The organism is Pseudomonas wadenswilerensis (assembly GCF_900497695.1).
Lineage (GTDB): Bacteria > Pseudomonadota > Gammaproteobacteria > Pseudomonadales > Pseudomonadaceae > Aquipseudomonas > Aquipseudomonas wadenswilerensis.
In genome coordinates, this window is sequence record NZ_UIDD01000002.1 from 1 (window position 1) to 57167 (window position 57167).

The window sequence follows — 57167 nt, forward strand, 5'->3', positions numbered from 1 at the left end:
GAGAGCGGTGAATGGCAAGCTGTACGCCGGTAGTGCTTAAAGCACGTGTGGGAGCAAAGCTGCCATTCACCTCTCCACTCTGGCCCGAGCCCGAACAGTTGATTGAGCGCCTCTCGAATCACAAGCGTGGGCCAAGCCAGAGCGCTCTCACAACTGAGTGTAAGAGGGTTCAGCCATGTTGTCTTCTGTTGGAATCGACACTGCCAAAGCCACTTTGGAAATCTGCATCAAACCTCAGAAAATCCGCTTCGAAGTGGCCAACAACTCCGCAGGCTTCGAGGCGTTGCTTGAGCGTCTGAAGGACTTCAATATCAGTCGAGTGCTGATCGAAGCGACAGGCGGCTACGAGAAAGATGTGTTGATCGCCCTGGCCTCAGCAGGACTGGAAACCATCTGCATCAACCCAGCCCGTGCCCGAAAATTCGCCGATGCCATGGGTAAAAAAGCCAAAACCGACAAGATCGACGCCGAAGTCCTTGCGGACTTCGCTGCACACCTCAGCGCCCCTCAAGGCCAACCGGTCAGCCCTGAACGCGAAGAGCTGCGAGAGCTGGTGAAGCAGCGCGCCCAATTTGTGCAGAGCCGTGATGACGACAAGCGGCGTCGCCAGCAATGTCGCTCGGCAACAGTGATGGCCCACTTCGATGAGCATATAGAGCAGCTGAAAGTGCTGATCAAACGCCTCGACGAAGAAATTGATCAGGCGATGGTGCAACTGGACGATACCAGGGCGCGTCAGTTATTGGCAGTGACCGGAATCGGTCGAGTAACCGCCGCAAATCTGCTCGCCTCACTGCCTGAACTGGGGCAGTTGGACCGCCGTCAGATCGCTGCTCTGGTGGGCGTAGCGCCTTACAACAACGATAGTGGTAGCCATCGAGGGCACCGCCAGATATGGGGTGGTCGGGCCCATGTAAGGCGAGTGCTGTACATGTCGAGCTGGATCATCATCCGTCACAACACAGAATTTAAAGCACGCTACGAAGCACTTCGGGCACGTGGCAAGTGCGCCAAGGTGGCACTCGTAGCTTGCATGCGGGTGCTGATCGTCAGGCTGAATGCAATGCTGCGGGACAATACCCCTTGGCGAGAGCAAACAGCCTGATCAAGACAGTTGCTCCCACAGGATTGACTCTGTGGGAGCGGGCTTGACCCGCGATAGCGATCTAACTGCCTTCCAGCACCCGCCGATAAAACTTCCATTCCTCTTCCAGCGCATGCGCCAGGTTGCTCGCCGTACGAAAACCGTGACGCTCCGAAGGGTAGAAATGCCCTTCGGCGCGAATCCCGTTGGCCTTCAGCGCTTCAAGCATCGAACGGGTCTGTTCCGGCACTACTACAGCATCCAGCTCACCCTGAAAGAAGATCACCGGCACCTTGATGTTTGCGGCATGCAGCAAGGGGGTGCGCCGCTGGTAACGCTCGGCATCGGTCACCGGATCGCCGATCAGCCAGTCCAGGTAATCACCTTCGAACTTGTGCGTTGCCCGGGCCAGCGCCTGCGGATCACTGACGCCATACAGGCTGGCACCGGCGCGGAATACATCATGGAACGCCAGGGCGCAGAGGGTGGTGTAGCCGCCGGCACTGCCGCCGCGGATAAACGCGCGCTGCGGGTCGATCAGCTTGCGCTCGGCCAGGTGCCTGACCACGGCGCAGGCATCTTCGACGTCAATCTCGCCCCAGCGCAGGTGCAGGGCCTGGCGATAGTCCCGGCCATAGCCGCTGCTGCCACGGTAATTGAGGTCGGCCACGGCGAAGCCGCGCTGGGCCCAGTACTGGATGCGTGGATCGAGCACCGGGTAGCAGGCCGAGGTCGGGCCGCCATGGATGAACACCAGCAGCGGCGGCTGCACCTCAGCGTTCATGGCCGGGTAGAAGAAACCGTGGGCGATGCCGTCACCGCTGCGGTAGCGCAGTGCTTGCGGACGGCTGATGCGTTCGGCGGGCAGCGGTAAAGCACCGCCGGCCAGGACCTGTACATGATGGTTCTGGCGGTTGATGGCGATAACGGCGGGTGGGCTGATGGCCGACGCGGCAATGGCATAGAGATGCTGCTCGTCCAGATCCAGGCAGCGGAAGCGGCTGTAGTCCGCGCTGTAATCCTCTACCGAGCCATCGGCAAGGCAAATCCCCAAGCGGCTGAAGCCGTTATCGAACCAGCTCGCGAGGTAGCGCTGCTCGTCCAGCGGTAACCAGGTGCTGGCGCCCAACTGCCAGGGCGCGCCGGCATGGTCGGCCGCGGCGGCTGGCAAGGGGTTCCAGCCTGTTGCCGTTTCGCCCCAGGGCTGCCAATAGCCGTTGCGGTCGGACAGGCAATACAAACGACCGGCTGGGTCAAAATGAGGTTGTTGCAGGGACTGTTGCGGACCGGCTTCACCGGCGATGCAGCGTGGCGTGCTCCACTGGCCATCTGCCTGGCGTTGGCAGCACAGCAGCCGGGTTGCCGTCCACGGTTGTTCCGGGCGGCTCCATTCAATCCAGGCCAGGCGCGAGCCATCGGTGCTCAGGGTTGGCGAGGCGTAAAAGTCGGCGCCTTCGGCCAGGACTTCACGGCTGCCCTTGGCGATGGCCACCAGGCGATGCTCGACCGCCCCCGGACCATGGCTTTCTTCCACCGCCAGCACATGCCCGTTGGCCCAGCGCAGATCGCCGTAGCGCCGCACGCCCTCGGTCAGCGACTGCGGTAACCCGCCGTTGAGGTCCTGGGTATACAACTGCTGGTCCGCCTCGTTGACGAACACCAGGCCATCGTCGCTCAGGCAGAAGCTGCCACCGCCGTATTCATAGACCCGGCTGCGTACGCTGAAGCCATTGGGCGTCAGGCAACGGGCCTGGCCATCGCGCCAGTGCCAGATCCGGCAGGCGCCATCGCTGGGGCGAAATTCGTTCCAGAACAATCCCTGGGCAGCCACCCGCAGCTCGGCAAAATCGGTACCGGCGGCGACCGCCTGTTCGGCGCTGAAGCGCTCAGCCGCGGACAATGACACGTGAGTTTCGCTCATTACGGAAGGTCAGCTCGTCGATGGTCTGGTGGGCGTGCTCGGCTTCTTCGCGAGCCTTGAGGATAATGCCGTGCTCGGCCGACTTGGCGCAAACCGGGTCGGCGTTACTGGCGTCGCCGGTGAGCATGAAGGCCTGGCAGCGGCAGCCGCCGAAGTCCTTCTCTTTTTCGTCACAGGAGCGGCATGGCTCGGGCATCCAGTCGTAACCGCGGAAGCGATTGAAGCCGAACGAGTCGTACCAGATGTGCTGCATGCTGTGCTCGCGGACATTGGGAAACTGCACCGGCAGCTGGCGGGCGCCGTGGCAGGGCAGGGCGGTGCCATCCGGGGTGACGGTGAGGAACACGCTGCCCCAGCCGTTCATGCAGGCCTTGGGGCGCTCTTCGTAATAGTCCGGGGTGACGAAGATCAGCTTGCACGGGTTGCCAGCGGCCTGCAGTTTAGCCCGGTATTGGTTGGTGATGCGCTCGGCGCGTTCGAGCTGGGCGCGGGTCGGCAGCAGGCCGACACGGTTGAGGTGCGCCCAGCCGTAGAACTGACAGGTGGCCAGTTCGACGAAGTCGGCTTCGAGGGCAACGCACAGCTCGATGATGCGGTCGATTTTGTCGATGTTGTGCCGATGAGTGACGAAATTCAGCACCATCGGGTAGCCGTGGGCTTTGACTGCCCGGGCCATTTCCAGCTTCTGCGCGAAGGCCTTCTTCGAACCGGCCAGCAGGTTATTCACCTGCTCGTCGCTGGCCTGGAAGCTGATCTGGATATGGTCCAGCCCGGCCTCCTTGAAAGCGGCGATCTTCTGCTCGGTGAGGCCGATGCCGGAGGTGATCAGGTTGGTGTAATAGCCCAGGCGCCGACCTTCGCCGATCAATTCGGCAAGGTCCTGGCGCACCAGCGGCTCACCGCCGGAGAAGCCCAGTTGTGCCGCGCCCATCTCGCGCGCCTCGGCCATGACCCTGAACCACTGCTCAGTGCTCAGCTCCTGACCCTGGGCGGCGAAGTCCAGGGGGTTGGAGCAGTACGGGCACTGCAGCGGGCAACGGTAAGTCAGCTCGGCAAGCAGCCACAGCGGCAGGCCGACTTCGGGTCTTGCCGGCAGCTCAGGCAAGGGTGATCCAGTGTTCGGCACGGGCCACCTCCATGAATTGCTCGATGTCGTCACCGAGCTCGGGTACTCCGGGGAACTGCGTGTCGAGCTCGGCAATGATCGCCGCGACATCGCGCTGGCCGTCGATCAGCCCGCCGATCAGCGCGGCGCTCTCGTTGAGCTTGATCATCCCTTCCGGATACAGCAGCACATGAGCTTTTTGTGCCGGCTCATACTGGAAGCGATAGCCCGGGCGCCATGCCGGGACTTGCGCGCGATCGAAACTCATAAGGCGATTCCTTTGTGCCAGACCCTTTCGCTGGTGACACTGTGATAAGGCGGGCGGTTCAGTTCGTAGGCCATGCTCATGGCGTCGAGCATGCTCCAGAGAATGTCCAGCTTGAACTGCAGGATCTCCAGCATGCGCTGCTGGCCCGCAACTGTAGTGTAGTGCTGCAGGGTGATCGCCAGCCCATGCTCGACGTCACGCCGGGCCTGGCCCAGGCGGGTGCGGAAGTACTCGTAGCCGGCCGGGTCGATCCACGGATAGTGCTGGGGCCAGCTGTCCAGCCGCGACTGGTGGATCTGCGGGGCGAACAGCTCGGTCAGCGAGCTGCTGGCCGCCTCCTGCCAGCTGGCGCGGCGGGCGAAGTTGACGTAGGCATCCACGGCAAAGCGCACGCCGGGCAGCACCAGTTCCTGGGAGCGCAGTTGCTCCGGGTCGAGGCCGACCGCCTGGCCCAGGCGCAGCCAGGCTTCGATGCCGCCGTCTTCGCCAGGGGCGCCGTCATGGTCGAGCAGGCGCTGAATCCACTCGCGGCGAATTTCGCGGTCCGGGCAGTTGGCCAGGATCGCTGCATCCTTCATCGGGATGTTGACCTGGTAGTAGAAACGGTTGGCCACCCAGCCCTGGATCTGCTCGCGGCTTGCGCGGCCTTCATACATCGCCACATGGTAGGGGTGATGGATGTGGTAGTAGGCGCCCTTGGCGCGCAGGGCCTGTTCGAATTCGGCAGGGGACAGCGGTTTGGCGTCGCTCATGTCGGCTCCTAGAGAGTGATGCTCATGCCGTCGAAGGCCACTTCGACGCCGCGCCGGGCGCATTCGGCGCGTTCGGCCGAATCCTCATCGAGAATCGGATTGGTGTTGTTGATGTGGATAAGCACTTTGCGCTGACGCGGGAAGCTTTCCAGCACCTCGAGCATGCCGCCCGGGCCGTTCTGCGCCAGGTGGCCCATCTCGCGGCCGGTGCGGGTGCCGACACCACGGCGCTGCATTTCATCATCCTCCCACAGGGTGCCGTCGACCAGCAGGCAGTCGGCATCGCTCATCATCTGTAGCAATTTGCCGTCGACCTGGCCCAGGCCCGGGGCGTAGAACAGCTTGCCGCCGGTGCGCAGGTCCTCGACCATCAGCCCGAGGTTGTCGCCCGGGTGTGGGTCGAAGCGGTGCGGTGAGTAGGGCGGTGCGGCGCTGCGCAGCGGGAAGGGGGTAAAGCGCAGGTTCGGACAGGCGTCGATGACGAAGCTGCCTTCGAGCTCGATGCGCTTCCATTGCAGGCCGCCGTTCCAGTGGCTGAGCATGGTGAACAGCGGGAAGCCGGTGCTCAGGTCCTGATGGACCATGTCGGTGCACCAGACCTGGTGCGGGCAGCCTTCGCGCAGGCTGAGCAGGCCGGTGGTGTGGTCGATCTGGCTGTCGAGCAGGACGATGGCGTTGATGCCGGTGTCGCGCAGGGCGCGGGCCGGTTGCATCGGGGCAAAGCCTTGCAGCTGCGCGCGGATGTCCGGCGAAGCGTTGCACAGTACCCAGTGGATACCGTCGTCAGACAGGGCAATCGATGACTGGGTCCGCGCCGTGGCGCGCAAGCTGCCGTCGCGAAAGCCTTTGCAGTTTGCGCAGTTGCAGTTCCACTGCGGGAACCCGCCACCGGCGGCGGAACCTAGAATCTGGATGTACATGGCCACTCCTGCCGCGTCCTGAAATAAAAACGCCCCGGCGGACCGAGGCGTTGTACCGCAAGCAGGCTCAGCGGCTTGCGAAATACATGGTCACTTCAAAGCCGATACGCAGGTCAGTGTAAGCAGGTTTGGTCCACATGGGATTACTCCTTCCGGATAGGTCTGGGGTTTGCCAGCTACTTATTTAGTCCACCCTCCAGATGAGGGGGTCCCATAGCCGAGATTGCGCTATCTTACTAAAAAAATACGAACTGAATGGTTAAATCTCAGATAAACGCCGTTACAGGGACGGTAAGAATCGCCAGCGTCAGTGCCAGTTTTCGCCGGGCGCCGGCCCGTTCGCCAGGCACAACCAACCGAGTTCGGCCTGGCTTGTCTGGCGCGCCAGGTGTTGCAGTTGTGGCGGGTCGATAGCCAGGATCGCCGCTTGCAGATCGCTCAGCAGCGGCTGCTGATGGCCGGCCAGATGCGCCTGCCAGGCCCATTCGGCAACGTCATTGTTGGTCATGGCCTGTTCGTCGAACTGTGCGGCGAGTGCCTGCTTGTCCGCGGTGTTGCAGCTCAGCGTGGCGGGCAGGGCATCGAGTACTGTGTGGATGTGCCTGACGATCTCGGCGTGGCTGGCCGACGGCGACTGCACGCCGAGCAGCAGGCCATTGCAGCCCTCGATCTGACGGAAGGCGCTGAACACCGCATAGCCCAGATTCAGCTCGACTCGCAGCCGTTGATAGAAGGGCCCTTGCAACTGCTGGGCAAGGAACCGGCCAGTGGCTTGGTCTTCGACCGGGCAAAAGAGCAGCAGCGCTTGCTCGCTGGCCACCGGCGGCAGTGTTTGCCAGCGCCGCACAGCTTCGATTCTGGCGGGTAGATACCTGCCTGCGCGCCCGGGCACTTTACCCACGGCCCGGTTCAGTGCTGATTGATCGGTGGCACTCAAGCCGGTCGAGAGTCCATTCCAGATTGAATATTCCCACAGCGTATCAAGATCGCTCTGGCTGATGGTACAGGCTGGTAACGGTTCGTCCTGGTAGCCAAGCAGCTGCTCCGGGAGCTGCCTGAGCAGGGCACGAATTGGCATGACATCGGGCTGGTTGGCAGCGCCGGGTGTCCAGCTCTGGCTGGGGGGGAACCGCAGGATTGCCAACGCCTGTTCGATCACTGCGACCAGCACTGTTCCATTGCCGGCGCAGCGCAACTGCCAGTATTTGTCGCAGGCGCTGAACTGCAGGTGTACGCCAGCCTGCGCTGCCTGTTCACGCAGGGCTTGCAGCGCCCGATCAAGTACCTGCCAGAGGCGCTCGCGCAAGGCTGAGGTGAGCCGCCAGCGCAGGTAGATGACACCATGCTGGCGCGACGGCGGTAGTAGAGGAGAAACCGTCAGGCCTTCGGGAACGGCGGTTGCTTGAGTAGTCTCTGCCTTCACGTTCAGCAACGGATTCGCGGTGGGCAACTGCCAGGCGAGGGTGGGTGTTTTTACCTGGCCAGCGAGCATTGTCTCGAGTAACCGCTCAAGCGCAGCAAGTCCTTGCGCGTCCAGCGCCTCGAAGCGTTGCCCGGCGCTATCCCGGCGCGCCAGCTCCAATGCGCTGGCGGTAAGTTCGCGGCAGCGCTGCAATCGAGCGTATTCCTGATTGATTTGGCCCAAGTCAGCCGCCCGGAAGAACGCCAGCCAGTCAGCCAGCAGTGCCCGGACCTGCTCGGCGTCAGCCGTAACGTGGAGTTTCAGGCCCGCGTGCAGCAGGGTCTGGCCGGCAAAGCCATACAGCGAGGAAAACTCGAAATGCTCCAGCCAGCCCCGCTCACGCAGCGTCGCCGGTAGCCCGCCGGGCCGGGTGTCGCTCAGCCAGGTCGCGAGAAAATCGACGGCTTGTTCAAAGCCAGCGGGGAGAGGGGCGCACGGGTACAGGACATCCACTTGGCGCTCGTTGCGGACCAGCAGTGGTGCCTGGTTGTTGAAGCTTGGCGGTAGCGCCTGCTGCACTTTTCTCCCGCTATTGAACACTTGGCCGAATCGACACGCCAGCGCCTGCAGTTCGTCGAGGCTTTGCGGCCCGCTCAGGCTCAAGGTGATCTGCCCGGCCTGATAGAAGCGCTGATGAAAATCCCTTAATGCCGCCTGGAACGCCGGGCTTTGAACCTGCAGGCTGTAACGGTTGCCAGCCTGAAAAGCGCTCAACGGATGTTCGCTGCCAGCAGCCTGAAGCAAGGCAAACTGCCGCTGCGCTTGTGGATTGCGTGACCAGGCAATGAACTCGGCATGGATCACTTCCCGCTCGCGCACTTGCCGTTCAAGGTCGAACTGCGGGTGCGCAAGCATCTGGCAAAGACGCTCCAGGCTACCGGCAAAGGCCGCTGGCGGCACTTCGAAGAAGAACTCGGTATTGCGTTCACGGGTACTGGCATTCACCTGGCCGCCGTAGTGCTGCACGTAGCGCATCAGGCCGTCTTCCAGCGCGAAACGTTGATTGCCAAGAAAGAACAGGTGTTCGAGAAAGTGCGCCAACCCCGGCCACGCCCGTGGCGCGTCATGGCTGCCGGCCTGTACCCGCACTGCCGCTGCGCAGCGTTTTAGCTGCGGCGCATGGCGCAGGGTCACCTGCAGGCCATTGGCGAGGGTCAGGATGTGAAGGGCGCTGGGCATGACGGCTCCGGATACAGGCGAACCGTCATGCTAGCGGATTATTGCCGCGGCGTGCTGTAGAGCTCGGGGCGCAGGTCGTGCAGGTAAGGGTTGTTGGCCCGCCCTTGCTGCACCCGCTGCAGGTCCAGGTCGGCGCTCAGCAGCGCCGTGTCACGACCGGCCATGGCCAGGATGCTGCCGTCCGGGCCGACGATACTGCTTTGCCCGCAGTAGTGGATTTCGTCTTCGCTGCCGCAGTAGTTGGCGTACGCCAGGTAGCACTGGTTCTCGTAGGCGCGGGCGCGCACGGTGACCTGGGCAATGAAGTCGAAGGGCACCATGTTCGCCGTCGGCACCAGGATCAGCTCGGCACCGGCCAGGGCCAGGCGCCGGGCGTTTTCCGGGAACTCGATGTCGTAGCAGATCAGAAATCCAAGGCGCCAGCCGTTGAGCTCGACCACCGGGAAGTGATCCGGCCCCGGGCTGAACATCGCCCGGTCCAGACCACCAAACAGGTAGGTCTTGCGGTAGTTGCACAGGCTGCTGCCATGAGCGTCGATCAACTGCACGCTGTTGAAGATCTGACCGTCGTCCGCCAGCTCCGGGTAGCCGTAGGCAATGGCGATGCGATTGCTCTGGGCGATCTCCACCACGGCCATGGCCGACGGGCCGTCTTCGGCTTCGGCCAGGCGCGCGACGGCTTCGCTGCCAATGTTGTAGCCGCTCAGGAACATCTCCGGGCACACCAGCAACTCGGCGCCGCGGGCAGCGGCCAGTTGCGCCTGCTGGTGCAGGCGCTCGAGGTTGCCGGACAGGTCCAGCGGTTGCGGTTCGCCTTGGAACAGGGCGATGCGCATGGCGATTCTCCCGTCAGTCGGCCAGGGCGATCGGTCCGATCTCATTGAACACATCGCCCGGGCCTGGGTTGTCCGGGTGGGTCTGCCCACCGAAGTGATTCATGATACCCCACACCGCATTGAGCGAAGTCTGCACCGCGCCTTCGACCCAGGCCGGGGTCCACGACACATCGTCACCGGCAATGAAGATGCCGCGCTGTTCGGTCGGCATGTCCTGCTGCATGAAGTGCGCGTACATGCGCTGGTTGTAGCGGTAATGGCCGGGCAGGGCGCCCTTGAAGGCGCCGAGGAAGTGCGGGTCGGCTTCCCACGACACGGTGATCGGGTCGCCGATGATGTGCCCGGCGATATCCACTTTCGGGTAGATCTTCTTCAGCGCATCGAGGGCCAGCTTGACGCGTTTTTCCACCGGGTGCGGGAGCATCTTCAGCGCATCGCTCATCCACGAGTAGGACAGGCAGATCACCCCCGGCTTGTCATCGCCGTTGTCGAACAGGTAGGTACCGCGGGTCAGGCGGTCGGTCAGGGTCATGCTCATCAGGTCGCGGCCGGTTTCCGGGTCCTTGTCCTTCCAGAATGGCCGGTCGACCATGACGAAGGTCTTCGACGACTGCATGTAGCGGGTACGGTCCAGGGCCATCCACATTTTCTGCGAGAACAGCGATTCTTCGCACTCGATCTGGGTGGTCAGCAGCCAGCTTTGGCAGGTGGTCAGCACGGCGGCGTAATGACGGGTGTCGCCCCAGTTGTCGGTCACCGCCAGGCGCCCGTCGCTGTCGCGGGCAATGCTTTTCACCCCGGGGCGTGGTGCGCCGCGGTGCAGCGAGCTGAGGCTGGTGCCAGCCGGCCAGTGCGCGCAGCGCTCCGGCACATGGCGCCAGATGCCCAGCGGCACCTGCTCGACGCCACCGACCACCAGGTGCTGGTGATCGTCGCAGTTGGTCATTACCACGCGGAAGATTTCCAGCATCGAGTTGGGGAAGTCCGAGTCCCAGCCACCGGTGCCGAAACCGACCTGGCCGAATACTTCGCGGTGCAGGAAGCTGAGCTTGGCAAAAGCTTTGGAAGTGGCGACGAAGTCATAGAAGGTGCGGTCGTCCCACAACGGTACCAGGGTGTTCCACAGCTCTTTGAGGCGCGGCACATCGCGGTCGCGGATAGCCTGCTGGATATCGCCGAAGCGGGCACCGTCCTCCAGGGCATCGGCCCAGGCATCGGCCACTTCCTGGAACAGCTTGGGCAGGTCGGAAAGTTTTTCCGCGTAGTGGGTCTGGCCTTCCAGGTCGACGACCGTGCTGCCCGAGGCGGGTGTCAGCGGGTTGGGGAACGGCTTGGTCTCAAGGCCGAGCTTGTCGACGTAGTGATAGAACGCCGTGGACGACACCGGAAAGCGCATGCCGCCGAGTTCGGCGATGATCCCGTCGGTGCCTTCGAAGGCCTGCGAGCGCAGGCGCCCACCCATTTTCGAGGCTTCGTACACCACAGGCTTGAGGCCCAGCTTCATCAGCTCGTAGGCCGCTACCAGCCCGGCGATACCGGCGCCGACAATCGCAACCTCTTCGCCTTGGCGCTCGCTCGGAATACTGCCCAGGCCGGCCGGATGCTCGATCCAGTCGTCAAAGGCGAACGGGAAATCCGGGCCGAAAATGGTGATGGGTTTCTTGCCGTCGGCGGGGTGGCGATTGTTCTTGTTCATACGTGACCTTGCCAGGCGCTGCGCGGGGTGCGGAGCTTGAGTATAGGAAAACACTGGCGGTCATTTTAGGGGGTGGGGGTTACGTAATTAAGATGCAGAGTGTCGTCGTTTGGTCATGTTTTTGGTCGATATGACGTATCTGTAATTCATATTGACTCCTTCAGGAGGGGGCTTGCCCCGCGATCAACCCTCATCGCGGGGCAAGCCCGCTCCTACACATAATGTGGCTTTAAACCGGCTGCCCGCGATCTACCTTGCTGCTGAGGATAATCGAGGTGGTGGTCTTCTCCACCCCATCAACGCTGCCGATCTGATCGAGCAACTGGTCCAGTTGCTCGGGCGAATCACTGCGCAGCCAGGCGACGTAATCGAATTCGCCGCTGACCGCGCACAATTGCTGCACCTGGCCCATGGCGCTCAGGCGCCGCACCACGTCCTTGCCCGAGCGCGGTTGCACCTTGATCCCCACATAGGCCTGCAAGCCGCCATCGATCAGCCGCTGACCCAGGCGCACGCCGTAGCCGCTGATGACTTTGGTCTTTTCCAGGCGGGCCAGGCGCGAAGTCACCGTGGTGCGCGCGATACCCAGTTGCCGGGCGAGCGTGGCGACGCTTTCACGGGCGTTGATCTGCAGCAGCGAGATCAGCTGGCGATCGATTTCGTCGAGGGCGACGGGGCGGCTGTCAGGCATGGGCACTCTCTGGCGAGAGCCGCTTTTCACGGCTCATGGAATAAGCGCGATAGCCTATCCATTGCCCTCACCCTTGAGCAAGGCGTCTGTGCTCAGCGCGACTTGAAGCAGTGCTCGGCCTGGGGAAAGCTGCCGTCGCGCACTTCCCGGGCATAGGCTGCCAGGGCTTGGGCAATCTGTGGCTGCAGGTCGGCGAAGCGTTTGACGAAGCGTGGCTGGTATTCACCGAACAAGCCCAGTAAATCCTCGGTGACCAGAACCTGGCCGTCACAGGCAGGTGAAGCGCCAATGCCAATGGTGGGGATTGCCAACTCCTCGCTCAGGCGACGGGCCAGGGGTTCGGCGATGCCTTCCAGTACCACCGAGAAAGCCCCGGCTGCCTGCATGGCGAGGGCGTCCTGGCGTACTTTGGCAGCACTCTGGTCATCCCGGCCCTGGGCCTTGAATCCGCCGAGGCTGTTGACCTGCTGCGGCATCAGTCCGACATGGGCCATTACCGGAATCCCACGGCGAGTGAGGAAGGCGACGGTCTCGGCCAGCTCTTCGCCGCCTTCAAGCTTGATGCCCTGGGCACCGGTTTCGCGCAGCAGTCGCGCACTAGTGAGGAAGGCTTGCTCGGGCGAGGCCTGATAACTGCCGAACGGCAGGTCGATGACCACGCAGGCGCGTTGCGACCCGCGCATCACCGCCTGGCCGTGGGCAATCATCATTTCCAGGGTGACCCCGAGGGTGCTGGGCATGCCATACAGGACCATGCCGACCGAGTCACCGACAATGATCACATCGGCCTCGGCATCCACCCAGCGCGCCATCGGCATGCTGTACGCAGTCAGAACTACCAGATTGCCAGCGCCTTTGCGCTGCTGGATGGCGGGCACGCTCAAACGGTTTTCACGCACATGGCTGCTCATCGGTCTCTCCTAGGGGTTGTTCAACTAAGCCGGGCGCAGGCTACCATCGGCCTTTGTCGGCTCACTTGAGCAAAGGAGACAGGCAATGCCGCCAATGAGACAAACCAGTGAAGTACCGTCGCTGCCGGACTTTCAGCAGCTGCCGGAACCGGTCTACCGGCGCATGTTTGCCATTCCGGCGGGCCATCGGGTGCAGATGCACAGCCACCCCTGGGTGCAGTTCACCTATGCCAGCGTCGGGATCATGGAGGTTTTGACCGAGCAGCACAGTTACCTGCTGCCGCCTCAATGCGCGTTGTGGATACCGGCGGGTGTCGAGCACACCGCCTATAGCGATCAGACCATCGAGTTTCGCGGGCTTTATCTGGACGAATCGCTGCTTAACGGTTACCAGCGGCCTTGTGGAGTGCTGCAGGTGACACCACTGGTGCGCGAGTTGATCGACAAGGCCAGCCGATTTGCGCCGAATTATCCGGCGCAAGGTGCCCAGGCGCGGCTGCTGCAGGTGCTGGTCGATGAACTGCGGGAGTTGCCTGAAGCGCCCTTTGGCCTGCCATTGCCCAGTGATCCGCGCTTGCGACGCATCACCGAAGCATTGCAGGCCAACCCAGGCGATAACCGTAGTATTGAAGACTGGGCGCAGCAGGTTGGGGCTTCGCGGCGCACACTTGTGCGGCTATTTCAGGCGCAGACACAGTTGTCGTTCAGAGAGTGGCGCCAACGGCTGCGCCTGCTCGCGGCCTTGCCCTTGTTGGCGCAAGGCATGAGTGTCACGGCGCTGGCCAACGAGTTGGGGTATGACTCGGTGTCGGCGTTTATTGCGCTGTTTCAGCGACATTATGGTGTCACTCCAGGCCTGTATGGCACGCGGTTTTGTGCCCGGACTCCGGGTGACAATCAGCCCTCACGAACCATCGCGGTCACTTCTTCAAGGGTTTTGTAGGGAATGACGCTGTGCGGTAAGCGGGAAAATTCGGAAAGATTGTAGACCGCGAAGGTGTCGTCCACCACCGAGTTGGCGACAAGTTGGAATGACGGCAGGATGCGAGACTCGTAGTGCTGGTCCAGCCCGCAGGGGGATACCGCCATATCATTGCGTTCGTAGAATCTTCCCAGGTCCTGGTTAAGGTCAACGCCTACCAGAAACACCTTGGTGAAACCGACGTGATAGGCGATTTGCAAGGCCAGGTAGGCCACCGTGCGTGCATCAAAGAAGCCACGCTGCAGATTTTTGCTGAACCCGAGCAGCTTTTGTCCCCAGCCTGGGAAGGTGTGGTTACGGACAAGTTCCTGGTCCTTTCGCCGCAGAATGTCGATGAAACTCGGTTTAGGGGCTTTGTGCAAAAGGTACAGCTCGCCGTCCGTCCGGATCGACAAGGACCGAACGTGCTCTTCCCAAAGAGCAACGCGGTCACTGCGATGTAACGCTTCAGCAAACAGCTGTGGTTGCTGGTTGGAGAAGTCCCTGTCTGTACAGGCGTAGAAGAAGGGCCTGACCGGTGTGTCGAGAAACATCGAGATTGCCCCATTCATTGTGATCATGGGGATGTCATGGAAGGTTTGAAAGGGGAAATCCTTTGCCGAACCGCCCGATGCAATGATGAATACCGAACCGGATTGTATGTTCTGGCAATCTGCAAAATCGTGGATATTGCAGCGCTCGCCAAGAAGTGATCTTGCTGCAGAGGCGCCCATGTGCCAATTCCTTGTGCATATAGACAATCACCACAGTGGTAGTGACTGGGTAAAGGCCATACAAAGTATAGGTGTTGTTTGTCAGTTTGTTAAAAACTGTTAACGATTGTGACCAGTCTCCCAAGGTTCAGTTCCAGCAGCAGGATGCCGGCTTGAGGAATGGATATAGGTAGTGGCTTTGTAATGGCAGCTAGGGCGGATTAAACTCGTCGGCTTTTATATGCAGCCCTTCGGGAGAACCGGTTGCAGCTCGAGGGAACGGTGTGGTGAGCAAGATCAAGTTCGACGTAGATGCGGTGTATTGCATCTCTATCAAAGAGCGTAATGACCGCCGCGAGTTGTTCAGGCGAACGGTGGGTGGACAGATTCATAACCAGGTGATTTTTCACGTGGTCGAGCGCAGTGATGATCCTGTCCGGGGCTGTTACGAATCTCATCAAGCCTTGGCCAGGCAGGCCTTGGATGAAGGTTTGCAACGGATTCTGGTCTTCGAGGATGACGTCAAGGCGTATGAGCTCAAAGCAACCCCGGTTCGTTGGGTCAACCGCTTTATCCGAACCCGTTCATTCGAAGTCTTGCACCTGGGTTACAGCATGGGCCGGACTTGGCTAACCTGGTTCCCCTATATTGCCCGCGGCCGTGTGGTGGCCTTGCACGCCTACGTCCTGTCGCCTGAGGGCTGCCGGATTCTGGCCGAAACGCCTTATGACGGCACGCCAGTGGATGTGCTGTTTAAGCAACGGATCAAACAGCATTGTGTGTTCCCGATGCTGTTCCGTCAGCACGCGGCATCAGCGACGGGTAGCGACATCGAAGCGCAGGTCAGGAATGAGGATGATTTCTGGCAGCGTAATTGGGACAAGCATCGCATTTCGCCGCTGAAGAATTTCTGGCGCACGCTGTTTCGGGTGCGTTTCTGAGGTAACGGACTAAAGTGGTGAAGGTAAGCGTGGCACGGATGCCACGGCACATTCATTGCTCAGGGTTCGAGATGATTGGCAAAAAATGCTTTCGCGCACTTCAAGCACTGAAGGACGCTTTTCTGAGTGCGTTGGCCCTGTCCGGCTTCGTGCTGATACCGCTGGTGTGGGTGCCTTTGATCGTCGGTGACTGGCTGCAGGAGAAGCTCAAGCAGCGCAGGTGATCCCTGTTATTGCAGGCAAAAAAAAAACCGCGCAAAGGCGCGGTTTTTTGTTTGGTGGGCCCAGCAGGACTCGAACCTGCGACCAAGGGATTATGAGTCCCCTGCTCTAACCAACTGAGCTATAGGCCCCAGTGGACGCGGATTATAACGAGGGTTTCCAGGCTGTGCCATCCGAAAGATCTGAAAGAGCTATGCGAAGGAAAGTTGCGGCAAACTCCTCGGCCGGCAGCGGCAGGCTGACGATGTAGCCCTGGATCTGTTCGCAACCTTCGGCAGCGAGGAATTGTTGCTGGGCCTGGCTTTCCACCCCTTCGGCGATGATGGTCAGTTGCATGCTGCGGCCCAGGGCGATGATGGCGCGGGCAATCGCGGCATCGTGGGGGTCGTCGGGCAGGCCGCGGATGAACGACTGGTCGATCTTGAGGATGTCCAGCGGCAGGCGCTTGAGGTAGCTCAGTGACGAGTAACCGGTACCGAAGTCGTCGATCGCCAGTTGCACGCCCAGGTGCTTGAGCTGGTGGAGGATGGCCAGGGCTTCCTCGGCCTGGCTCATGATGAAGTTTTCGGTGATCTCCAGCTGCAGGTCGCCGGCCTTGAGCTGGTGGGTCTTGAGCAGCTGTTCGATACGTTTGACCAGGCTTGGTTGGCGCAGCTGGGCGCCGGCAAGATTGACCGATAGCGGCCCGAATGCCTGGTAGTTGTGCTTCCAGTCCTGCATTTGTCGGCAGGCCTGTTCCAGCACCCAGTCGCCCAGTTGCAGGATCATGCCGTTTTCTTCGGCCAGTGGGATGAAATGTTCCGGTGGTACGTCACCAAAGGTCGGGTGGGACCAGCGGATCAGCGCTTCGGCGCCCACCAGGCTCTGGGTTTTCAGGCTGAACTTGGGTTGGTAGCACAGGCTCAGCTCATTGCGTTCGATGGCCCGGCGCAGTTCGTGCTCCAGGGCGACGCGTTCGCTGGCTTGGGCGGTGAGATCGCGGGTGTAGGACTCGACCCGGTTGCGGCCCTTGGCCTTGGAACGGTACATGGCGGCGTCGGCGTTGCGGATCAACGAGGCGACGTCGGTGCCGTCCTGTGGATAAAGGCTGGTGCCGATGCTGGCGCTGGTGAAGAACTCGTGTTCGCCAGCCTGGAACGGTGCGCTGAAACAGGCCAGCAGCTTGTGTGCGATATGTTCGGCATCGCTGGGCTGGTGCAGGCCGGGCAGCAGGATGATGAACTCGTCCCCACCCAGGCGCGCCACGGTGTCGATATCACGCACCTGTTCCTTGAGCCGTTGAGCAATGCCTTTGAGCAGCAGGTCGCCGACCGGGTGGCCGAGGCTGTCGTTGATGTGCTTGAAACGATCCAGGTCGAGAAACAGTACTGCGCCCTGGCGCTTTGACGCCTGGGTGCAATTGAGCGCGGCCTGCAGGCGGCTTTCGAACAGGGTGCGGTTGGGCAGCCCGGTGAGCGGGTCGTGATGGGCCTGGTAATCGAGCTTGGCCTGGGCATGCTTGAGGCTGGAAATGTCAGCGAACACCGCAACAAAGTGGGTGATGACCCGCTCGGTGTTGCGCACGGCGCTGATGGTCAGCCAGCTGGGGTAGATCTCGCCATTCTTGCGCCGGTTATGGATTTCACCCTGCCAATGACCTTCGGCAGTCAATTGGTGCCACATGGCCACATAGAAGGCGCTGTCGTGCTGACCCGAAGCCAGCAGGCGAGGGGTCTGGCCCAGAGTCTCGAACTCGCTGTAACCGGTGATCTCGCTAAAGGCGCGGTTGACCGCGCTGATGCGCTGGTCGGTATCGGTGATCAATACCCCCTCGGCGGTGTTTTCGAACACCGTGGCGGCCAGTTGCAGTTTTTCCTGCATGAGGTGGCGCTCGGTGATGTCGCGGGCAATGGTCAGCATGCAATCGACACCGGCGATTGGCAGCGGTCGGGCGGAAAGCTCGCACAAGCGAATCTGGCCATCGCTGCGGCGGATATGGCAACTGAAGTCGCGCACGAAACCATCGCGCTGAAGCATCTCCAGCAAGCGGCGGCGCTCGTTGAGATCGACCCAGATGCCCAGGTCCAACGAAGTGTGGTCCAGCGACATTTGGGTGTCGTAACCGGTCAGGCGGCAGAAACCTTCGTTCACCTCGATCAGCAGCCCGTCGCTCTGGCGCGACAGCAGCAGGCCGTCGGGGGAGGCGTGGAAGGCTTTGGCGAACTTCTCTTCGGAGGTTTGCAACTGCTCCTGGGTTTCTTTCAGTTGGCTGATGTCGCGTACCGCGACCACCAGCGCCGGCGTGCTGTCGAGCTGAAAGGTTTCGGCGGAGGTCAGCCCGGTGAACACCTGGCCGTTGCTGCGGCGAAAGAGCATTTCCAGGTTGCGGATACTGCCTGCCTGCAAGCGCTTGAGCAGGTCAGGGCCGACGCCGTCGATGCCCCAGATACTCAGTTCGGTCGCGGTGCGGCCCAGAACCTGCGCCGGGCTTAGGCCGATCTGCTCTTCGAAGGCTTCGTTTACTTCCAGCAGGCAGCCATCGCTCAGGCGGGCGATGACCAGGATGTCCGGGCATTGCTGGAACACCGAGGCGAACTTCTGTTCGGACAGGCGCAGGGCCTCTTCGGCGTTCTTGGTTTCGCTGATATCGATCATCAGCCCGCGCATCAACGGTTTATGCCCGTGTTCGATCAGGCTGACGATATCGCGTACCCACAGGCTGCGTCCGTCGGCGCGGATTACCCGGTAATCGAGGCTGTGATCGCGCCCAGCGGCGGTTTCGCTGTCGCAGAAGGCCTGGGCCCACAACGCGTCGTCGGGGTGAATGATGCTGCGCCAGAAGCCCGGGCGCAGCCACTGGCTCAAAGGGTAGCCGAGCAGGTCTTCGGCATGGGGCGAAACGTAGCTGTAGGTAAAGTCGTTTGCATCGGCTTCCCAGGCAATTGCCGAGAGGCTTTCGACCAGGCCGCGGTAATGGTACTCGCTGCTGCGCAGCTCCTGTTCCAGGGCAATGCGCCGGGAGATTTCCGAACTCAGGCGCCGGTTCACGCGCATCACCGCGGCCAGAATCGCCACCATCAACAGCAAGGCGGGAAGACCGTAGATCAGCAGGTCGTACCACAGCGTGCGGTGATCGAGCACCTTGCCAACCCAGCGCTCCTGAATATTGCTGACCTCATTGGGGGTCATGTCGGCCATGACTTTGTCGAGGATTCCGACGAGGATTTTCTGCTCCCGGGGCACAGCCATGGCCAGCTGATAGCGGTAAGGGGTTTCGCCACTCACGTACAGGCCCTCGAGCTTGAGCTGGCGCAGGCTCCAGATGCTCGAGGCGAGGTCACCAACCACTGCATCAACCTCGTCGGTGGCCAGGGCCTGCAGCGCCGAGCTGACGTTGGGCAGGGCCACCAGGTTGAGATCCGGGTGATGGGTGCGCAACAGCTCATGGGGCGCGTAGTTCTCCACCACGGCGATTTTCAGCCCGTACAGGTCCTTGATGGTGCGCGGTTGCGGCCCGCCGTCATGGGCGAGGATGACGATCGGGAAATCCAGGTACGGGCGGGTGAAGGCCAGGTAACTCTGGCGCTCGGGGGTCGACATGATGCCGGGCAGCAAGTCGAGTTTGTTCTTGCGTGCCTGCTCGAGTACAGCGGTCCAGCTGATCGGTTCGATCGGCTTGAACTGCACCCCCAGGCGTTCCTGGATTAAGGCAATGTAGTCGGCGGCCAATCCCTGGTAGCGACCGTCCTGGTCCCGGTATTCGAAAGGTGGCCAGGATGCATCGACGCCCAGACGCAGCTGCGGATGCGCGCTGAGCCAGGCTTGTTCTTCTTCAGTCAGGGTCAGGGCGCCGGCCGTTGCACTCCAGATGAGCAGGAGAGCCAACAGAAGTGCCGGCATTGGGGGCATAGCGGCCTCGTCACACAGGTGGATTGATTCGAGTGTAGACGGGCATTCAAGCGGCGGGGTAGTGGGCAAAGGCTTAAAAGCGCCGTTCGCCGGAAAAGAAAAACCCCGGCCTGGGCCGGGGTTTGTCATCACTCGTCGAGGAAGGAGCGCAGATGCTCGCTTCGCGTCGGATGGCGCAGCTTGCGCAGCGCCTTGGCTTCAATCTGACGGATCCGTTCACGGGTCACGTCGAACTGTTTGCCGACCTCTTCGAGGGTGTGATCGGTGTTCATGTCGATACCGAAACGCATGCGCAGCACCTTGGCTTCGCGAGCGGTCAGACCGGAGAGCACGTCACGGGTCGCTTCCTTGAGGCTTTCGACCGTGGCCACATCGATTGGCGACTGCATGGTCGAGTCCTCGATGAAGTCACCCAGGTGCGAATCTTCGTCGTCACCGATCGGGGTTTCCATGGAGATCGGCTCTTTGGCGATCTTCAATACCTTGCGGATCTTGTCCTCAGGCATTTCCATGCGTTCACCCAGCTCTTCCGGGGTCGGTTCGCGACCCATTTCCTGCAACATCTGCCGGGAAATGCGGTTGAGCTTGTTGATCGTCTCGATCATGTGCACCGGAATACGGATGGTGCGGGCCTGGTCAGCGATCGAACGGGTGATCGCCTGGCGAATCCACCAGGTGGCATAGGTCGAGAACTTGTAACCACGACGGTATTCGAACTTGTCCACCGCCTTCATCAGGCCGATGTTGCCTTCCTGGATCAGGTCGAGGAATTGCAGGCCGCGGTTGGTGTACTTCTTGGCGATCGAGATAACCAGACGCAGGTTGGCCTCGACCATTTCCTTCTTGGCACGACGAGCCTTGGCTTCACCGATCGACATGCGACGGTTGATGTCCTTGATCTCGGCGATGGTCAGGCCGGTTTCGTTTTCGAGGTCGATCAGCTTCTGCTGGCAAGCAACGATAGCGTCGTTCTTCTCGCCCAGCGCTGCAGCCCACTTGGTGCTGCGCTTGGAAAGATCGCCGCTCCAGGTCTGGTCGGTTTCGTTGCTCGGGAACAGGCGCAGGAAGTCGGCGCGTGGCATGCGTGCGTCACGGACGCACAGCTGCATGATGGCGCGTTCTTGCTGACGCAGGCGATCCAGGGCACTGCGAACGCGCTCAACCAGGGCTTCGAACTGCTTGGGCACCAGCTTGATCGGCATGAACAGCTCAGCCAGGTCGAGCATCGCCTTGATGCTGTCCTTGTGGCTGCGGCCGTTCTTCTTCAGTACCTTGAGGGTAGCGTTCAGTTGTTCCTGAACGGCACCAAAGCGCTGCTGTGCAATGACCGGGTCGGGACCGCTTTCGGTCTCTTCCTCTTCCTCGTCACCTTCCTTCTCTTCGTCTTCGTCGTCAGCTTCGGCCTTGGCCGGTGCTTTCGGGTCGACTGGCGGCGGCACTTCGGCTGGCGGCGCAATGCCGTCGTCCGGGTCGATGTAGCCGCTGAGAACGTCGGACAGGCGGCCACCTTCGGTGGTGACGCGATCGTACTCGGAGAGGATGTGATCGACAGTACCCGGGAAGTGGGCGATAGCACCCATGACTTCACGGATACCTTCTTCGATCCGCTTGGCGATTTCGATTTCGCCTTCGCGGGTCAGAAGCTCGACGGTACCCATTTCACGCATGTACATGCGCACCGGGTCAGTCGTGCGACCAATATCGGTTTCCACAGCCGCCAACGCTGCGGCGGCTTCTTCAGCTGCGGCTTCGTCGGTGTCGGCTTCGGCCAACAAAAGGGCATCCGCATCCGGAGCACTCTCGAATACGTTGATCCCCATGTCGTTGATCATGCGGATGATGTCTTCCACCTGCTCCGGATCTGAAATATCCTCTGGCAGGTGGTCGTTGACCTCCGCGTAAGTCAGGTAGCCCTGCTCACGACCGCGGGTGATCAACTCTTTGATGCGAGACTGCTGTTGCGCTTTTCCGGACATAACACCCTATCCACTGAAGGTCTTGGCGGGCAAAAAACAAGCCGAGGATTATACCCGAGCTAGGACCTCACGCGCCAGTTGAGGTCGGGGTTTGTGCGGGAACATTCCGGCTTAACAGGTCACGCAGCTGATTTTTTTCCTCTGCGCTCAAGTCACTTTGACGTGCTTTCCTGAGCAGATGTTCCAGGCTGCGCTCGCGTTGGCGAGCGGACAAGCTAGTTATAGTGTCGAAAAACTGTTGTTCAAGGTTGTCGGCATCGATCAGCCATTCCTTCTCTGCCAAAGCCCTGAGCAGGCGGCCTTGTTCGGTGCCGTGCCAGCGGGCGATCAACTGTAGTGAGCGTAGTTCAGGATTTTTCTGCAGCGCCTCCAGCAGGGCCACCAGCAGCTGGGCGTAGACGTGTTCTTCGGCCGCCAATTGGCTGGCATCCTCGACCTTTTTCGCCAGCTGCGGGTGATGCAGCAGGGTGCGCAGGGCGCTCAAGGTCGGCGGTTCTACCGAGGTCGGTACCCGTGGCGGCGGATCCTGGCGCTGGCCATTGCGCTCCCAGGGTTTGCCCTTCTTGTCCCAGGGCTTGCCGTCCCATTTTTTCTTGCCGCCCTTGTTCGGCGTCCACTGCTGTTGCGCTGGCGCGTACTCGGGCTGATGAAAATCGCCGTAATCCGGCGTGTAGTCGGGAATGGCGTCGTAATCGATGCCCGGGTCGTAACTGGGTGGTGCTTCTGCCGGCGCGCTGTGCGCCAGTTGTTCGACCTGCTGGTTGTCCAGCCCGGTGATTTCCTTGAGGCGATTGCGCATCAGTGCACGCAGGTTGGCCCCGGGCACTTTTTCGATCAACGGTGCAGCGAGGGTGGCCATGTGCGCCTTGCCCTCGAGCGAGCGCGGGTCGGCTTCCTCGGTCAACTGCTGGAAAAAGTAATCGGCCAGCGGCTGTGCATGCTGGTTTATGCGGGCGCGGAAGGCGTCAGTGCCTTCCGCGCGTACCAGGGTGTCCGGGTCTTCGCCTTCGGGCAAAAACAGAAAGCGCGCCTTGCGTCCGTCCTGCAGGCTCGAAAGCGTTGCTTCCAGGGCGCGCCAGGCAGCATTACGGCCGGCCTGGTCGCCGTCGAAACAGAACAGCACGTTCGGCACCACGCGAAACAGGCGCTTGAGGTGTTCTTCGCTGGTGGCCGTGCCCAGGGTGGCCACCGCATTGCGCAAGCCTTGCTGTGCGAGGGCGATGACGTCCATGTAGCCTTCGACCACGATGATCTCATCGAGGTTGCGGTTGAACTTGCGCGCCTCGTAAAGCCCGTACAGCTCCTGGCCCTTGTGGAACACCGGGGTTTCCGGGGAGTTCAGGTACTTGGGCTTGTCGTCGCCCAGCACCCGGCCGCCGAAGGCAATGACCCGGCCACGGCTGTCGCGGATCGGGAACATCACCCGGTCACGGAAGCGGTCGTAGCGCTTGCCGGACTCGGCGTTCTCGACCAGCAGGCCGGCATCGATCATGGCCTTTTGCTGCAAGGTATCGCTGCTCAGGTGCTTGAACAGGTTGTCCCAGCCTGGCGGAGCAAAGCCCAAGCCGAAATCGCGGGCGATCTCACCGGACAGGCCGCGGCCCTTGAGGTAGTCGACGGCCGATTTGCGTGTCGGGTGGCTGCGCAGCGCCTGGCGATAAAAGTCGGCGGCGGCTTCAAGCAGCGGGTACAGGGGTGAATCGACCGGTTGCCGGGGTTTGTGGCTGCGCCCGCTTTCTTCGCGGGGGACCTCCATGCCGGCGGCCTTGGCCAGTTCCTCGACAGCCTGGGGGAAATCCAGGTTGTCGTGGTCCATGATAAAGCCAAGGGCGTTGCCGCCCGCGCCGCAGCCAAAGCAGTAATAGAACTGTTTGTCGGGGCTGACGCTGAAGGACGGGGTTTTTTCCTTGTGGAACGGGCAGCAGGCCGTGAGGTTCTTGCCAGCTTTTTTCAGCTGCACACGCGAACTCACCACATCGACGATGTCGGTACGGTTAAGCAGGTCGTCGATAAAACTCTGGGGAATCAGCCCGGCCATGGCACTCTCATCATCAGGCGATAAGCAAGTGTAATCGCTAATGCGGCGGGAACGGCTGCGCGTTCGAGCGATGTCGAATGGCGTAACACAAAATACGGAAAGACGTGCTCGTCTGCAGCCGGTGAAGGCTCGTCAGGAAGGACGTGCACAGCTGGCGTTGAGGCCAGTTCTGACGATTCAGGCAGGTTGTCCATGCTGCAGGGCAGCAGGACGCCTTGGGCCCGAAGGCCAAAGGATCAAGCAACGACTGCCGGCAGCCCGGCTTTGGGCCGGGCGAGGCAGAAGCTTGCGACGGACGACTGTATTAGTACAGGCGAACGGCGCGGCGCTGTTCGCGCTGAACTTTCTTGGCGTGACGTTTAACAGCGGCTGCTGCTTTGCGCTTACGCTCAGAAGTCGGCTTCTCGTAAAATTCGCGGCTACGAACTTCAGCCAGAACACCGGCTTTTTCGCAGGAGCGCTTGAAACGACGCAGAGCTACGTCGAAGGGTTCATTCTCTTTAACTTTGACGGCTGGCATCCAGAGCTACCTTCATTCATTACCGGGGTCAACGAACTCGTGGCAAAAATGTGCGCTGGAGAACGTCGGTTTTTAAGGGTTGCGGATGTTAACCCTTAGCCGACCGGAATGCAAAGCCTCTGATCGAAAACCGCTGGTCGGCGTCGGGAGCGGGGACTATCATGCGCGCCTTCGAATTCAGCCTCAACAAGGCACGGACCCATGCTAGTACTGGGATTGGAAACATCCTGCGACGAAACCGGCGTCGCATTATACGACAGTGAGCGCGGCCTTTTGGCCGATGCATTGTTCAGTCAGATCGACCTGCACCGCGTTTATGGCGGGGTAGTGCCGGAGCTGGCCTCGCGTGATCACGTCAAGCGCATGCTGCCGTTGATCCGCCAGGTGCTGGCCGAAGCCGACTGCGTCGCCACCGAGATCGATGCCATCGCCTATACCGCAGGCCCTGGCCTGGTCGGCGCTCTGCTGGTGGGCGCTTCCTGTGCCCAGGCCCTGGCTTTTGCCTGGGGCATTCCGGCATTGGGCGTACACCACATGGAAGGCCATCTGCTCGCGCCGATGCTCGAAGAGCAGCCGCCGGAGTTCCCGTTCGTCGCCTTGCTAGTGTCGGGCGGGCATACCCAGTTGGTGCGGGTCGATGGTATCGGCCGTTACGAACTGCTCGGCGAGACCCTCGATGACGCCGCTGGCGAAGCTTTCGACAAGACCGCCAAGCTGATGGGCCTGAACTACCCGGGTGGCCCGGAGATCGCCCGCCTGGCGACCCAGGGCGTGCCTGGGCGCTTCGTGTTCCCGCGGCCGATGACCGATCGCCCCGGTCTTGATTTCAGCTTCAGTGGTTTGAAAACCTTCGCCCTCAACACCTGGCAGCGCTGCCAGAGTGCTGGAGACGACGGCGAACAAACTCGTTGCGACGTGTCGCTGGCCTTCCAGCAGGCGGTGGTGGAGACTTTGACCATCAAGTGCAAGCGTGCGCTGAAGCAGACCGGCCTCAAGCGCCTGGTGATCGCTGGCGGCGTCAGTGCCAACAAGGCTTTGCGCGCTTCGCTGGAAGACATGCTGGCCGGCATCAAGGGCAATGTGTACTACGCCCGGCCGCAGTTTTGCACCGATAACGGCGCAATGATTGCCTATGCCGGCTGCCAGCGTCTGGCTGCCGGGCAGCAGGAAAGCCTGGCGATCAGCGTGCAGGCCCGCTGGCCGATGGAGCAGCTGGCGCCGCTGTGAAGCTGAGCGTTGCTCATGCAGTGGATTCAGAAATGCCGTTCGCGTCCGGCGAAAAGGTCGCGTAGATTGCCGCGGTGGCGCCAGACGATCAGCACTGTCAGCACGCTGATCGGCAAAAGCGCTTCCGGTTCGCGCCAGGCTAGTAACGGCAGGGTCAGGGGCGTTGCCACCAGGGCCGCCAGCGAGCTGGTGCGGGTCAGGAGGAAGGTCAGCAGCCACGCGCTGATGGCCAGCAAGGCGGCTGGCGGGTAGAGCCCCAGCAGCATGCCGGCAGCGGTGGCGACGCCTTTGCCGCCGCGAAAGCGGAAGTACACCGGGAACATATGGCCAATCACTGCGCACACGCCGATCCAGGCCTGTTGTTGCAGGTCGAGGCCAGCAAGATTGGCGATCAGCACGGGCACCAGGCCCTTGCACAAGTCGCCAAGCAGGGTCAGGACCGCCAGTTTGCGGCCGGCCAGGCGTAGCATGTTGGTTGCACCGGCATTGCCTGAACCGCTCATGCGCGGGTCCGGGCTGCCATTGAGGCGGCTGAGGACGATGGCAAAGGACAGAGAGCCGAGCAGGTAGGCGCACAGCGCCAGTAACCAAAACATGCTAACCATTCCGGGCGAGGACGCCCTGATTCTAACGGCGCAACGCGCCCTTGTCGTGCTGTGGAGAGAAGTGCTTGGACAGAGTGTTCATCGAGGGGCTGGAAGTCGATACCGTGATCGGCGCCTATGACTGGGAGCGCGGAATTCGCCAGTGCCTGCGTCTGGACCTGAGTTTTGCCTGGGACAATCGCCCCGCAGCAGCCGGTGACGACCTGACCAAAGCCCTGGACTACGCCAGCGTCTCGGCGCGCATCCAGGCATTTGCCGAGCAGTCCGAATTCCAGTTGGTAGAGACCTTCGCCGAGCGTCTGGCGGCGGTGCTGATGAGCGAGTTCCAGATCCCCTGGTTACGCCTGAAGCTGACCAAGCCAGGCGCGGTACCTGCCGCCAGTGGGGTGGGCGTGGAGATCGAGCGCGGATGTCTCTGAACAGGGTTTACCTCGGGCTGGGCAGTAATATCGAGCGCGAACGGCATCTGACTGCCGGGCTCGACGCCTTGGCCGGGATGCTTGCGGGCATGCGTTGCTCGGCAGTTTTCGAGAGTCAGGCGGTGGGGATCAAGAGTGGGCCGTTCTTCAATCTGGTGGTCACCGGCCTGACCGAGCTGCCACTGATGGAGCTGGACCGCCGGCTCAAGTTCATCGAGGCCGACAATGGCCGCTATGCCCCCGAGCGCAAGGGCCTGCCGCTGGATATCGATGTGCTGATGTACAACGACCTGCATGGCAGCTTTGACGGGCTGGTGTTGCCGCGGGCGGAGATCCTCAGGAACGCATTTGTGTTGTGGCCGCTGGCGTTGATTGCGCCTGAGCTGATGCATCCGGGCGCCGGGAAAACCATGGGCCAGCTGTGGGTTGAGGCGCAGATCGAGCAAGTGCTCGCGCCGGTGCCCTTCGAGTGGCGTGGGCAGCAGCTAACCAGGTTTTGACCCCATCGCTGGCAAGCCAGCTCCCACAAGGTCCGGTGTAGGCAGGCCCTGTGGGAGCTGGCTTGCCAGCGATGAAGGCGACACGCATTACGGCTTGGCGCCGTCCTTGTACGCCTTCAACGCCTTCAGCCGCTCGCCCTTGAGCGCCTCGCCCAGCGCCTGTCCGGCCAGGCCCCTCTGCACCAGTGGCTGCACCTGCACCGCTCGCGCCGCCGCTGCCGCGCCGCGCAGATAGTCCGCCTGTGGATATTCACGTTGCTCCAGCCCTTTGCGGCCCCGGGCGTCCATCTCGCACGCAGCGATGAATTCCTCGAATCGCTGTGGCCGACGGTACACGTCGAAGCTTTGCAGCAATTCCAGCAAGGTCGAGGCCCGCAGCTCCAGCGCCCGATGACAGTGTGTGTGGTACTCACCCACCAGCAAAGCCAGCTCCTGGCACTCGCGGGGGGCCTTGAAGCGCTGGTTCACCGCCTTGATCAATTTCAGCCCGCGTTGCTCGTGAGCGATGTGTCGCGGCCATTCCTCTTCAGGGGTAAGGCCCTTGCCCAGGTCATGCAGCAAACAGGCCCAGCGCACGCTCAGGGGCTGTTGGTGCAGGGCGGCTTGTTCGAGCACCGAGAGGGTGTGGATACCGCTGTCGATTTCCGGGTGATGAGCCTCAGGCTGCGGCACACCGAACAGCGCATCGAGTTCAGGCATCAGCTGCTTGAGGGCGCCGCAATCGCGCAGCACCTGGATGAACACCTGGGGTTGATCTTCCATCAGTGCCCGGGCGATTTCCTTCCAGCTGCGCTCGGCGGTCAGGGCCTGCAGCTCGCCTGATTCGCTGAGTTCGCGCATCAGCTCAATGGTTTCCGGGGCCACGGTAAACCCCAAGCCGGCATACCGCGCAGCAAAGCGGGCAACGCGCAGCACGCGCAATGGATCTTCGGCGAACGCCGGGGATACATGACGCAAGATGCGGTCTTCTAGATCCCTTTTGCCGTTATACGGATCGCAGACATTGCCCTGGTCATCTTCGGCCATGGCATTGATGGTCAGGTCGCGACGGATCAGGTCTTCTTCAAGGGTGACCTCGGGGCTGGCGTGAAAAGTGAAGCCGCCATAGCCGCGCCCGCTCTTGCGCTCGGTGCGCGCCAGGGCGTATTCCTCGCCGCTTTTGGGGTGCAGAAACACCGGGAAATCCGCCCCTACCGGGCGATAACCCAAGTTTTGCATTTGTTCCGCCGTGGCGCCGACCACGACCCAGTCGATATCACTGACCGGCCTGCCGAGCAGGCGGTCGCGTACGGCGCCGCCGACTTTGTAGATCTGCATGTAGAACCTCCGTTGATGCCACAGGATAACCTGTCTGGCAGCAACGGAGGGCGTGCTAGAGGTGCACTACAGCCAGGTCCAGGCGACCATAGTCCGCTTCGCCGTGCTCGCCTCTGGGCGGCACGTGGTGGGTTTTCATCACCTGGTCGCCCTGCAGGGTTTCCAGGTGGATATCAAAGCCCCAGAGGCGGTGCAGGTGCTTGAGAACTTCTTCGGTGGAGTCACCCAGGGGTTTGCGGTCGTGTTGTTGGTGACGCAGGGTCAGGGAGCGGTCGCCACGGCGGTCGATGCTCCAGATCTGCACGTTGGGTTCGCGGTTGCCGAGGTTGTACTGGGCGGCCAGGGTCTCGCGGATGATCCGGTAGCCACTTTCGTCATGGATGGCTGGCACCAACAGGTCCTCGCGCTGGTCGTCATCGAGGATGCTGAACAGCTTGAGGTCGCGGATCACCGTGGGTGACAGGTACTGGAGAATGAAGCTTTCATCCTTGAAGCTGCTCATGGCGAACTTGATGGTCGACAGCCAGTCGCTGCCGGCGATGTCGGGGAACCAGCGGCGGTCCTCTTCGGTAGGGTGTTCGCACATGCGGCGGATGTCGCGGTACATGGCGAAACCCAGGGCGTAGGGGTTGATGCCACTGTAGTAGGGGCTGTCGAAGCCGGGCTGGAACACCACGCTGGTGTGTGACTGCAGGAACTCCATCATGAAGCCTTCGGTGACCAGGCCTTCATCGTACAGGTCGTTCATCAGGGTGTAGTGCCAGAAGGTCGCCCAGCCTTCGTTCATCACCTGAGTCTGGCGCTGCGGGTAGAAGTACTGGGCGATCTTGCGCACGATGCGCACGATTTCACGCTGCCAGGGCTCGAGCAATGGCGCGTGTTTCTCGATGAAGTAGAGGATGTTCTCCTGGGGTTCGGCCGGGAAGCGTGCGTTGTCGCGATCGCTATTCTTGTCGGCGCCCTTGGGGATGGTGCGCCACAGGTCGTTGATCTGTTTCTGCAGGTGTTCTTCGCGCTCCTTCTGCCGGCGCCGCTCTTCTTCGGCAGAGATAGGGTAGGGCCGCTTGTAGCGGTCAACGCCGTAGTTCATCAGGGCGTGGCAGGAGTCGAGCAGGTCTTCCACGGCATCGATGCCGTGGCGCTCTTCACACTGGGTGATGTACTGCTTGGCGAACACCAGGTAATCGATGATCGAACTGGCGTCGGTCCAGGTGCGGAACAGGTAGTTGCCCTTGAAGAAGCTGTTGTGCCCGTAGCAGGCATGGGCGACCACCAGCGCCTGCATGCAGATGGTGTTTTCTTCCATCAGGTAGGCGATGCAGGGGTCGGAATTGATCACGATTTCGTAGGCCAGGCCCATCTGACCGCGGCTATAAGACTTTTCAGTGCTGAGGAAGTGCTTGCCGTAGGACCAGTGGTGATAGCCCAGGGGCATGCCGACGGAGGCGTAGGCGTCCATCATCTGCTCGGCGGTGATCACCTCGATCTGGTTGGGGTAGGTGTCCAGGGCATAGCGCTCGGCCAGGCGGCTGATTTCCCGGTCATAGGCCTGGATCAGTTCGAATGTCCATTCGGACCCGGTAGAAATGGGATGGCGCTTCTGCTCTCTAGCGGTCATGTCACTAACCTGCGCTGGAAGAGTTCACGGAAGACCGGATAGATATCGCCGGCCGACACCAGCTGCTGCTGGGCGAACGTATCGGCATAGGCTTCGCCGATACGCTCATACTCGTACCACAATGCCTGATGTTCGCGAGGGGTGATCTCAACGTAAGTGTAATACTGGACGAACGGCATGATCTGATTGGTGAGGATCTCGCGGCAGATCGGCGAGTCGTCGTTCCAGTTGTCACCGTCCGAGGCCTGGGCCGCGTAGATGTTCCATTCATTGGCCGGGTAGCGTTCAGCCATGATCTCCTGCATCAGCTTCAGGGCGCTGGAGACGATGGTGCCGCCGGTTTCCCGGGAATAGAAAAACTCCTCTTCGTCCACTTCGCGGGCGCTGGTGTGGTGGCGGATGAATACCACTTCGATCTTGTCGTAGTTTCGCTTGAGAAACAGGTACAGGAGGATGAAGAAGCGCTTGGCAATGTCCTTGGTGGCCTGGGTCATGGAACCGGAAACGTCCATCAGGCAGAACATCACCGCCTTGGAGCTGGGGTTGGGTTGCTTGACCAGCAGGTTGTACTTGAGGTCGAAGGTGTCGAGGAACGGCACGCGATGGATGCGCGCACTCAGTCGCTCTATTTCTGCTTCAATTTCCTGAATATCGCCGAAGTTGTCTGGTTCTTCTCGTTTGAGTCGCGCCAGTTCCTCCTGGGCTTCGCGTAGCTTTGCCCGGCTGCTGCCGGACAGGGCGATGCGCCGGGCATGGGCCGAACGCAGGGTGCGGATAATGTTGATGCGCGACGGGTTGCCTTCGTTGCTGATACCGGCGCGCACGGTTTTGAAGGTGTCGGTGCCGGTCAGGTGCCGTTTGACCAGGTTGGGCAGTTCGAGGTCTTCGAACATGAACTCGAGAAATTCTTCCTGGGTGATCTGGAAGACGAACTCGTCCATGCCTTCGCCTGAGTTGCCGGCCTTGCCACGGCCACCGCCACCCCCGCCCCCTTGCGGACGGGCGATACGCTCGCCAGCAGTGAACTCCTTGTTGCCTGGGTGCACAACCGTTTGCTTGCCGCCACGGCCATGGTGCAACACCGGCTCGTCGATGTCGCGACCGGGAATGCTGATCTGCTCGCCATGCTCCATGTCGGTGATGGAGCGCCGGCTCACTGCCTCCTCGACGGCCTTCTTGATGTGGTCACGGTAACGCCGCAAAAAGCGCTGGCGGTTGACCGTGCTCTTGTTCTTGCCGTTCAGGCGTCGGTCGATCACATAGCTCATAGGCCCCTCCGGGAGTAGGCGGTAGCTGCAAGCTGTAAGCTTCAAGCTTCAAGTTGGATCACCGCTGTCCCCGCAAGCACGGCACGCATTCGACATACGTGCGCGGCTTGCAGCTGACAGCTTGCCGCTTGCCGCTTATTGCGATTTCCTGACCCGCAGGTACCATTCCGAGAGCAGCCGAACTTGCTTGTCTGTGTAGCCGCGTTCCACCATTCGGGTGACGAAGTCGTTGTGTTTCTGTTGATCCTCTTTGCTGGCCTTGGCGTTGAAGCTGATGACCGGCAACAGGTCTTCGGTGTTGGAGAACATTTTCTTCTCGATCACCACCCGCAGTTTTTCGTAGCTGAGCCAGGTCGGGTTCTTGCCGTTGTTGTTGGCCCGGGCGCGCAACACGAAGTTGACGATCTCGTTGCGGAAATCCTTCGGATTGCTGATGCCGGCCGGCTTCTCGATCTTCTCCAGCTCTTCGTTGAGGGCGATGCGGTTAAGGATCTCGCCAGTTTCCGGGTCGCGGTACTCCTGGTCCTGGATCCAGAAGTCGGCATACAGCACGTAGCGGTCGAAGATGTTCTGCCCGTATTCGCTGTAGGACTCCAGGTAAGCGGTCTGGATTTCCTTGCCGATGAACTCGATGTAGCGTGGTGCCAGGTATTCCTTCAGATAGCGCAGGTAGCGTTCACGCACTTCGGCCGGGAATTGTTCCTGTTCGATCTGCTGTTCCAGCACATACAGCAGGTGCACCGGGTTGGCGGCAATCTCATGGGGGTCGAAGTTGAACACCTTGGAGAGGATCTTGAAGGCAAAGCGGGTCGACAGGCCGTTCATGCCTTCGTCCACCCCGGCCGCGTCGCGGTACTCCTGGATCGACTTGGCCTTGGGATCGGTATCCTTGAGGTTTTCGCCGTCATACACGCGCATTTTTGAGTAAATGTTCGAGTTTTCCGGTTCTTTGAGCCGCGACAGCACGGTGAACTGCGCCAGCATCTTCAGGGTGTCGGGGGCGCAATGGGCTTTGGCCAGCGAGCTGTTGAACAGCAGCTTGTCGTAGATCTTGATTTCGTCGCTGACCCGCAGGCAGTACGGCACCTTGACGATGTAGATCCGGTCGATGAAGGCTTCGTTGTTCTTGTTGTTGCGGAAGCTGTGCCATTCCGATTCGTTGGAGTGGGCCAGCAGGATCCCGGAGTAGGGGATCGCACCGAGGCCTTCGGTGCTGTTGTAGTTACCTTCCTGGGTGGCCGTCAGCAACGGGTGCAGGACCTTGATCGGCGCCTTGAACATCTCGACGAATTCCATCAGGCCCTGGTTGGCCCGGCACAATGCGCCCGAGTAGCTGTAGGCGTCGGCGTCGTTCTGTGGGTATTCCTCCAGTTTGCGGATATCGACCTTACCCACCAGAGCGGAAATATCCTGGTTGTTCTCGTCACCCGGTTCGGTCTTGGCCACGGCGATCTGGTTGAGGATCGACGGGTAGAGTTTGACTACCTTGAACTGGCTGATGTCGCCCCCGAATTCGGCCAGTCGCTTGGTCGCCCAGGGCGACATGATGGTGTTCAGGTAGCGCCGCGGGATGCCGAAGTCTTCTTCGAGAATGGCGCCGTCTTCGGTAGCGTTGAACAGCCCCAGGGGCGACTCGAATACCGGCGAGCCCTTGATGGCATAGAAGGGCACCTTCTCCATCAGTTGTTTGAGCTTTTCGGCCAGGGAAGACTTGCCGCCACCTACCGGGCCGAGCAGATAGAGGATTTGTTTCTTCTCTTCCAGGCCCTGGGCGGCATGGCGGAAATAGGACACGATCTGGTCGATGCATTCTTCCATGCCATGGAAGTCTTCAAAGGCCGGATAGCGGCGGATCACCTTGTTGGAGAAGATGCGCGACAGCCTTGAGTTGTTCGAGGTGTCGACCAGTTCTGGCTCACCGATGGCCATCAACAGGCGTTCGGCCGCCGACGCGTAAGCGCTGCGATCGCTTTTGCAGAGCTCAAGGTACTCTTGCAGCGAAAGTTCTTCCTGACGGGTGGACTCGAAACGTTGTTGGAAGTGGCTAAAAATACTCATGACGTCACCTCGCTCGATACGTGGAGCCGACGCCGGATCAGTCAGCTGATGCTGGCATGCAATCGGCACTGCCAATTGCTGTATACCCCCCAGAACACCTAGAACTCGCTACCGATGACCCGCACGCCGGTGTACCGGCTCTCCCCTTTTTGGATGGCCTGGGCTTAAGGATAGTTCGTAATCGGGGAGGTCAAGGCCGCTTGTACATGAAGTTCGCCATGACCGTTCGTCTGGTCAGGCGCGAGCCCGCACAGGACGCGGGCTGCGGGAGGTGAAAAAAATTATTCGGCAGTGCCCTGGGCGGTTTCCGTCGGGTAGGTGCCACGCCACAGCTCGAAGCCGCCGTCGAGGCTGTAGACGTCGGAAAAGCCCTGGCTGATCAGATAAGCGGCAGCGCTCTGGCTGGAGTTGCCGTGATAGCAGACCACCACGGTTGGCGCATCGAGATCAGCGGCGCGAATGAAATCCGCTACCGAATGGTTGTCCAGATGTTGCGCGCCAGTGATGTGGCCGGCGGCAAAGGCTTGCGGGTCGCGAATATCGACCACGACCGCACCTTGCTCGCGCAGCGCCTGGGCCTGCTCGGGAGGGATGCGTTTGAATTCGCTCATGGGTACGGTTTCCTTCAGGACTGGTCGTTCATTCTAGCCGGTTGTGCGGACGCAGGCTGCGCGCGCGGGGTGCCTTGGTCGGAACATTCGCAGCGATGGAATGCGCCGGTATCGACGTTGTACAGGGTCATCGCGCCGCCCCAGACGCAGCCGGTGTCCAGGGCAATGACCCCGGGCTCCTTGCAGCGGCCTTCAAGCGCCGCCCAGTGGCCGAAGATGATCTTCACATGCCGTGAGCGACGGCCCTTGTGGGCGAACCAGGGCTTGTAGCCAGGCGGGGCGGTATCGGCGCCTTCCTTGCCCTTGAGGTCGAGCTTGCCTTCGCTGGTGCAAAAGCGCATGCGGGTGAAGTAATTGGTGATAACCCGCAAGCGGGTGACGCCGCTGAGGTCCTTGCTCCACTTGTTCGGCTCGTTGCCGTACATGCCGTCGAGGTAGGGCTTTAAACGGTTGTCGTCGCGCAGCACTTCCTCCACTTCGCCTGCCAGCTCCAGGGCCTTGCCCAGGGTCCACTGCGGCGGGATGCCGGCGTGCACCAGCACTGCGCCGCGCTGCTCGTCGTAGTGCAGCAGCTTTTGCCGGCGCAGCCAGTCGAGCAGTTCACCGGCATCCGGGGCATCGAGGATTTCGCGCAGGGTGTCGCTTTTTTTCAAGCGCTCGATGTTGTGCCAGGCGGCCAGCAGGTGCAGGTCATGGTTGCCCAGTACGCACACCAGCGATTCGCGGATGGAATAAAGGAAGCGCAGGGTTTCCAGTGACTCCGGGCCGCGGTTGACCAGGTCACCGACCAGCCACAGGCGATCGACCTTCGGGTTGAAGGCAACCCGCTCGAGCAGGCACTTGAGTGGCTGCAGGCAGCCTTGCAGATCGCCGACTGCGTATACCGCCATCAGTGCAGGGCTCCGGGGACGGCGAGGCGGAACGGCGCGATGATGGCGTCGAAGCGCTTGCCGTCTTCAGCGAACATCTGGTAGCTGCCCTGCATGGTGCCGACCGTGGTGCTGATCACCGCGCCGCTGCTGTAGGTGTGGCTTTCGCCAGGTTCGATCAGCGGTTGCTGGCCGATAACGCCCGCGCCCTTGACCTCTTCGACATGGCCATCACCGTTGGTGATCAACCAGTGCCGCGACATCAGCTTGGCGGGCACAGTGCCGTTGTTCTTCACCGTGATGGTATAGGCGAAGGCGAAACGGTCGTTTTCGGGGTCGGATTGTTCTTTGAGAAAGCGGGTCACGACGCTGACGTCGATCTGGTAACGGGGATCAGACATGCAAGGGGCCTTGGCAACAGACGCGGATACGGCGATGGCGTCAGTCTAGGCTATCGGCGGGGTAGCCGGCCAGTCATGCGGGCATGACTGGCCATTGGCGCACGTTACGCGGCGCCTTGTTGCTCGGCCAGCTTGTCGGCCAGGCGCACGAAGGCGGCGAGGTCGAGTTGCTCCGGACGCAGGCTGCCATCGACGCCGGCAGCCTCGATGGCGTCGCTGCTGAGCAGGGCCTTGAGAGTGTTGCGCAGGGTCTTGCGGCGCTGGTTGAAGGCTTCGCGGACAATGCGCTCTAGCAGGCGATGGTCCTTGGCCGGGAACGGCAGGGTTTCGTGCGGTACCAGACGCACGATCGCCGAATCGACCTTGGGCGGCGGATTGAACGCGCCCGGGCCGACGTTGAACAGGTGTTCGACCCGGCAGTGGTACTGCACCATGATCGACAGGCGGCCCCAGTCACCACCGCCAGGGCCTGCGGCCAGGCGCTCGACCACTTCTTTCTGCAGCATGAAGTGCATGTCGCGGATCAGCTCGGCGTTGGCCAGCAAGTGGAAGATCAGCGGCGTGGAGATGTTGTACGGCAGGTTGCCGACCACGCGCAGGCTGTTCGGCGCCGCACCCAGGCTGGTGAAGTCGAACTTCAGCGCATCGCCCTGGTGCAGGCGGAAGTTGTCGCGGTTAGCGAACTGCTGGTTGAGAATCGGTACCAGGTCTTTGTCCAGCTCGACCACGTCCAGCTGTGCGCCGCTCGCCAGCAGGCCGGAAGTCAGGGCGCCCTGACCCGGGCCGATTTCCAGCATGCGCTCGCCGGCCTTGGCGTGGATCGAGCGCAGGATGCGGTCGATGACGCCGGCGTCGTGCAGGAAGTTCTGGCCAAAGCGCTTGCGCGCCTTGTGTTGGTATTGCTCGGTCATTTTCGGGTCTCGGCCATCTGGTAGGCGGTTTCCAGGGCGACCTGCAGGCTGCCGGTGTCGATCTTGCCGCTGCCGGCCAGGTCCAGGGCAGTGCCATGGTCGACCGAGGTGCGGATGATCGGCAGGCCCAGGGTCACATTGACCGCCGCGCCGAAGCCTTTGTACTTGAGCACGGGCAGGCCCTGGTCGTGGTACATCGCCAGCACTGCGTCGCAGTGCTCCAGATATTTGGGGGTAAACAGGGTGTCGGCGGGCAACGGGCCGCGAAGGTCCATGCCCTCGCTGCGCAGGCGCGCCAATGTCGGTTCGATGGTGTCTATTTCTTCATGGCCCAGGTGGCCACCTTCGCCGGCGTGCGGATTGAGGCCGCAAACCAGGATGCGCGGGTTGGCAATGCCGAACTTGTGTTGCAGGTCGGCATGCAGGATCCGCGTGACACGCTCCAGGCGTTCGCTGGTGATGGCGTCGGCAACGTCACGCAGGGGCAGGTGAGTCGTCACCAGGGCCACGCGCAGGCCGCGGGTTGCCAGCATCATCACCACTTGCGCGGTGCTGGTCAGGTCGGCGAGGAATTCGGTATGCCCAGAAAAGGCGATGCCGCTTTCGTTGATCACGCCCTTGTGCACGGGGGCAGTGATCATCCCGGCGAAATGCCCGTCCAGGCAGCCTTGCCCGGCGCGGGTCAGGGTTTCCAGCACGAACCCGGCGTTGGCCTTGTCCAGCTGGCCTGCTACCACCGGGTTTTGCAGCGGCGTATCCCAGACATACAGGCTGCCCGCGGGGGCGGGCTGGTCGGGGAGGGCGTCGAGGCTCACCGGCAGCAGGCTGACGGCCACGCCCAGCTGCGCGGCCCGCTCGGCGAGCAGGTCACGGCTGGTAATGGCAATCAGGGGGTGTGGCTGGGCTTGCGTGGCGAGCAGCAGGCACAGGTCAGGACCTATGCCGGCCGGCTCGCCGGGTGTGAGGGCGAAGCGCTGAGGTTTCACTGCGCGGCCTGATCGGCGCCAGGAAGCTTGATTTCGACGTAGGCTTCGTCACGGATCTGACGCAGCCAGGTCTGCAGCTCTTCATCGTACTTGCGATTACGCAGCACGTTCATGGCTTGTTGCTCGCGGGCTTGCTCGGTGCTGTCGGTGGCACGCCGGCCCAGCACTTCAAGGACGTGCCAGCCGTACTGGGTCTTGAACGGCTTGGTCACCTGGCCCTGTTGGGCGTTGGCCATTTCTTCGCGGAACTCCGGCACCAGGGCGCTTGGATCGATCCAGTTGAGATCGCCGCCATTGAGTGCCGAGCCAGGGTCTTCGGAGAAGCTCTTGGCCAGCGTGGCGAAGTCCTCACCGTTCTGGATACGGTCATAGAGCCGTTGGGCCAGCTCCTGGGTAGCCGCTTCGCTGCGGATCTCGCTCGGCTTGATCAGGATGTGACGGACATGCACTTCGTCACGCATGGTGGCTCCGCCGCCGCCACGTTTTTCCTGCATCTTGATGATGATGAAACCGGTAGGGATACGAAGCGGCTGAGTGACGTCGCCGACGTCCAGGCTGCTGAGCAACTTGGCGAAGTCAGGCGGTAGCTGACCGGCTTTACGCCAGCCCATTTCGCCGCCTTCCAGGGCGTTTTCGCTGGCGGAGCTGGCGATTGCCATCTGGCCGAAGTCGGCGCCGCTCTTCAGGCGCGTGTACACCTCGCCGGCCTTCTGGGCCGCCGCCTGGATCTGCGCCGAGTTGGCGCTTTCCGGCGTCGGGATCAGGATGTTGGCCAGTCGCCATTCTTCCGACAGTTGCATCTGGCCCTGCTCCGAAGCGAGGAAGTTCTTCACTTCCTGCTCCGAGACCTGAATGCGCTCGGCAACCCGGCGCTGACGTACGCGGCTGATGATCATCTCGCGACGAACTTGCTCGCGGGCATCTTCGTACGACAGGCCATCATGAGCCAGGGCAGCGCGGAACTGCTCCAGGTTCATACCGTTGCGCTGGGCAATGGTGCCGATGGCCTGGTTCAGCTCTTCGTCGGTGATGCGGATGCCCGAGCGATCGCCGATCTGCAATTGCAGGTTTTCGACGATCAGGCGTTCGAGCACCTGCTGGTCCAGCACGCCGGCGGGCGGCACGGAGCCACCACGCTTGGCGATGGTCTGCTGGACTTCACGCACGCGGCTGTCCAGCTGGCTTTTCATCACCACGTCGTTGTCGACGATGGCCACAACGCTGTCCAGGGGTTGCACGGCGGCGTGCGCCGTGCCGGTCAGCAATACCGCGCCCAGCAACAGCGGGCGCAGACAATCAGTAAGCTTGGTCTTCACGAGTACGATAACCTTGAATGCCCTGGTCGAGGAAAGACTCGACCTTGTTGCCCACTACGCCGCCGAGGCCTTTCAGCACAATCTGCAGGAAGACGCCGTGGTCGCCTTTTTCGTTTTGCGGTGCATCCTGGCTGAACTCGTCGTAATCAATCCAGTAACGGTTGATCAGGCGCAGTTTCCAGCAGCAGTTGTCGTATTCGAAACCACCGAAGGCTTCCAGGGTGCGGTTACGGTTGTAGTCATGTTGCCAGCGAGCGATCGCGGACCACTGTGGGACGATCGGCCACATGACCGAGAAGTCATGTTGCTGGATCTTGTAGTAGTCCTTGACGTAGTTCGGATCGCCTGGAGCACTGTAGTCTCCACCGCCAACAGACCATTTGCCGGTAGCGTTGTCATAGCGGACCATGTCATTGCGATAGCGGTAGCCAAGGTTGATAACCTTGTTCACGTTATCTTCAGGCTGGTAGTGGAACATCGCGCTACCCGAGCGAGTACTGCGGCTGTCCGGATCCCAGTTGAAGTCCGAGTTGAAGCGCCAGTCGCGGTTGAAACGGTATTCATACTCCAAAGCATATGGCGACACATTTGCTTGTGCGTCATCGCGAGTACGCCAGTCGATACCCGGCAACTGAACCTTGCGGTCTTTGAAGTAGAGTGCTTGGCCAATGCTGAAACGTTGACGCTCAAAGCCGTTTTCTTCAATCCAACGGTTAGTGATACCAAGCGACAGTTTGTTTTCGTCACCTACACGATCAGTGCCGCTGAAGCGGTTATCGCGGAACAACGACGAGTAGTTGAATGTGCTCTCACCGGAATCAAAGACCGGTATGTCGAGCTGGTCGCGGTATGGGACGTACAAGTAGAACAGGCGTGGTTCAAGCGTCTGGGTGTAGTTCTTGCCGAACCATTGGGTTTTACGGTCGAAGAACAGGCCACTGTCCACACTGAAAATCGGAACGTTGCGGCTCTGGTTTCGAGAGTACTCACCGTATAGGAAATCGGGGCCGCCTGCATTTGCTGCGGCTACACCGTTTGCAATGTCCTGTTTACCTTTATTGTCCAGGTCCAGGTCGTAGCGGGTGTACATGTACTTGATCGATGGCTTCAGGAAGCCGTAGGTCCAGTCCAGTGGCAGGCTGACTTCAGGGGCCAGATTGATTCGATCACCAGTAGCTCGGGCGAGGGCGAAGACGTTGTTGTCATACCGCGGCACGGGATTGCCCTTATCGTCGACGTAGTTGCCGCTGCGCAAGTCGCGATCGAACCGTACGAACTCGGTGTTGTAGGCAAAATCGAGGCCGCCTGGGTGATAAGGAAGCATGCCACTGAAGGTGAGCTGCGGCAGGCGGTCATACGGAGTAATCTGGGTAATAGTCGCCAGCTTGAAGGCATGCATGTTCAACCGGGCAGTGTAGTCATCTCCACGGTAGGTCAGCGCACCTTGCTGATTGATATAGTCTTTGCTTTCGACACCGATCTGGTCCGACTCCAGGTCTTGGAAGTAGTACGGATCGCTGATATCGGTGTAGTCGACTTCAGTCATCAGGCGCTCATCGAGGCCGCCCTTGTGCTGCCAGTTGATCATCCAGCGCTGGTCTTTGTAATCCGTCTGCAGCTTGCGCTCGTCTTCCTTGTCATTCAGGTAAGCACCGCCGAATTGCCCTTCGCTGGACTTGGTCAGGTAGCGGAACTCGCCTTCCATCAACATGCCGCGCTTGGCCATGTAGCGTGGATACAAGGTGGCGTCGTAGTTTGGCGCCAGGTTGAAGTAGTACGGCGTCACCAGGGTGAAGCCGGTGTCGCTGCTGGTGCTGAACGACGGCGGCAGGAAGCCGGACTGGCGACGGTCATCGATCGGGAAGTAGATGTACGGTGTGTAGAACACCGGGAAATCCTTGACCCGCAGGGTGACGTTGGTCGCGGTACCGAAGCCGGTGGCCGGGTTCAGGGTAATGTTGTTGCCCTTGAGCTGCCAGGCGTTGCTGTTCGGCTCACAGGTGGTGTAAGTACCGTCCTTGAGGCGGATGATGGCGTTTTCGGCACGCTTGGCGTACAGCGCGCTACCGCGGATACGTGACTTGTGCATCACGTATTCGGCGTTGTCGACCTTGGCTTCACCGGTGTCCAGCTGGATGTCGGCGTGATCGCCCACGACCAGCGAGCCGTTGTCGCGAATCTTCACGTTGCCGCTCAGCTCGCCACGGTTCTCGGCCTGGTACAGGTTGGCTTCGTCGGCCTCGACCTGCATGCTGCCCTGGCGCATGACCACGTCACCGGCGAGGGTGGCGATCTGCTGCTCCTGCTGGTAGCGCGAGACCTTGGCGCCGATAAAGGTCGGCGATTCGTCTTTGGGTGTGGTGTCGTCCATGCCCGGACGCGTCGGCTCGATGTAGGCGCCGGCGCAATAAGGCCCGGTTTCGGCGAGCTGGGCCGGGGTCAGCTGGTCGCGCGGCACCCAGTCCAGGTGGCTGGCGTCGGGGCTGCGGGACTTCAGCACGCGGCCTTTGGCTTCGGTGACCAGCACCGTGCCTTGACCCTGCTCCTGGGCAACCTCGCCGGTACCGGCTGGCGTTTCACCGGACGAGGGGGCAGCGGCACCGACATGCACCGGGCGTGGCGGCAGTGCGGCGGCTGGGGTTTTGGGCTTGCAGTCCCAGCCTCCGGCAGCAGACACTTGGCAGTCGAACTGCTCTGCGGCAACCACGTATGGGGTGGCCAGAGGTTGCATCGCCAGCAAACCGCCGGTGACCAGCAACGGGAATTTTTTACGAAACGCGGGGGATTTCAATGCCATCTTATTAGTCCGGGCTTCCTGCGTGCCATCTGCCCGCGTGTGGGGCCGCACGCCTCTCGATGGTCTGAAAAAGATGCTGGATAATAAAGCATGACCCGCTTGACGGCTAGGGCCGTCGGAGACCCTTGTAATGCCCGATCACGATGTACGCTTGCAACACCTGAATGTCTGGCTCGCCGAGCAGCTGGCAAACCTGTTCCATAAACAGGGCTGGGGCACGGTTCCCGCGGGTAGCCTGACCGCCGCCAGCAGCGATGCGAGCTTTCGCCGCTACTTCCGCTGGCAGGCCGAAGGCCACAGCTTTATTGTCATGGATGCGCCACCGCCGCAGGAAAACTGCCGGCCGTTCGTTGATATTGCTCATTTGCTGGCCACTGCCAAGGTCAATGTGCCGGTTATTCATGCCGAGGACCTTGAGCGCGGCTTCCTGCTGCTCAGCGACCTGGGCACCCAGACCTACCTCGATGTGATCAACGCCGAGAATGCCGATGGCCTGTTCAACGACGCCATCGAAGCGCTGCTGGCCTTCCAGCAGTTGCCGATGGACGCGCCGTTGCCAAGCTACGACGTGGCGTTGCTGCGTCGCGAGCTTGAGCTGTTCCCCGAGTGGTACGTGGGCCGTGAGCTGGGCCTTGGCTTTAACGACGCGCAACTGGCCGCCTGGCAGCGTATCAGCAGCCTGCTGATCGACAGCGCGCTGGCCCAGCCGAAAGTGCTGGTGCACCGCGACTTCATGCCGCGCAACCTGATGCACAGCGAGCCGAACCCCGGCGTGCTGGACTTTCAGGATGCGGTATACGGACCGACCACCTATGACATCACCTGCCTGTTCAAGGATGCTTTCCTGAGCTGGCCGCAGGCACGCGTGCAGGGCTGGCTGAAGGATTACTGGCAGCGCGCCCAGGCCAAAGGCATCCCGGTGCAGGCCGATTTCGAAGACTTCCACCGTGCCAGCGACCTGATGGGCGTACAGCGCCACCTCAAGGTCATCGGTATTTTCGCTCGTATCTGCCACCGCGACGGCAAGCCGCGCTACCTGGCCGATGTGCCGCGCTTCTTTGCCTATATAGATGATGTGATCGCCCGTCGCCCGGAACTGGCCGAGCTGGACGAGTTGATCGAGAGCCTTCAGGCCGCTGCCGGAGTGCGTCCATGAAAGCGATGATTCTCGCCGCGGGCAAGGGCGAGCGGATGCGCCCGCTGACCCTGCACACGCCAAAACCGCTGGTGCCGGTGGCCGACATGCCGCTGATCGAGTATCACCTGCGTGCCCTGGCGGCGGCCGGCTTCAAGGACGTGGTGATCAACCACGCCTGGCTTGGGCAGCAGATCGAAGATCACTTGGGCGATGGTTCACGCTGGGGCCTGAGTATCAGTTACTCGCCGGAAGGCGAGCCGCTGGAAACCGGCGGTGGCATCTTCAAGGCCCTGCCGTTGCTGGGCGATGAGCCATTTGTGCTGGTCAACGGCGATATCTGGACCGAATACGACTTTGCCCGCCTGCCCAAAAACCTGAACGGGCTGGCCCACCTGGTGCTGGTGGATAACCCTGACCATCATGGCAAGGGCGATTTTTGCCTGGATCAGAGCCAGGTCCGTGACGGTAATGCCGATGTCGACACGCTGACCTACAGCGGCATTGCCGTGCTGGCCCCGCAACTGTTCGCCGACTGCCAGGCGGGTGCTTTCAAGCTGGCGCCGCTGCTGCGTCAGGCGATGGCGGCCGGGCAAGTCAGTGGCGAGCATTTCAGTGGGCACTGGGTGGATGTCGGCACCCTGGAACGTCTGGCTGAAGTCGAGCAACTGCTCGCCGAGCGCCGCTGACATGTTGTGGCCGAGCACAGTGATAGGTGCCGGGGCAGGCTTTGCCATCGCCAGTATTCCAGGGGCTTTGCTGGGGGCGTTGCTGGGTCAGGCGATGGACCGCCGTTTGCAGTTGCACAGTTGGGCGCATGTGCGCGAACGCCTGGGAGGGCGGCCGGTGTTGCGCGACGACGAAGTACTGTTCGTGCTGCTCGGGCGCCTGGCCAAGAGCGACGGGCGCGTGGTCGATGGCCATATCCAGCAGGCGCGGGTGGAGATGCAGCGGCTGGAGATGAACGAGCCGGCCAGGCGCCGCGCCATTGCTGCCTTCAATCGCGGCAAGCGCGGCAAAGAGCGCCTGGGTGCGCACTTGCGGCGTCTGAAGCAACAGCCTCATGCCGCCGAAGGCATGTTGCGTGCTTGCTGGCGCATGGTCTGGGCCGATGGCCAGGCCGGCCGGCACGAGCGTGAGCTGTTACTGGCGTGGGGCCAGGCCCTGGGCTGGTCGTCGGCCAAGGTCCAGGCCCTGGCGCTGGACTACGAACCGCAGAAGGCGGCGCTGGCCGACGGTATCCTGGGCTATCCGCAGGCCTTGCGGATGCTCGGGGTCAGTGCAGAAACCGACGCCGGGCAGATCAAGCAAGCCTATCGGCGGCTGCTCAGCCGCCACCATCCGGACAAGCTGGTGGGCAATGGCGCCAGCCCTTTGCAGATTCGCGAGGCAACCGAACGTACCCGCGAGCTGCATCAGGCCTACGCCGTCATTCGCAAGCGCCGCGGCTTCTAGTCGAGCTTTTCCGGGCTCAGCCAGCCACGGATGCGGCGGAACAGTTGTTCCTGTTCCGCTGCGCTGTTGCCCGGCACGGCGGTCAGGCTGACCTGGCGGTAGTTGGCGTCCTTCAAGCGTTTACTGGCTTGCAGGCGCTGTTCGGCCGCGCGCTTGGCCTGAGGCAGGGTGGCATAGAAAAAGTCTGCAGTCGGCACTTTCAACGTCGGCGCCAGGCTGTCCAGGCCGTGTTCGGCCTGAGTCGGCGTCTGTGCGGCGACCATCACCAGCTTCTGTACCTGCGCCGGTTGCCGCTCGCTCAGGTAGCGGGCAGCCCAATAAGCACCGCTGCCGTTGCCGAGCAGGACGATACTGCGAGCATTTTGCTGCTGGGCGTAGGCAACGGCGGCATCGAGGCGATTGAAGATACGTTCGGCATCGGCCTTGTCATTCTCGACCGGCGCCTTTGCCTGCTCGACGCTTTCGCTGTTGTCGTTTTCGGCGGCCGTGGCCTGTTCGATACTGGCATTGGCATTGGCTGGGGTGTCCTTGACCGGCGCGCTTTCGCCTTGCTCGGCCTTTTGCGCTGGCGCCGGCGCTGCTTCGACGCGCGCTTGCGGGCTGTTGGTCAGCAGGTCTGGCAGGGCCAGGCTCAGGCTGTGCCAACCGGCATCGGGAAACTTGCGCCGCAACGGGCCGACGGTCTTTGGCCAATCGGCATTTTCGCCGGCACCGGCGAGAATAATCAGGGCGCCTTCGGGCTCGGCGGTGTTGGCTGGCTTCCACAGGGCCAGGAAGCTGTCGCTGCCGGCCTGCAGGGTTTGCTGTTCAGCCTGAGGAACCTGGCGCTCCAGGGCCAGGGCATCTTCCTGGCTGCGTTCGGCCAGCGGTTGGCGTTCGACAGCGGCAGGTTTGCTGTCGGCGGCAGCTTCTGGCGTTTCGCCAGCTGCCGCTTGTGCGGTACAAGGTAGTATCAGTGACAGGCATAACGCCGGCAGCGTCGTGCGATAAAGTGCGAACATGGATCGATCCAGGCCAGATTAATACCGGCAGCCTAATAGTATTTGCTCGGGACGGCCATGCTCGGTGGCCGTCCTACCCTTGATGAGAGTGCAGATGAAACTTTTGCGCTGCCTGTTGCTTATCGGCTGTTTTTGCCTGCCCTTGATCACGGGGGCAGCTTCGGCTGCCGCGCCTGCGCAGGTTGTGCTGGAGCCTGCCCAGCAACAGTGGCTTGAGCAGCATCGCAGCTTGCGGGTCGGGCTGGTGCTGCAAGCACCCTTTGCCCAGTTCGATCGGCGTTTGCAGCAGCTCTACGGGGTCAACGTCGAGCTGATGAACTGGCTCGGCCGCTCGCTGGGGCTGGACCTCACCTGGCGCAACTTTCCTGACCAGGCGGCACTGGAGCATGCGCTGCTGGCCGGTGAAGTCGATCTTGCCCCGGGTCTGACCCAGACACCGGCCAGCTTGCGTCTGTGGTTGTTCAGCGACCCTTACATGCGGGTACCGCAACTGATCGTCGGGCCGCGTACCGGCGCAGTGGCGGTGGATCTGGAGAAACTGGCCAGTACCGATCGGGTCGCCGTGCGCATGCCCAGCACCGTTGCCGACTATCTGCGTGCCACCTATACGAACCTGAATTTGCAAGGGGTGCCTCAAGAGCGCCAGGCCTTGCAGTTGGTGCTCAGCGAGCAAGCAAGATTTGCCGTGGTGGATGAGGCGCAATTGAGCCGCCTGTCACGGGAAAGCGAGTTCAGCGAACTGGTGGTGGTCGGTGATATCGGCCTGCCGCAATTGTTACGGGTGGGCTCGCGGCGGGACTGGCCCGAGCTTGCCGGGATTGTTGAACGCGGCCTGCAGGCTGTTCCGCCCAAGGACCTGGAGCAACTGCACCAGCGCTGGCTGGAGCCCAAATACCCGCGCCTGAGCGAATCCCCGGGATTCTGGCAGAACCTCGGCCTGCTGCTGGCGGCACTGCTGCTCAGTTGTGTGGCCATCGTCATCTGGCAGCGTCGGCAACTGCATCAGCTCGAACACAGCCTGCTGGCCACCCGCGACACCCTGGCCCAGCGTCAGGCCCGCGAAGAAGCCCTGCGCCTGAGCCAGTTCTCCATCGACCAGAGCACCGTGGGTATTCTCTGGGTCAACTGGGACAGCCATGTACGCTACGCCAACCGGGCCGCTGAAAGCATGCTTGGTTACGCTTCGGGGGCTCTGATCGATCGGCCGCTGATCGATTTCGAGCCGACCCTGCACATGGACCGCTGGCTCGACCTGTGGAAGCGCGCCCGAACCAGCGATGAAGCCCCTCAGCACTTTGAAACCCGGTGCCTGCGCGCCGATGGCAGCCTGTTGCCGGTGGATGTGTCGCTGAGCTTCCTGCGTTTTCGCGATGCCGAGTACCTGGTGGTGTTTCTCGCCGACGTCACCGAGCGCCGACGGGCATTGGCGGCATTGCGCGAGAGCGAGGCGCGGCTTAAGGGCATCGCCGGCAACGTGCCGGGCCTGGTGTTTCGCCTCGAACGCAACCCGGCCGAAGGCGAGCTGGAATTCCCCTATATCAGTGAAGGCAGCGAAGCCCTGGTGGGCTATCCGCCTGCGGCGTTGCAACACCCGGACATGGGCCTGCGCAACCTCGTGCACCCGGACGATCGCGCCGAGTATCACCGGGTCCAGGACCTGGCCCTGGCCACTGACAGCGATTGGTCCTGGCAGGGGCGGATCCTGACCCGCCAGGGCGAACAGCGCTGGGCCGATATCAAGGCCAGCACCCGGACGTTGGTGGATGGCCGGGTGGTCTGGGACGGGGTGGTCTGGGATATCAGCCAGAGCAAGCGCGTCGAGCTCGAACTGGCCCGCTCCCAGGAACAGCTGCGTGAACTGTCGGCGCACCTGGAAAGCGTTCGTGAGGAAGAAAAAGCCCGTATAGCGCGGGAAGTGCACGATGAACTGGGGCAGATGCTCACAGTACTGAAGCTGGAAACCTCCATGTGCGAACTGGCCTACGCCGAGCTGGATCCCGGCCTCAACGAGCGCCTGGGCAGCATGAAACGCCTGATCGCCCAGCTGTTCCAGCTGGTGCGCGATGTAGCCACCGCCCTGCGTCCGCCGATCCTCGATGCCGGCATCGCTTCGGCCATTGAGTGGCAGGCCCGGCGCTTCGAAGCGCGCACGCAGATCCCTTGCCTGGTGCAAGTGCTGGAAAACCCGCCACCCTTGAGTGATGCCAAGGCCATTGGCCTGTTCCGCATCCTGCAAGAGGCGCTGACCAATGTCATGCGCCATGCCCAGGCGCATACTGTGCAGATCAGTTTGAGCCTCGACGGCCAGACCTTGCGGCTGACGGTGATCGACGATGGCGCAGGATTTGTCCTGGAACAAAGTAGGCCATGCTCATTTGGCCTGGTCGGCATGCGTGAGCGGGTGCTCATGCTGGGCGGCAGCATGACCCTGGAAAGCGAGCCGGGCGAGGGCACCAGCCTGAGCGTGGCCATCCCCCTGGATTAGGAGCATTGCGTGATTCGAGTACTGGTTGCCGAAGACCACACCATTGTCCGTGAAGGCATCAAGCAGTTGATCGGCCTGGCCAAGGACATGCAGGTAGCGGGGGAGGCCGGCAATGGCGAGCAACTGCTGGAAACCCTGCGCCATACCGCGTGCGAGGTGGTCCTGCTGGATATTTCCATGCCTGGGGTCAACGGCCTGGAGGCGATTCCACGGATTCGCGCCTTGAACAACCCGCCGGCGATCCTGGTGCTGTCGATGCACGACGAAGCGCAGATGGCGGCGCGGGCGCTGAAGGTCGGCGCTGCCGGTTACGCTACCAAGGACAGCGATCCGGCCTTGTTGCTGACCGCCATTCGTCGGGTGGCCGGTGGCGGGCGTTATATCGACCCGGACCTGGCCGATCGCATGGTCTTCGAGGTCGGCCTGACCGATGCACGGCCGTTGCATTCGTTGCTGTCGGAGCGCGAGTTTTCGGTGTTCGAGCGCCTGGCCCAAGGCGCCAACGTCAACGACATAGCCCAGCAACTGGCCCTGAGCAACAAGACCATCAGCACCCACAAGGCGCGGCTGATGCAGAAGCTCAACGTGAACTCGCTGGCGGAACTGGTGAAGTATGCGATGGAGCACAAACTGTTGTGAGTGTTCCAGAAGCGACATCGTGCTTACCTTCATCGCTGGCAAGCCAGCTCCCACAGAAAACCAACAGGCATGGCTCTTGTGGGAGCTGGCTTGCCAGCGATAGCGATGGTTGTGGCGATGAAGTTTTCAGCGCTTATCCAAAAACGCCATCCTTGTAGGGCAATCCCTACACCAAGCCTTCCAACGCGCTGATATCAATCTCTCTCCACCCCCGATTTGCGCCGCTTGCCGCCTTCACTAGGCTTTGGATACAGCAGTCATCCAATAAAAAGGTGCGGGTATGAGTGAGGTGAATTCGAGCGCTGCAACCGGCGAAGTGCTGGTCAGCTTCCGTGGTGTGCAGAAGAGCTACGACGGCGAATCGCTGATCGTCAAAGACCTCAACCTGGATATCCGCAAGGGTGAGTTCCTCACCTTGCTCGGCCCGTCCGGTTCTGGCAAGACCACCAGCCTGATGATGCTCGCAGGGTTCGAAACGCCGACCGCAGGCGAGATCCAGCTGGCCGGCCGTTCGATCAACAACGTGCCGCCGCACAAGCGCGACATCGGCATGGTGTTCCAGAACTATGCGCTGTTCCCACACATGACCGTGGCCGAGAACCTGGCGTTTCCCCTGAGCGTGCGCAACCTGAGCAAGACCGACATCAGCGAGCGGGTCAAACGTGTGCTCAACATGGTCCAGCTCGACGCCTTCGCCCAGCGTTACCCCGGCCAGCTTTCCGGTGGCCAGCAGCAGCGGGTGGCCTTGGCCCGCGCGCTGGTGTTCGAGCCGCAACTGGTACTGATGGACGAACCGCTGGGGGCCCTCGACAAGCAGTTGCGCGAACACATGCAGATGGAGATCAAGCACCTGCACCAGCGCTTGGGCGTCACCGTGGTCTACGTCACCCACGACCAGGGCGAAGCGCTGACCATGTCCGACCGCGTCGCGGTGTTCCACCAGGGCGAGATCCAGCAGATCGCCGACCCGCGCACCCTCTATGAAGAGCCGAAGAACACCTTCGTCGCCAACTTCATCGGCGAAAACAACCGCATCAATGGTCGTCTGCTCAGCCACGACGGCGAGCGCTGCCAGGTGCTGCTGCCGCGCGGCGAAAAGGTCGAGGCACTGGCGGTCAATGTCGGTCAGGCCGGCGAACCGGTAACCCTGTCGATCCGCCCCGAGCGCGTGCGCCTCAATGGTCACAGCGAAAGCTGCGTCAACCGTTTCTCCGGGCGGGTAGCCGAATTCATCTACCTGGGCGACCACGTGCGGGTTCGCCTGGAAGTCTGCGGCAAGGCCGATTTCTTCGTGAAGCAGCCGATTGCCGAACTCGACCCGGCCCTGGCCGTGGGCGATGTGGTACCGCTTGGCTGGCAGGTGGAGCACGCCCGCGCGCTCGATCCTTTGCTGGAAGCCAATTGAAGGTTTGCTTCACCAACCCTGTACTGTGGAGAGAATAATAATGCGCAAACACTTGAAGTTGACCGCCCTGACTCTGGGCCTGTTCGCGGCAACCCAGGCCATGGCGGCGGCCGACCTGACCGTGATTTCCTTCGGCGGCGCCAACAAGGCGGCCCAGGTCAAGGCGTTCTACGAGCCATGGGAAAAGGCGGGCAACGGCAAGATCGTCGCTGGCGAGTACAACGGTGAAATGGCCAAGGTCAAAGCCATGGTCGACACCAAGAGCGTGTCGTGGAACCTGGTGGAGGTCGAATCGCCAGAGCTTGCCCGAGGTTGCGACGAAGGCATGTTCGAGGAGCTTGATCCTGCACTTTTCGGTAACGAATCCGACTACGTTCCCGGCGCTATCCAGCCTTGCGGTGTTGGCTTCTTCGTCTGGTCCACGGTCATGGCCTACAACGCCGACAAGCTGAAGACTGCGCCGACCAGTTGGGCGGATTTCTGGGACACCAAGCAGTTCCCGGGTAAGCGCGGCCTGCGCAAAGGCGCCAAGTACACCCTCGAATTCGCCCTGATGGCCGACGGTGTTGCGCCCAAGGACGTTTACAAGGTACTCGCCACCAAGGAAGGCCAGGACCGTGCCTTCAAGAAACTCGACGAACTCAAGCCGAGCATCCAGTGGTGGGAAGCCGGTGCGCAACCACCGCAATACCTGGCCTCGGGTGACGTGGTCATGAGCTCGGCCTACAACGGCCGCATTGCCGCCGTGCAAAAAGAGAGCAACCTGAAAGTCGTCTGGAACGGCGGTATCTACGACTTCGACGCCTGGGCCATCCCGAAAGGCGCCAAAGATGTCGAGCAGGCTAAGAAGTTCATCGCCTATTCGGTCCAGCCTGATCAGCAGAAGACCTACTCGCAAAATATCGCCTACGGCCCGGCCAACTCCAAGGCTGTTGCGCTGCTGTCCGACGAGATCAAGAAAGACATGCCGACCACCCCGGAAAACATCGCCAACCAGGTTCAGATCGACGTGGCGTTCTGGGCGGACAACAGCGAGCAACTCGAGCAACGCTTCAACGCCTGGGCTGCCAAGTAAGGGCCGCTGATGGGGCGTCGGCTTGCCGCCGGCGCTCCTTGTTCTCAAGATTTCGGAGTTCGCTATGGCCATCGCAGTGCCCCTGAATGAAGGCGCCGGTTCCAACCTCAAGCAGCGCCTCAAGCGTGCCGAGCGGGTCAACCGCTGGAAGGCGCAAGCGCTGATCGCGCCACTGGCGCTGTTTCTGCTGTTGGTGTTCCTCGTGCCGATTGCCGCGCTGTTGTACAAGAGCGTGGGTAACCCGGAAGTGGTGGGCGGCTTGCCGCAGACCGTGACCGCCGTGGCCGAGTGGGATGGCAAGGGCCTGCCAGGGGAGGCGGTGTACAAGGCGCTGAGCGAAGACCTTGCCCAGGCGCGCAAGAACCAGACCCTGGGCGATACCTCCAAGCGCCTGAACATGGAGCTGGCCGGCTATCGCAGCCTGCTGGCCAAGACCGCCCGGGCGCTGCCGTTCAAGACCGAGCCGGCTTCCTATAAAGAAGCCCTGCAGGAACTGGACGAGCGCTGGGGCGATCCGGCCTACTGGCAGGCGATTCGCCGTAACACCAGTAGCGTCACCCCGTTTTACCTGCTGGCGGCCCTCGACCATCGTATCGATGATCTCGGCGAGCTGGCCAAGGCCACCCCGGACCAGGCCATCTACCTGGATATCTTCACCCGTACCCTGTGGATGGGCTTCGTCATCACCGCTATCTGCCTGGTGCTGGCTTATCCCCTGGCCTACCTGCTGGCCAACCTGCCGACCCGGCAGAGCAACCTGCTGATGATTCTGGTGCTGCTGCCGTTCTGGACTTCGATCCTGGTTCGGGTTGCGGCCTGGATCGTGCTGCTGCAATCGGGCGGGCTGATCAACAGCGCGCTGATGGCCATGGGCATCATCGACAAGCCGCTGGAACTGGTGTTCAACCGTACCGGGGTGTACATCTCCATGGTGCATATCCTGCTGCCGTTCATGATCCTGCCGATCTACAGCGTGATGAAGGGCATATCGCCGACCTACATGCGTGCGGCGATTTCCCTCGGCTGTCATCCGTTCGCCAGCTTCTGGCGGGTGTACTTCCCGCAAACCTACGCTGGTGTAGGCGCGGGCTGTCTGTTGGTGTTTATCCTTGCCATCGGCTACTACATCACCCCGGCGCTGCTTGGCAGCCCCAACGATCAGATGGTCAGCTACTTCGTGGCCTTCTACACCAACACCAGCATCAACTGGGGCATGGCGACCGCGCTGGGCGGCTTGCTGTTGCTGGCCACCGTGCTGCTTTATCTGATCTATAGCTGGCTGGTCGGCGCCAGCCGCCTGCGCCTGAGCTGAGGAGCGTTGTCATGCTGAGCCCCTACATGTCGCCCGTCGAACGGGTCTGGTTCTACAGTTTGCGCATCCTTTGCGGGCTGATCCTGCTGTTCCTGGTGTTGCCGGTGCTGGTGATCATTCCGCTGTCGTTCAACTCCGGCAGCTTCCTGGTCTACCCGCTGCAGGGCTTCTCGCTGCAGTGGTACCACGATTTCTTCGCCTCGGCCGAGTGGATGCGGGCGCTGAAGAACAGCATCATCGTGGCGCCAGCCGCCACGGTGCTGGCGATGGTCTTCGGGACCCTGGCCTCGATCGGCCTGACCCGGGGTGATTTCCCGGGCAAGTCGCTGATCATGGCCCTGGTGATTTCACCCATGGTGGTGCCGGTGGTGATCATCGGTGTGGCCAGCTACCTGTTCTTTGCCCCGCTGGGCATGGGCAACAGCTTCATCTCGCTGATCCTGGTGCATGCGGTGCTCGGCGTGCCGTTCGTCATCATCACCGTCTCGGCGACCCTGCAGGGCTTCAACCATAACCTGGTGCGCGCCGCCGCCAGCCTGGGTGCTTCGCCGCTGACCACGTTCCGTCGGGTGACCTTGCCGCTGATTGCGCCGGGGGTGATTTCCGGGGCGCTGTTCGCCTTCGCCACGTCTTTCGATGAGGTGGTGGTCACCCTGTTCCTCGCCGGTCCCGAGCAGGCGACCCTGCCCCGGCAGATGTTCAGCGGCATCCGCGAGAACCTCAGCCCGACCATCGCCGCAGCGGCAACCTTGTTGATTGCCTTCTCGGTGGTGCTGTTGCTGACCCTGGAGTGGTTGCGTGGGCGTAGCGAGAAGTTGCGTACCCAGCAGCCGGGTTGAGGCCTTTTCGCAGGGCAAGCCCGCTCCCACAGGAGCGGGCTTGCCCTGCGATGAACATCCGTCGACCGCCTTGATACCGGTCAGCCCTAGACTGTTTCCCTGAGGTACAATGCGCGCCACTGTGATTCTGCCTACAGGTGCGCCATGCAGCCCTACGCTATTGCCCCCTCGATTCTTTCTGCCGACTTCGCCCGCCTGGGCGAGGAAGTCGACAACGTCCTGGCCGCGGGTGCCGACATCGTTCACTTCGATGTGATGGACAACCACTACGTGCCCAACCTGACCATCGGCCCGATGGTCTGCACCGCCCTGCGCAAGTACGGCATCACCGCGCCGATCGATGTGCACCTCATGGTCAGTCCGGTCGACCGCATCATCGGCGACTTCATCGAAGCGGGCGCCAGCTACATTACCTTCCATCCGGAAGCCAGCCTGCACATCGATCGTTCGCTACAGTTGATTCGCGACGGCGGTTGCAAGGCCGGCCTGGTGTTCAACCCGGCGACCCCGCTCGACACCCTCAAGTACGTGATGGACAAGGTCGACATGATCCTGTTGATGAGCGTCAACCCGGGCTTCGGTGGCCAGAAGTTCATCCCTGGCACCCTCGACAAGCTGCGCGAAGCCCGTGCACTGATCGATGCCAGTGGCCGTGACATCCGTCTGGAAATCGACGGTGGTGTGAACGTCAACAACATCCGTGAAATCGCCGCCGCGGGCGCCGACACCTTCGTCGCCGGTTCCGCGATCTTCAACACCCCGGACTACCGTGAGGTGATTGCCAAGATGCACGCCGAACTGGCCCTGGCCCGCCCATGAGTGGCTTCGAGCAGCTGTTCCCCGGCGCCCTGCCCAAACTGGTGATGTTTGATCTGGACGGTACCCTGATCGATTCGGTACCGGACCTGGCAGCGGCGGTGGACAACATGCTGCTCGCAATGGGGCGTCAGCCCGCCGGCCTTGAGGCGGTGCGCCACTGGGTCGGCAATGGTGCGCCGGTGCTGGTGCGTCGCGCCCTGGCTGGCGGCATCGACCACGAAGCGGTCGATGACGACGAAGCCGAGCGGGGCCTGGAGTTGTTCATGCAGGCCTACGCCGAAAGTCATGAGCTGACGGTGGTCTACCCCGGCGTGCGCGACACCCTCAAGTGGTTGCACAAGCAGGGCGTGGAAATGGCCCTGATCACCAACAAGCCCGAGCGCTTCGTTGCACCCTTGCTCGATCAGATGAAGATCGGCCGCTATTTCCGCTGGATCATCGGCGGCGATACCCTGCCGCAGAAAAAGCCCGACCCTGCCGCCTTGCTGTTTGTCATGAAAATGGCCAGCGTTGCGCCTGAGCAGGCCCTGTTCGTCGGCGACTCGCGCAGCGATGTGCTGGCGGCCAAAGCGGCTGGAGTCAAGTGCGTCGGCCTGACCTATGGCTACAACCATGGCCGGCCGATCAGCGAAGAGGCGCCGTGCCTGGTCATCGACGACCTGCGCGCGCTGTTGCCTGGTTGCTTAGATCCGGCCACTGGGATAACGTTGGCGGACGTTCAATCCCCCTCAGATCGAGATTCCATCGTGGCGGTTACCGGCAAACTCTGGATGAAAGTCATCAAGGCCCTGGCCCGCTGGCGTTGGCGCGCCTGACTGCCATCTGCCGGCAAATGCCGGCCTGCTTGCCTGCCTGACCCATCTGCTGCTTGCCACGAGGCTATCATGACCCGCGAAGAATTCCTGCGCCTGGCCGCTGCCGGCTACAACCGCATTCCCCTGGCCTGCGAAACCCTGGCCGACTTCGACACGCCACTGTCGATCTACCTGAAACTGGCTGATCAACCCAACTCCTACCTGCTCGAATCGGTGCAGGGCGGCGAGAAGTGGGGGCGTTACTCGATCATCGGCCTGCCGTGCCGTACGGTGTTGCGGGTGCATGATCACCAGGTCCGGATCACCCACGACGGTGAACTGATCGAACAACATGAAGTAGAAGATCCGCTGGCCTTCGTCGAAGCCTTCAAGGAGCGCTACCAGGTGCCGACCATCGCCGGCCTGCCGCGCTTCAATGGTGGCCTGGTCGGATACTTCGGTTATGACTGCGTCCGCTATGTCGAGCGGCGCCTGGGCAAGTGCCCGAACCCTGATCCGCTGGGCGTACCGGACATCCTGCTGATGGTGTCCGACGCGGTGGTGGTGTTCGACAACCTGGCCGGCAAGATGCACGCTATCGTGCTCGCCGATCCGGCTCAGGAACAGGCCTATGAAAACGGCCTGGCCCGTCTCGAAGGCCTGCTCGAACAGCTGCGCCAGCCCATCGCCCCGCGTCGCGGGCTGGACCTGGGCGGCCCGTTGCCGGCAGAGCCGGCGTTCCGCTCCAGCTTTACCCAGAGCGACTACGAGCGTGCGGTCGATACCATCAAGGAGTACATCCTCGCTGGCGACTGCATGCAGGTGGTGCCATCGCAGCGCATGTCCATCGACTTCAAGGCCGCGCCGATCGACCTGTACCGGGCACTGCGCTGCTTCAACCCGACGCCGTACATGTACTTCTTCAACTTCGGCGACTTCCATGTAGTGGGCAGCTCGCCAGAAGTGCTGGTGCGGGTCGAGGACAACCTGGTCACCGTTCGCCCGATCGCCGGAACCCGCCCACGCGGTGCCACCGAAGAAGCCGATCGTGCGCTGGAAGAAGACCTGCTGTCCGACGACAAGGAAATCGCCGAGCACCTGATGCTCATCGACCTGGGCCGTAACGACGCTGGCCGGGTCTCGGAAACCGGCTCGGTCAAGGTCACCGAGAAGATGGTGATCGAGCGCTACTCCAACGTCATGCACATTGTTTCCAACGTCACCGGCGAGCTGAAGCAGGGCCTGAGCGCCATGGATGCACTGCGCGCGATCCTGCCGGCGGGCACCTTGTCCGGGGCGCCGAAGATCCGCGCCATGGAAATCATTGACGAGCTGGAGCCGGTCAAGCGCGGGGTCTACGGCGGTGCGGTGGGGTACTTTGCCTGGAACGGCAACATGGACACCGCGATTGCCATCCGTACCGCAGTGATCAAGGACGGTGAGCTGCATGTGCAGGCCGGTGGCGGTATCGTTGCCGACTCGGTGCCAGCGCTTGAGTGGGAAGAAACCATCAACAAGCGCCGGGCCATGTTCCGTGCGGTGGCGCTGGCCGAGCAGACACCACGTAGCTGAGCCTGATCCACGGCGCCTGCTTGTGGCAGGCGCCGTATCCCTTCCTTAGAACTCCAGGCTCAACGCCAGGTTGATCCCTTGCTGGGTCAGCTCGTCACTCTTGCGCCAGTTGTAGCTGCCGCGCAGGGCCAGCCCCGGTGCGAGGGTCTGGCTCAAGCCCAGGGTTGCCCGATTCAGATTGCTCTGCGGGGTATAGCCGGTCAGGGTGAAGTCGTTGCCCGGCAGGCTGTTGAGGTGGATGGTCAGGTCCTGGCGGTCGTCTTCGAACTCGTGCTCGTGAGCCACTTCGGCGAACAGCAAGGTGCTTGGTCGTGCCTGATACTTGCCCTGCAAACCCAGGCCCAGACGCCGCGATTCACGGTCCTGATCGTCATAGCTCAAGGCCGTGGCGCGGGTGCCTTTCTCCGAATACCCATCGACTTTCACCCGCGCATAGTCGGCGCTGACGAAAGGCGACAGGCTCCACTGGCTGCCGGGAGCCGCGAGGTCATATCCCAGGCGCGCGGCGAACGCCCACAGCTCGCCATCGGTATCACCTTTCTCGCTGCGATCGTTCACGCCCAGAGCGAAGGTGCGTTTCAGGTCGCTGTAGTCCAGGTGCCCGCCGGTCAGGGCCGCATCTGCCCACCATTGGTTCTGCTGGAACTGCACGAAGGCGGTGGCCAGGTAGCTGTCGAGCTTGTAGTCGGAGTCTTGCCCGCCGGCTTCGAGCTTCTGCTGGTAAACGCCGGTAGCAATACCAATACGCCAGGCGTCATCCAGGCGGTAGCTGCCGCCCAGGGTCAGGTTGTAGCCATGGCCATCGGCGCTGGCGGAACTGCGCTGGCTGTCGATATCCAGATTCTGCCCACCAGCAGCCACGATTGCCTGCCACTGGCCAACCGGTTGCCAGTGGCCTTGCCACTGGTTGCGCAGTTCATCCTGGTGCGCGCGCAAGCTGGCGTGGGCCATTTCTGGTAGCAGCGTCAGCTCCCATGGTGCGGAGAGGATCGAAAAGGCGTAGTCGGCAATCAGCTCCTGCCCGGCAGTGGTGGGGTGGACCGAATCGTTGAACAGCAACTTGCTCGGATCGGGCGTGGCGCTGTTGATGCCGTAGGTCGCGTTCTGCACGCAGCCGTTGCCACTGAAGCAGGTGCCGACCAGGTTCTGACCGCTGGCCAGGCCGAACTGCGCCGGAGTGGCCAGGGCTTCCTGGAGCAGCAGTGGCACGTTGAGCGGAATGATTTGTGCGTCGATCAGGCTCAGTTGGCCGACCAGTTGCTGGTTGAAGAGGCTGCTCAGCTGCGAAGCCGGGCCTTGCATCGGGGTGCCATTCATCGCCGGGGTCAGGCCCAGGTCGGGCAGCAACCAGACCATGATGTACTGCGCGCCGCCCTGCTGCAGGGCCTGGGCGCTGGCGGCCAGGCGATTGGCGGCGGCTGCGGCGCTGGCCGGGCTGGTGATCTGCCCCTGGAGGAAGTCGTTGCCGCCGCCGGTCAGGTAGTAAAGCGCGTTGGGATCGGCGCGCAGTCCGCCGGCCAGATACCCCGGGCGTTCGCGCAGCACGGTGCCGGCCCCGGGATTGCCTGGTGGAATGATCACGTCGGAAGTGCCGGTGATCGAGTCGAGAATCTGGTCGGTGCGGTAGCCGCCCACTGCCCAGTTGTTGC

At 61.8% G+C, this 57167-nt stretch carries 49 protein-coding genes and 1 tRNA gene (1 of these 50 running past the window's edge); 19 read left to right on the top strand and 31 right to left on the bottom strand.

The window, feature by feature from the left end:
• Positions 1–175 precede the first annotated feature (175 nt).
• Complete coding sequence (locus CCOS864_RS02930; protein ID WP_115085006.1) at positions 176–1105, top strand: IS110 family RNA-guided transposase; 930 nt, start codon at positions 176–178, stop codon at positions 1103–1105.
• Between the two features lie 61 nt (positions 1106–1166).
• Here CCOS864_RS02930 and CCOS864_RS02935 read toward each other — a convergent pair whose 3' ends face one another.
• From CCOS864_RS02935 to panB, 11 genes are all read right to left on the bottom strand, one after another.
• Complete coding sequence (locus CCOS864_RS02935; RefSeq protein ID WP_115085007.1) at positions 1167–3005, bottom strand: S9 family peptidase; 1839 nt, start codon at positions 3003–3005, stop codon at positions 1167–1169.
• A complete protein-coding gene (gene pqqE / locus CCOS864_RS02940; protein WP_115085008.1) occupies positions 2971–4131 on the bottom strand; it encodes a pyrroloquinoline quinone biosynthesis protein PqqE in 1161 nt (386 codons plus the stop codon). The genes CCOS864_RS02935 and pqqE overlap by 35 nt, the downstream gene beginning before the upstream one ends.
• Positions 4103–4378 carry a pyrroloquinoline quinone biosynthesis peptide chaperone PqqD gene (gene pqqD / locus CCOS864_RS02945; RefSeq protein ID WP_115085009.1) on the bottom strand — a complete coding sequence of 92 codons (276 nt, stop codon included), beginning with the start codon at positions 4376–4378 and terminating at the stop codon, positions 4103–4105. The genes pqqE and pqqD overlap by 29 nt, the downstream gene beginning before the upstream one ends.
• Positions 4375–5130, bottom strand: a complete 756-nt coding sequence (pqqC, locus tag CCOS864_RS02950) for a pyrroloquinoline-quinone synthase PqqC (RefSeq protein ID WP_115085010.1) — start codon at positions 5128–5130, stop codon at positions 4375–4377. The genes pqqD and pqqC overlap by 4 nt, the downstream gene beginning before the upstream one ends.
• Before the next feature lie 8 nt (positions 5131–5138).
• Positions 5139–6050 carry a pyrroloquinoline quinone biosynthesis protein PqqB gene (gene pqqB, locus CCOS864_RS02955; RefSeq protein ID WP_115085011.1) on the bottom strand — a complete coding sequence of 304 codons (912 nt, stop codon included), beginning with the start codon at positions 6048–6050 and terminating at the stop codon, positions 5139–5141.
• 67 nt (positions 6051–6117) lie between these two features.
• A complete protein-coding gene (pqqA, locus tag CCOS864_RS02960) occupies positions 6118–6189 on the bottom strand; it encodes a pyrroloquinoline quinone precursor peptide PqqA (RefSeq protein ID WP_008365141.1) in 72 nt (23 codons plus the stop codon).
• Positions 6190–6357: 168 nt separating this feature from the next.
• Positions 6358–8691, bottom strand: coding sequence for a pyrroloquinoline quinone biosynthesis protein PqqF (pqqF, locus tag CCOS864_RS02965; RefSeq protein ID WP_115085012.1), 2334 nt, complete (start codon positions 8689–8691; stop codon positions 6358–6360).
• 38 nt (positions 8692–8729) lie between these two features.
• The gene (locus CCOS864_RS02970) at positions 8730–9527 is read right to left on the bottom strand and encodes a carbon-nitrogen hydrolase family protein (RefSeq protein ID WP_115085013.1); all 798 of its coding nucleotides are present in this window, start codon (positions 9525–9527) and stop codon (positions 8730–8732) included.
• Positions 9528–9540: 13 nt separating this feature from the next.
• On the bottom strand, positions 9541–11223 hold the full coding sequence (locus tag CCOS864_RS02975; RefSeq protein ID WP_115085014.1) for a flavin monoamine oxidase family protein: 1683 nt from the start codon (positions 11221–11223) through the stop codon (positions 9541–9543).
• Positions 11224–11452: 229 nt separating this feature from the next.
• On the bottom strand, positions 11453–11914 hold the full coding sequence (locus CCOS864_RS02980) for an Lrp/AsnC family transcriptional regulator (protein ID WP_115085015.1): 462 nt from the start codon (positions 11912–11914) through the stop codon (positions 11453–11455).
• Between the two features lie 92 nt (positions 11915–12006).
• The gene (panB, locus tag CCOS864_RS02985; RefSeq protein WP_115085016.1) at positions 12007–12825 is read right to left on the bottom strand and encodes a 3-methyl-2-oxobutanoate hydroxymethyltransferase; all 819 of its coding nucleotides are present in this window, start codon (positions 12823–12825) and stop codon (positions 12007–12009) included.
• A 94-nt stretch (positions 12826–12919) separates the two neighbouring features.
• On the opposite strand from panB, the gene CCOS864_RS02990 reads away from it, so the two are divergent.
• Positions 12920–13768 (top strand): AraC family transcriptional regulator, encoded by an 849-nt coding sequence (locus CCOS864_RS02990; RefSeq protein ID WP_233674572.1) that lies wholly within the window; start codon positions 12920–12922, stop codon positions 13766–13768.
• Here the strand turns inward: CCOS864_RS02990 and CCOS864_RS02995 are convergent.
• Positions 13723–14520: a lipopolysaccharide biosynthesis protein gene (locus tag CCOS864_RS02995; RefSeq protein WP_115085017.1), complete on the bottom strand. Its 798-nt coding sequence runs from the start codon at positions 14518–14520 to the stop codon at positions 13723–13725. The genes CCOS864_RS02990 and CCOS864_RS02995 overlap by 46 nt on opposite strands.
• 266 nt (positions 14521–14786) lie before the next feature.
• Between CCOS864_RS02995 and CCOS864_RS03000 the strand changes: the two genes are divergently transcribed.
• Positions 14787–15440 carry a glycosyltransferase family 25 protein gene (locus CCOS864_RS03000; RefSeq protein ID WP_115085018.1) on the top strand — a complete coding sequence of 218 codons (654 nt, stop codon included), beginning with the start codon at positions 14787–14789 and terminating at the stop codon, positions 15438–15440.
• A 71-nt stretch (positions 15441–15511) separates the two neighbouring features.
• Complete coding sequence (locus tag CCOS864_RS28145) at positions 15512–15664, top strand: hypothetical protein (protein ID WP_166675630.1); 153 nt, start codon at positions 15512–15514, stop codon at positions 15662–15664.
• A gap of 52 nt (positions 15665–15716) precedes the next feature.
• Here CCOS864_RS28145 and CCOS864_RS03005 read toward each other — a convergent pair.
• From CCOS864_RS03005 to rpsU, 5 genes are all read right to left on the bottom strand, one after another.
• Positions 15717–15793: transfer RNA gene (locus tag CCOS864_RS03005), tRNA-Ile, on the bottom strand.
• 13 nt (positions 15794–15806) lie between these two features.
• Positions 15807–19550 carry an EAL domain-containing protein gene (locus CCOS864_RS03010; protein ID WP_115085019.1) on the bottom strand — a complete coding sequence of 1248 codons (3744 nt, stop codon included), beginning with the start codon at positions 19548–19550 and terminating at the stop codon, positions 15807–15809.
• 128 nt (positions 19551–19678) lie between these two features.
• A complete protein-coding gene (gene rpoD, locus CCOS864_RS03015; protein ID WP_115085020.1) occupies positions 19679–21526 on the bottom strand; it encodes an RNA polymerase sigma factor RpoD in 1848 nt (615 codons plus the stop codon).
• Positions 21527–21593: 67 nt separating this feature from the next.
• A complete protein-coding gene (gene dnaG, locus CCOS864_RS03020; RefSeq protein WP_115085021.1) occupies positions 21594–23564 on the bottom strand; it encodes a DNA primase in 1971 nt (656 codons plus the stop codon).
• A gap of 304 nt (positions 23565–23868) precedes the next feature.
• Entirely contained in the window at positions 23869–24084 is a 216-nt protein-coding gene (gene rpsU / locus CCOS864_RS03025) for a 30S ribosomal protein S21 (RefSeq protein ID WP_002551877.1), read from the bottom strand.
• A 201-nt stretch (positions 24085–24285) separates the two neighbouring features.
• Here rpsU and tsaD point away from each other — a divergent pair, with 201 nt between their 5' ends.
• On the top strand, positions 24286–25311 hold the full coding sequence (tsaD, locus tag CCOS864_RS03030) for a tRNA (adenosine(37)-N6)-threonylcarbamoyltransferase complex transferase subunit TsaD (RefSeq protein WP_115085022.1): 1026 nt from the start codon (positions 24286–24288) through the stop codon (positions 25309–25311).
• A 26-nt stretch (positions 25312–25337) separates the two neighbouring features.
• On the opposite strand, the gene plsY is transcribed toward tsaD, so the two are convergent.
• The gene (plsY, locus tag CCOS864_RS03035; RefSeq protein WP_167458858.1) at positions 25338–25907 is read right to left on the bottom strand and encodes a glycerol-3-phosphate 1-O-acyltransferase PlsY; all 570 of its coding nucleotides are present in this window, start codon (positions 25905–25907) and stop codon (positions 25338–25340) included.
• A gap of 74 nt (positions 25908–25981) precedes the next feature.
• Between plsY and folB the strand changes: the two genes are divergently transcribed.
• Both folB and folK read left to right on the top strand, forming a co-directional pair.
• A complete protein-coding gene (gene folB / locus CCOS864_RS03040; protein ID WP_115085024.1) occupies positions 25982–26335 on the top strand; it encodes a dihydroneopterin aldolase in 354 nt (117 codons plus the stop codon).
• Positions 26326–26835 (top strand): 2-amino-4-hydroxy-6-hydroxymethyldihydropteridine diphosphokinase, encoded by a 510-nt coding sequence (gene folK, locus CCOS864_RS03045; protein ID WP_115085025.1) that lies wholly within the window; start codon positions 26326–26328, stop codon positions 26833–26835. Before folB ends, folK begins: the two co-directional genes overlap by 10 nt.
• Positions 26836–26922: 87 nt before the next feature.
• Here folK and CCOS864_RS03050 read toward each other — a convergent pair whose 3' ends face one another.
• From CCOS864_RS03050 to CCOS864_RS03100, 11 genes are all read right to left on the bottom strand, one after another.
• Positions 26923–28152, bottom strand: a complete 1230-nt coding sequence (locus CCOS864_RS03050) for a multifunctional CCA addition/repair protein (protein ID WP_115085026.1) — start codon at positions 28150–28152, stop codon at positions 26923–26925.
• A gap of 55 nt (positions 28153–28207) precedes the next feature.
• Entirely contained in the window at positions 28208–29770 is a 1563-nt protein-coding gene (locus tag CCOS864_RS03055; protein ID WP_038998436.1) for a SpoVR family protein, read from the bottom strand.
• The gene (locus CCOS864_RS03060; protein ID WP_115085027.1) at positions 29767–31038 is read right to left on the bottom strand and encodes a YeaH/YhbH family protein; all 1272 of its coding nucleotides are present in this window, start codon (positions 31036–31038) and stop codon (positions 29767–29769) included. Before CCOS864_RS03060 ends, CCOS864_RS03055 begins: the two co-directional genes overlap by 4 nt.
• Positions 31039–31173: 135 nt before the next feature.
• Positions 31174–33096: a PrkA family serine protein kinase gene (locus CCOS864_RS03065; RefSeq protein ID WP_028942155.1), complete on the bottom strand. Its 1923-nt coding sequence runs from the start codon at positions 33094–33096 to the stop codon at positions 31174–31176.
• Between the two features lie 281 nt (positions 33097–33377).
• Positions 33378–33707, bottom strand: a complete 330-nt coding sequence (glpE, locus tag CCOS864_RS03070) for a thiosulfate sulfurtransferase GlpE (RefSeq protein WP_115085028.1) — start codon at positions 33705–33707, stop codon at positions 33378–33380.
• 14 nt (positions 33708–33721) lie between these two features.
• The gene (locus CCOS864_RS03075) at positions 33722–34597 is read right to left on the bottom strand and encodes a symmetrical bis(5'-nucleosyl)-tetraphosphatase (RefSeq protein WP_115085029.1); all 876 of its coding nucleotides are present in this window, start codon (positions 34595–34597) and stop codon (positions 33722–33724) included.
• Positions 34597–34977: a Co2+/Mg2+ efflux protein ApaG gene (gene apaG / locus CCOS864_RS03080; protein ID WP_115085030.1), complete on the bottom strand. Its 381-nt coding sequence runs from the start codon at positions 34975–34977 to the stop codon at positions 34597–34599. Before apaG ends, CCOS864_RS03075 begins: the two co-directional genes overlap by 1 nt.
• 104 nt (positions 34978–35081) lie before the next feature.
• Positions 35082–35888, bottom strand: coding sequence for a 16S rRNA (adenine(1518)-N(6)/adenine(1519)-N(6))-dimethyltransferase RsmA (gene rsmA, locus CCOS864_RS03085; protein WP_115085031.1), 807 nt, complete (start codon positions 35886–35888; stop codon positions 35082–35084).
• Positions 35885–36874: a 4-hydroxythreonine-4-phosphate dehydrogenase PdxA gene (pdxA, locus tag CCOS864_RS03090; protein WP_115085032.1), complete on the bottom strand. Its 990-nt coding sequence runs from the start codon at positions 36872–36874 to the stop codon at positions 35885–35887. The genes rsmA and pdxA overlap by 4 nt, the downstream gene beginning before the upstream one ends.
• Positions 36871–38190, bottom strand: coding sequence for a peptidylprolyl isomerase (locus CCOS864_RS03095; protein ID WP_115085033.1), 1320 nt, complete (start codon positions 38188–38190; stop codon positions 36871–36873). The genes pdxA and CCOS864_RS03095 overlap by 4 nt, the downstream gene beginning before the upstream one ends.
• Entirely contained in the window at positions 38171–40987 is a 2817-nt protein-coding gene (locus CCOS864_RS03100; protein WP_115085034.1) for an LPS-assembly protein LptD, read from the bottom strand. The genes CCOS864_RS03095 and CCOS864_RS03100 overlap by 20 nt, the downstream gene beginning before the upstream one ends.
• 130 nt (positions 40988–41117) lie before the next feature.
• Between CCOS864_RS03100 and CCOS864_RS03105 the strand changes: the two genes are divergently transcribed.
• The 3 genes from CCOS864_RS03105 to CCOS864_RS03115 are packed head-to-tail and all read left to right on the top strand — an operon-like array spanning position 41118 to position 43577.
• Entirely contained in the window at positions 41118–42143 is a 1026-nt protein-coding gene (locus CCOS864_RS03105) for an aminoglycoside phosphotransferase family protein (protein ID WP_115085035.1), read from the top strand.
• The gene (gene murU / locus CCOS864_RS03110) at positions 42140–42811 is read left to right on the top strand and encodes an N-acetylmuramate alpha-1-phosphate uridylyltransferase MurU (RefSeq protein WP_115085036.1); all 672 of its coding nucleotides are present in this window, start codon (positions 42140–42142) and stop codon (positions 42809–42811) included. The genes CCOS864_RS03105 and murU overlap by 4 nt, the downstream gene beginning before the upstream one ends.
• A 1-nt stretch (position 42812) precedes the next feature.
• Complete coding sequence (locus CCOS864_RS03115; RefSeq protein ID WP_115085037.1) at positions 42813–43577, top strand: TerB family tellurite resistance protein; 765 nt, start codon at positions 42813–42815, stop codon at positions 43575–43577.
• Here CCOS864_RS03115 and CCOS864_RS03120 read toward each other — a convergent pair.
• Positions 43574–44578 (bottom strand): alpha/beta hydrolase family protein, encoded by a 1005-nt coding sequence (locus tag CCOS864_RS03120; RefSeq protein WP_115085038.1) that lies wholly within the window; start codon positions 44576–44578, stop codon positions 43574–43576. The two genes, CCOS864_RS03115 and CCOS864_RS03120, sit on opposite strands and share 4 nt — an antisense overlap.
• Positions 44579–44672: 94 nt before the next feature.
• Here CCOS864_RS03120 and CCOS864_RS03125 point away from each other — a divergent pair, with 94 nt between their 5' ends.
• The 9 genes from CCOS864_RS03125 to trpE all read left to right on the top strand — a co-directional run bounded on the left by CCOS864_RS03125 (position 44673) and on the right by trpE (position 55518).
• Complete coding sequence (locus CCOS864_RS03125) at positions 44673–47063, top strand: PAS domain-containing sensor histidine kinase (RefSeq protein WP_115085039.1); 2391 nt, start codon at positions 44673–44675, stop codon at positions 47061–47063.
• A gap of 9 nt (positions 47064–47072) precedes the next feature.
• Complete coding sequence (locus CCOS864_RS03130) at positions 47073–47702, top strand: response regulator (RefSeq protein ID WP_115085040.1); 630 nt, start codon at positions 47073–47075, stop codon at positions 47700–47702.
• 280 nt (positions 47703–47982) lie between these two features.
• On the top strand, positions 47983–49107 hold the full coding sequence (locus CCOS864_RS03135; RefSeq protein ID WP_038998451.1) for an ABC transporter ATP-binding protein: 1125 nt from the start codon (positions 47983–47985) through the stop codon (positions 49105–49107).
• Positions 49108–49147: 40 nt separating this feature from the next.
• Entirely contained in the window at positions 49148–50182 is a 1035-nt protein-coding gene (locus CCOS864_RS03140) for an ABC transporter substrate-binding protein (RefSeq protein WP_010221457.1), read from the top strand.
• A gap of 64 nt (positions 50183–50246) precedes the next feature.
• Positions 50247–51494, top strand: a complete 1248-nt coding sequence (locus CCOS864_RS03145; RefSeq protein WP_036995062.1) for an ABC transporter permease — start codon at positions 50247–50249, stop codon at positions 51492–51494.
• 11 nt (positions 51495–51505) lie between these two features.
• The gene (locus CCOS864_RS03150; RefSeq protein ID WP_010221459.1) at positions 51506–52333 is read left to right on the top strand and encodes an ABC transporter permease; all 828 of its coding nucleotides are present in this window, start codon (positions 51506–51508) and stop codon (positions 52331–52333) included.
• A 144-nt stretch (positions 52334–52477) separates the two neighbouring features.
• The gene (gene rpe, locus CCOS864_RS03155; protein WP_115085041.1) at positions 52478–53152 is read left to right on the top strand and encodes a ribulose-phosphate 3-epimerase; all 675 of its coding nucleotides are present in this window, start codon (positions 52478–52480) and stop codon (positions 53150–53152) included.
• Positions 53149–53967 (top strand): phosphoglycolate phosphatase, encoded by an 819-nt coding sequence (locus CCOS864_RS03160; protein WP_115085042.1) that lies wholly within the window; start codon positions 53149–53151, stop codon positions 53965–53967. The genes rpe and CCOS864_RS03160 overlap by 4 nt, the downstream gene beginning before the upstream one ends.
• A 69-nt stretch (positions 53968–54036) precedes the next feature.
• On the top strand, positions 54037–55518 hold the full coding sequence (gene trpE / locus CCOS864_RS03165) for an anthranilate synthase component I (protein WP_115085043.1): 1482 nt from the start codon (positions 54037–54039) through the stop codon (positions 55516–55518).
• 45 nt (positions 55519–55563) lie between these two features.
• On the opposite strand, the gene estP is transcribed toward trpE, so the two are convergent.
• Positions 55564–57167: the 3' portion of an esterase EstP gene (estP, locus tag CCOS864_RS03170; RefSeq protein WP_115085044.1), read on the bottom strand. 319 nt of this gene lie beyond the right edge of the window; the window shows 1604 of its 1923 coding nt (coding positions 320–1923); the start codon falls outside the window, past its right edge — the gene reads right to left on this strand; the stop codon is at positions 55564–55566.

Coding starts and splice junctions, on each gene's coding strand:
- CCOS864_RS02930 (WP_115085006.1), top strand. CDS start 176: ATGTTGTCTTCTGTTGGAATCGACACTGCCAAAGCCACTTTGGAAATC.
- CCOS864_RS02935 (WP_115085007.1), bottom strand. CDS start 3,005: ATGAGCGAAACTCACGTGTCATTGTCCGCGGCTGAGCGCTTCAGCGCC.
- pqqD (WP_115085009.1), bottom strand. CDS start 4,378: ATGAGTTTCGATCGCGCGCAAGTCCCGGCATGGCGCCCGGGCTATCGC.
- pqqC (WP_115085010.1), bottom strand. CDS start 5,130: ATGAGCGACGCCAAACCGCTGTCCCCTGCCGAATTCGAACAGGCCCTG.
- pqqB (WP_115085011.1), bottom strand. CDS start 6,050: ATGTACATCCAGATTCTAGGTTCCGCCGCCGGTGGCGGGTTCCCGCAG.
- pqqF (WP_115085012.1), bottom strand. CDS start 8,691: ATGCCCAGCGCCCTTCACATCCTGACCCTCGCCAATGGCCTGCAGGTG.
- CCOS864_RS02970 (WP_115085013.1), bottom strand. CDS start 9,527: ATGCGCATCGCCCTGTTCCAAGGCGAACCGCAACCGCTGGACCTGTCC.
- CCOS864_RS02975 (WP_115085014.1), bottom strand. CDS start 11,223: ATGAACAAGAACAATCGCCACCCCGCCGACGGCAAGAAACCCATCACC.
- CCOS864_RS02980 (WP_115085015.1), bottom strand. CDS start 11,914: ATGCCTGACAGCCGCCCCGTCGCCCTCGACGAAATCGATCGCCAGCTG.
- panB (WP_115085016.1), bottom strand. CDS start 12,825: ATGAGCAGCCATGTGCGTGAAAACCGTTTGAGCGTGCCCGCCATCCAG.
- CCOS864_RS02990 (WP_233674572.1), top strand. CDS start 12,920: ATGAGACAAACCAGTGAAGTACCGTCGCTGCCGGACTTTCAGCAGCTG.
- CCOS864_RS02995 (WP_115085017.1), bottom strand. CDS start 14,520: ATGGGCGCCTCTGCAGCAAGATCACTTCTTGGCGAGCGCTGCAATATC.
- CCOS864_RS28145 (WP_166675630.1), top strand. CDS start 15,512: ATGATTGGCAAAAAATGCTTTCGCGCACTTCAAGCACTGAAGGACGCT.
- CCOS864_RS03010 (WP_115085019.1), bottom strand. CDS start 19,550: ATGCCCCCAATGCCGGCACTTCTGTTGGCTCTCCTGCTCATCTGGAGT.
- rpoD (WP_115085020.1), bottom strand. CDS start 21,526: ATGTCCGGAAAAGCGCAACAGCAGTCTCGCATCAAAGAGTTGATCACC.
- dnaG (WP_115085021.1), bottom strand. CDS start 23,564: ATGGCCGGGCTGATTCCCCAGAGTTTTATCGACGACCTGCTTAACCGT.
- rpsU (WP_002551877.1), bottom strand. CDS start 24,084: ATGCCAGCCGTCAAAGTTAAAGAGAATGAACCCTTCGACGTAGCTCTG.
- tsaD (WP_115085022.1), top strand. CDS start 24,286: ATGCTAGTACTGGGATTGGAAACATCCTGCGACGAAACCGGCGTCGCA.
- plsY (WP_167458858.1), bottom strand. CDS start 25,907: ATGTTTTGGTTACTGGCGCTGTGCGCCTACCTGCTCGGCTCTCTGTCC.
- folK (WP_115085025.1), top strand. CDS start 26,326: ATGTCTCTGAACAGGGTTTACCTCGGGCTGGGCAGTAATATCGAGCGC.
- CCOS864_RS03050 (WP_115085026.1), bottom strand. CDS start 28,152: ATGCAGATCTACAAAGTCGGCGGCGCCGTACGCGACCGCCTGCTCGGC.
- CCOS864_RS03055 (WP_038998436.1), bottom strand. CDS start 29,770: ATGACCGCTAGAGAGCAGAAGCGCCATCCCATTTCTACCGGGTCCGAA.
- CCOS864_RS03060 (WP_115085027.1), bottom strand. CDS start 31,038: ATGAGCTATGTGATCGACCGACGCCTGAACGGCAAGAACAAGAGCACG.
- CCOS864_RS03065 (WP_028942155.1), bottom strand. CDS start 33,096: ATGAGTATTTTTAGCCACTTCCAACAACGTTTCGAGTCCACCCGTCAG.
- glpE (WP_115085028.1), bottom strand. CDS start 33,707: ATGAGCGAATTCAAACGCATCCCTCCCGAGCAGGCCCAGGCGCTGCGC.
- CCOS864_RS03075 (WP_115085029.1), bottom strand. CDS start 34,597: ATGGCGGTATACGCAGTCGGCGATCTGCAAGGCTGCCTGCAGCCACTC.
- apaG (WP_115085030.1), bottom strand. CDS start 34,977: ATGTCTGATCCCCGTTACCAGATCGACGTCAGCGTCGTGACCCGCTTT.
- rsmA (WP_115085031.1), bottom strand. CDS start 35,888: ATGACCGAGCAATACCAACACAAGGCGCGCAAGCGCTTTGGCCAGAAC.
- CCOS864_RS03100 (WP_115085034.1), bottom strand. CDS start 40,987: ATGGCATTGAAATCCCCCGCGTTTCGTAAAAAATTCCCGTTGCTGGTC.
- CCOS864_RS03105 (WP_115085035.1), top strand. CDS start 41,118: ATGCCCGATCACGATGTACGCTTGCAACACCTGAATGTCTGGCTCGCC.
- murU (WP_115085036.1), top strand. CDS start 42,140: ATGAAAGCGATGATTCTCGCCGCGGGCAAGGGCGAGCGGATGCGCCCG.
- CCOS864_RS03115 (WP_115085037.1), top strand. CDS start 42,813: ATGTTGTGGCCGAGCACAGTGATAGGTGCCGGGGCAGGCTTTGCCATC.
- CCOS864_RS03120 (WP_115085038.1), bottom strand. CDS start 44,578: ATGTTCGCACTTTATCGCACGACGCTGCCGGCGTTATGCCTGTCACTG.
- CCOS864_RS03125 (WP_115085039.1), top strand. CDS start 44,673: ATGAAACTTTTGCGCTGCCTGTTGCTTATCGGCTGTTTTTGCCTGCCC.
- CCOS864_RS03135 (WP_038998451.1), top strand. CDS start 47,983: ATGAGTGAGGTGAATTCGAGCGCTGCAACCGGCGAAGTGCTGGTCAGC.
- CCOS864_RS03140 (WP_010221457.1), top strand. CDS start 49,148: ATGCGCAAACACTTGAAGTTGACCGCCCTGACTCTGGGCCTGTTCGCG.
- CCOS864_RS03145 (WP_036995062.1), top strand. CDS start 50,247: ATGGCCATCGCAGTGCCCCTGAATGAAGGCGCCGGTTCCAACCTCAAG.
- CCOS864_RS03150 (WP_010221459.1), top strand. CDS start 51,506: ATGCTGAGCCCCTACATGTCGCCCGTCGAACGGGTCTGGTTCTACAGT.
- rpe (WP_115085041.1), top strand. CDS start 52,478: ATGCAGCCCTACGCTATTGCCCCCTCGATTCTTTCTGCCGACTTCGCC.
- CCOS864_RS03160 (WP_115085042.1), top strand. CDS start 53,149: ATGAGTGGCTTCGAGCAGCTGTTCCCCGGCGCCCTGCCCAAACTGGTG.
- trpE (WP_115085043.1), top strand. CDS start 54,037: ATGACCCGCGAAGAATTCCTGCGCCTGGCCGCTGCCGGCTACAACCGC.